Source organism: Plasticicumulans lactativorans, assembly GCF_004341245.1.
GTDB lineage: Bacteria > Pseudomonadota > Gammaproteobacteria > Competibacterales > Competibacteraceae > Plasticicumulans_A > Plasticicumulans_A lactativorans.
This window is the reverse complement of record NZ_SLWY01000015.1, coordinates 55,015-110,951: the sequence shown is the minus strand read 5'-3', so window position 1 is coordinate 110,951 and position 55,937 is coordinate 55,015. Positions and strand designations below refer to the sequence as shown.

The 55,937-nt window shown below is 65.6% G+C and carries 55 protein-coding genes, 1 tRNA gene and 1 pseudogene (2 of these 57 only partly in view); 51 read left to right on the top strand and 6 right to left on the bottom strand.

Annotation, left to right across the window (positions count from 1 at the left end; all coding sequences use genetic code 11):
- The 3 genes from EV699_RS14415 to EV699_RS14405 all read left to right on the top strand — a co-directional run.
- A protein-coding gene (locus EV699_RS14415; protein ID WP_132543965.1) for an MraY family glycosyltransferase crosses the window boundary here: on the top strand, positions 1 to 908 show its 3' portion. 118 nt of this gene lie to the left of the window's left edge; 908 of the gene's 1,026 nt are visible here — the last part of the coding sequence; the start codon falls outside the window, past its left edge; the stop codon is at positions 906 to 908.
- A complete protein-coding gene (locus EV699_RS14410; RefSeq protein ID WP_132543963.1) occupies positions 908 to 2,833 on the top strand; it encodes a polysaccharide biosynthesis protein in 1,926 nt (641 codons plus the stop codon). The genes EV699_RS14415 and EV699_RS14410 overlap by 1 nt, the downstream gene beginning before the upstream one ends.
- 166 nt (positions 2,834 to 2,999) lie before the next feature.
- Positions 3,000 to 4,430, top strand: coding sequence for a hypothetical protein (locus EV699_RS14405; RefSeq protein ID WP_132543961.1), 1,431 nt, complete (start codon positions 3,000 to 3,002; stop codon positions 4,428 to 4,430).
- A 5-nt stretch (positions 4,431 to 4,435) separates the two neighbouring features.
- Here the strand turns inward: EV699_RS14405 and EV699_RS14400 are convergent, their stop codons facing one another.
- Entirely contained in the window at positions 4,436 to 5,245 is an 810-nt protein-coding gene (locus EV699_RS14400) for a cytochrome C assembly family protein (protein ID WP_132543959.1), read from the bottom strand.
- A 156-nt stretch (positions 5,246 to 5,401) separates the two neighbouring features.
- Between EV699_RS14400 and ffh the strand changes: the two genes are divergently transcribed.
- From ffh to EV699_RS14275, 25 genes and pseudogenes are all read left to right on the top strand, one after another.
- Positions 5,402 to 6,784 carry a signal recognition particle protein gene (ffh, locus tag EV699_RS14395; RefSeq protein ID WP_132543957.1) on the top strand — a complete coding sequence of 461 codons (1,383 nt, stop codon included), beginning with the start codon at positions 5,402 to 5,404 and terminating at the stop codon, positions 6,782 to 6,784.
- Between the two features lie 148 nt (positions 6,785 to 6,932).
- Positions 6,933 to 7,181, top strand: coding sequence for a 30S ribosomal protein S16 (rpsP, locus tag EV699_RS14390; protein ID WP_132543955.1), 249 nt, complete (start codon positions 6,933 to 6,935; stop codon positions 7,179 to 7,181).
- 13 nt (positions 7,182 to 7,194) lie between these two features.
- Positions 7,195 to 7,725, top strand: a complete 531-nt coding sequence (gene rimM, locus EV699_RS14385) for a ribosome maturation factor RimM (RefSeq protein WP_132543953.1) — start codon at positions 7,195 to 7,197, stop codon at positions 7,723 to 7,725.
- A gap of 7 nt (positions 7,726 to 7,732) precedes the next feature.
- Positions 7,733 to 8,527 (top strand): tRNA (guanosine(37)-N1)-methyltransferase TrmD, encoded by a 795-nt coding sequence (trmD, locus tag EV699_RS14380; protein WP_132543951.1) that lies wholly within the window; start codon positions 7,733 to 7,735, stop codon positions 8,525 to 8,527.
- 2 nt (positions 8,528 to 8,529) lie between these two features.
- Complete coding sequence (gene rplS, locus EV699_RS14375) at positions 8,530 to 8,877, top strand: 50S ribosomal protein L19 (RefSeq protein ID WP_132543949.1); 348 nt, start codon at positions 8,530 to 8,532, stop codon at positions 8,875 to 8,877.
- A 155-nt stretch (positions 8,878 to 9,032) separates the two neighbouring features.
- Positions 9,033 to 9,839, top strand: coding sequence for a 3'(2'),5'-bisphosphate nucleotidase CysQ (cysQ, locus tag EV699_RS14370; RefSeq protein WP_132543947.1), 807 nt, complete (start codon positions 9,033 to 9,035; stop codon positions 9,837 to 9,839).
- Between the two features lie 354 nt (positions 9,840 to 10,193).
- Positions 10,194 to 10,493: a DVU3141 family protein gene (locus EV699_RS14365; RefSeq protein WP_243662683.1), complete on the top strand. Its 300-nt coding sequence runs from the start codon at positions 10,194 to 10,196 to the stop codon at positions 10,491 to 10,493.
- Positions 10,490 to 11,284 (top strand): ABC transporter permease, encoded by a 795-nt coding sequence (locus EV699_RS14360; RefSeq protein ID WP_165904153.1) that lies wholly within the window; start codon positions 10,490 to 10,492, stop codon positions 11,282 to 11,284. Before EV699_RS14365 ends, EV699_RS14360 begins: the two co-directional genes overlap by 4 nt.
- 5 nt (positions 11,285 to 11,289) lie before the next feature.
- Entirely contained in the window at positions 11,290 to 11,943 is a 654-nt protein-coding gene (locus EV699_RS14355; protein WP_132544033.1) for an ABC transporter ATP-binding protein, read from the top strand.
- Positions 11,940 to 13,106 carry a KpsE/RkpR family capsule polysaccharide export protein gene (locus tag EV699_RS14350; protein WP_132543941.1) on the top strand — a complete coding sequence of 389 codons (1,167 nt, stop codon included), beginning with the start codon at positions 11,940 to 11,942 and terminating at the stop codon, positions 13,104 to 13,106. Before EV699_RS14355 ends, EV699_RS14350 begins: the two co-directional genes overlap by 4 nt.
- Positions 13,103 to 14,779, top strand: a complete 1,677-nt coding sequence (locus EV699_RS14345; protein WP_132543939.1) for a polysaccharide biosynthesis/export family protein — start codon at positions 13,103 to 13,105, stop codon at positions 14,777 to 14,779. The genes EV699_RS14350 and EV699_RS14345 overlap by 4 nt, the downstream gene beginning before the upstream one ends.
- Positions 14,780 to 14,842: 63 nt before the next feature.
- Positions 14,843 to 15,079 (top strand): annotated as a pseudogene (locus EV699_RS20545) (Vi polysaccharide biosynthesis UDP-N-acetylglucosamine C-6 dehydrogenase TviB); the annotation flags it as partial.
- 67 nt (positions 15,080 to 15,146) lie between these two features.
- Complete coding sequence (locus EV699_RS20540) at positions 15,147 to 15,470, top strand: hypothetical protein (RefSeq protein WP_424450038.1); 324 nt, start codon at positions 15,147 to 15,149, stop codon at positions 15,468 to 15,470.
- The gene (locus tag EV699_RS14330) at positions 15,461 to 16,522 is read left to right on the top strand and encodes a Gfo/Idh/MocA family protein (RefSeq protein ID WP_132543933.1); all 1,062 of its coding nucleotides are present in this window, start codon (positions 15,461 to 15,463) and stop codon (positions 16,520 to 16,522) included. Before EV699_RS20540 ends, EV699_RS14330 begins: the two co-directional genes overlap by 10 nt.
- A 3-nt stretch (positions 16,523 to 16,525) precedes the next feature.
- Positions 16,526 to 17,110 (top strand): acyltransferase, encoded by a 585-nt coding sequence (locus EV699_RS14325; protein WP_132543931.1) that lies wholly within the window; start codon positions 16,526 to 16,528, stop codon positions 17,108 to 17,110.
- 44 nt (positions 17,111 to 17,154) lie between these two features.
- Entirely contained in the window at positions 17,155 to 18,243 is a 1,089-nt protein-coding gene (locus EV699_RS14320; protein WP_132543929.1) for a DegT/DnrJ/EryC1/StrS family aminotransferase, read from the top strand.
- Between the two features lie 280 nt (positions 18,244 to 18,523).
- On the top strand, positions 18,524 to 19,957 hold the full coding sequence (locus EV699_RS14315; RefSeq protein WP_132543927.1) for a pentapeptide repeat-containing protein: 1,434 nt from the start codon (positions 18,524 to 18,526) through the stop codon (positions 19,955 to 19,957).
- Between the two features lie 2 nt (positions 19,958 to 19,959).
- Positions 19,960 to 21,204: a glycosyltransferase family 4 protein gene (locus tag EV699_RS14310; RefSeq protein WP_132543925.1), complete on the top strand. Its 1,245-nt coding sequence runs from the start codon at positions 19,960 to 19,962 to the stop codon at positions 21,202 to 21,204.
- Positions 21,205 to 21,454: 250 nt separating this feature from the next.
- Positions 21,455 to 22,711, top strand: coding sequence for a glycosyltransferase family protein (locus tag EV699_RS14305; protein WP_132543923.1), 1,257 nt, complete (start codon positions 21,455 to 21,457; stop codon positions 22,709 to 22,711).
- An 83-nt stretch (positions 22,712 to 22,794) separates the two neighbouring features.
- A complete protein-coding gene (locus EV699_RS14300; RefSeq protein WP_243662687.1) occupies positions 22,795 to 23,988 on the top strand; it encodes a tetratricopeptide repeat protein in 1,194 nt (397 codons plus the stop codon).
- A 220-nt stretch (positions 23,989 to 24,208) separates the two neighbouring features.
- Positions 24,209 to 25,315: a hypothetical protein gene (locus EV699_RS14295; protein ID WP_132543919.1), complete on the top strand. Its 1,107-nt coding sequence runs from the start codon at positions 24,209 to 24,211 to the stop codon at positions 25,313 to 25,315.
- A 45-nt stretch (positions 25,316 to 25,360) separates the two neighbouring features.
- Positions 25,361 to 28,051, top strand: coding sequence for a polysaccharide deacetylase family protein (locus EV699_RS14290; RefSeq protein WP_132543917.1), 2,691 nt, complete (start codon positions 25,361 to 25,363; stop codon positions 28,049 to 28,051).
- Positions 28,052 to 28,061: 10 nt separating this feature from the next.
- Positions 28,062 to 28,310, top strand: coding sequence for a hypothetical protein (locus tag EV699_RS14285; protein ID WP_132543915.1), 249 nt, complete (start codon positions 28,062 to 28,064; stop codon positions 28,308 to 28,310).
- A gap of 364 nt (positions 28,311 to 28,674) precedes the next feature.
- Positions 28,675 to 30,723 (top strand): capsular polysaccharide biosynthesis protein, encoded by a 2,049-nt coding sequence (locus EV699_RS14280; protein ID WP_165904152.1) that lies wholly within the window; start codon positions 28,675 to 28,677, stop codon positions 30,721 to 30,723.
- A complete protein-coding gene (locus tag EV699_RS14275) occupies positions 30,716 to 31,984 on the top strand; it encodes a capsule biosynthesis protein (RefSeq protein ID WP_132543910.1) in 1,269 nt (422 codons plus the stop codon). Before EV699_RS14280 ends, EV699_RS14275 begins: the two co-directional genes overlap by 8 nt.
- Before the next feature lie 270 nt (positions 31,985 to 32,254).
- Here EV699_RS14275 and EV699_RS14270 read toward each other — a convergent pair whose 3' ends face one another.
- Positions 32,255 to 33,394, bottom strand: coding sequence for a phytanoyl-CoA dioxygenase family protein (locus EV699_RS14270; RefSeq protein ID WP_132543908.1), 1,140 nt, complete (start codon positions 33,392 to 33,394; stop codon positions 32,255 to 32,257).
- A 251-nt stretch (positions 33,395 to 33,645) separates the two neighbouring features.
- Here EV699_RS14270 and htpG point away from each other — a divergent pair, with 251 nt between their 5' ends.
- The 5 genes from htpG to EV699_RS14245 all read left to right on the top strand — a co-directional run bounded on the left by htpG (position 33,646) and on the right by EV699_RS14245 (position 38,193).
- Entirely contained in the window at positions 33,646 to 35,568 is a 1,923-nt protein-coding gene (gene htpG / locus EV699_RS14265; RefSeq protein WP_132543906.1) for a molecular chaperone HtpG, read from the top strand.
- 159 nt (positions 35,569 to 35,727) lie between these two features.
- On the top strand, positions 35,728 to 36,156 hold the full coding sequence (locus EV699_RS14260; RefSeq protein WP_132543904.1) for a CBS domain-containing protein: 429 nt from the start codon (positions 35,728 to 35,730) through the stop codon (positions 36,154 to 36,156).
- A gap of 87 nt (positions 36,157 to 36,243) precedes the next feature.
- Positions 36,244 to 36,690 (top strand): YcgN family cysteine cluster protein, encoded by a 447-nt coding sequence (locus EV699_RS14255; RefSeq protein WP_132543902.1) that lies wholly within the window; start codon positions 36,244 to 36,246, stop codon positions 36,688 to 36,690.
- Positions 36,687 to 37,382: an MBL fold metallo-hydrolase gene (locus EV699_RS14250; protein ID WP_132543899.1), complete on the top strand. Its 696-nt coding sequence runs from the start codon at positions 36,687 to 36,689 to the stop codon at positions 37,380 to 37,382. The genes EV699_RS14255 and EV699_RS14250 overlap by 4 nt, the downstream gene beginning before the upstream one ends.
- 4 nt (positions 37,383 to 37,386) lie before the next feature.
- Positions 37,387 to 38,193, top strand: a complete 807-nt coding sequence (locus EV699_RS14245; RefSeq protein WP_132543897.1) for a class II glutamine amidotransferase — start codon at positions 37,387 to 37,389, stop codon at positions 38,191 to 38,193.
- Positions 38,194 to 38,209: 16 nt separating this feature from the next.
- Here EV699_RS14245 and EV699_RS14240 read toward each other — a convergent pair whose 3' ends face one another.
- Positions 38,210 to 38,653, bottom strand: coding sequence for a C40 family peptidase (locus tag EV699_RS14240; protein ID WP_132543895.1), 444 nt, complete (start codon positions 38,651 to 38,653; stop codon positions 38,210 to 38,212).
- A 121-nt stretch (positions 38,654 to 38,774) separates the two neighbouring features.
- Here EV699_RS14240 and EV699_RS14235 point away from each other — a divergent pair, with 121 nt between their 5' ends.
- From EV699_RS14235 to EV699_RS14185, 11 genes are all read left to right on the top strand, one after another.
- A complete protein-coding gene (locus tag EV699_RS14235) occupies positions 38,775 to 39,254 on the top strand; it encodes an FKBP-type peptidyl-prolyl cis-trans isomerase (RefSeq protein ID WP_132543893.1) in 480 nt (159 codons plus the stop codon).
- 129 nt (positions 39,255 to 39,383) lie between these two features.
- Positions 39,384 to 41,192 carry a M61 family metallopeptidase gene (locus EV699_RS14230; protein ID WP_132543891.1) on the top strand — a complete coding sequence of 603 codons (1,809 nt, stop codon included), beginning with the start codon at positions 39,384 to 39,386 and terminating at the stop codon, positions 41,190 to 41,192.
- A gap of 134 nt (positions 41,193 to 41,326) precedes the next feature.
- Entirely contained in the window at positions 41,327 to 42,073 is a 747-nt protein-coding gene (minC, locus tag EV699_RS14225; protein WP_132543889.1) for a septum site-determining protein MinC, read from the top strand.
- A 42-nt stretch (positions 42,074 to 42,115) separates the two neighbouring features.
- Positions 42,116 to 42,925 carry a septum site-determining protein MinD gene (minD, locus tag EV699_RS14220; RefSeq protein ID WP_132543887.1) on the top strand — a complete coding sequence of 270 codons (810 nt, stop codon included), beginning with the start codon at positions 42,116 to 42,118 and terminating at the stop codon, positions 42,923 to 42,925.
- 2 nt (positions 42,926 to 42,927) lie between these two features.
- A complete protein-coding gene (gene minE, locus EV699_RS14215; RefSeq protein WP_132543885.1) occupies positions 42,928 to 43,230 on the top strand; it encodes a cell division topological specificity factor MinE in 303 nt (100 codons plus the stop codon).
- Complete coding sequence (locus EV699_RS14210) at positions 43,227 to 43,637, top strand: RNA-binding S4 domain-containing protein (protein ID WP_132543883.1); 411 nt, start codon at positions 43,227 to 43,229, stop codon at positions 43,635 to 43,637. The genes minE and EV699_RS14210 overlap by 4 nt, the downstream gene beginning before the upstream one ends.
- A 75-nt stretch (positions 43,638 to 43,712) precedes the next feature.
- Positions 43,713 to 44,162 (top strand): arsenic resistance N-acetyltransferase ArsN2, encoded by a 450-nt coding sequence (gene arsN2, locus EV699_RS14205; protein ID WP_132543881.1) that lies wholly within the window; start codon positions 43,713 to 43,715, stop codon positions 44,160 to 44,162.
- A 3-nt stretch (positions 44,163 to 44,165) separates the two neighbouring features.
- Positions 44,166 to 44,606: an NUDIX domain-containing protein gene (locus EV699_RS14200; protein WP_132543879.1), complete on the top strand. Its 441-nt coding sequence runs from the start codon at positions 44,166 to 44,168 to the stop codon at positions 44,604 to 44,606.
- A gap of 145 nt (positions 44,607 to 44,751) precedes the next feature.
- On the top strand, positions 44,752 to 45,294 hold the full coding sequence (locus tag EV699_RS14195; RefSeq protein ID WP_132543877.1) for a sigma-70 family RNA polymerase sigma factor: 543 nt from the start codon (positions 44,752 to 44,754) through the stop codon (positions 45,292 to 45,294).
- Positions 45,291 to 45,989 (top strand): anti-sigma factor, encoded by a 699-nt coding sequence (locus EV699_RS14190; protein ID WP_132543875.1) that lies wholly within the window; start codon positions 45,291 to 45,293, stop codon positions 45,987 to 45,989. Before EV699_RS14195 ends, EV699_RS14190 begins: the two co-directional genes overlap by 4 nt.
- 113 nt (positions 45,990 to 46,102) lie before the next feature.
- Positions 46,103 to 46,558 (top strand): group I truncated hemoglobin, encoded by a 456-nt coding sequence (locus EV699_RS14185; RefSeq protein ID WP_243662682.1) that lies wholly within the window; start codon positions 46,103 to 46,105, stop codon positions 46,556 to 46,558.
- A gap of 91 nt (positions 46,559 to 46,649) precedes the next feature.
- On the opposite strand, the gene EV699_RS14180 is transcribed toward EV699_RS14185, so the two are convergent.
- Both EV699_RS14180 and ispB read right to left on the bottom strand, forming a co-directional pair.
- Positions 46,650 to 46,726: transfer RNA gene (locus EV699_RS14180), tRNA-Pro, on the bottom strand.
- Between the two features lie 8 nt (positions 46,727 to 46,734).
- The gene (gene ispB, locus EV699_RS14175) at positions 46,735 to 47,703 is read right to left on the bottom strand and encodes an octaprenyl diphosphate synthase (protein ID WP_132543873.1); all 969 of its coding nucleotides are present in this window, start codon (positions 47,701 to 47,703) and stop codon (positions 46,735 to 46,737) included.
- Positions 47,704 to 47,933: 230 nt separating this feature from the next.
- Between ispB and rplU the strand changes: the two genes are divergently transcribed.
- From rplU to proB, 4 genes are all read left to right on the top strand, one after another.
- Positions 47,934 to 48,248: a 50S ribosomal protein L21 gene (gene rplU, locus EV699_RS14170; RefSeq protein WP_132543871.1), complete on the top strand. Its 315-nt coding sequence runs from the start codon at positions 47,934 to 47,936 to the stop codon at positions 48,246 to 48,248.
- Positions 48,249 to 48,263: 15 nt separating this feature from the next.
- The gene (rpmA, locus tag EV699_RS14165; protein WP_132543869.1) at positions 48,264 to 48,521 is read left to right on the top strand and encodes a 50S ribosomal protein L27; all 258 of its coding nucleotides are present in this window, start codon (positions 48,264 to 48,266) and stop codon (positions 48,519 to 48,521) included.
- Between the two features lie 84 nt (positions 48,522 to 48,605).
- Entirely contained in the window at positions 48,606 to 49,667 is a 1,062-nt protein-coding gene (gene cgtA, locus EV699_RS14160; protein ID WP_132543867.1) for an Obg family GTPase CgtA, read from the top strand.
- Positions 49,668 to 49,675: 8 nt separating this feature from the next.
- Positions 49,676 to 50,806, top strand: a complete 1,131-nt coding sequence (gene proB, locus EV699_RS14155; protein WP_132543865.1) for a glutamate 5-kinase — start codon at positions 49,676 to 49,678, stop codon at positions 50,804 to 50,806.
- An 85-nt stretch (positions 50,807 to 50,891) separates the two neighbouring features.
- Here proB and rpsT read toward each other — a convergent pair whose 3' ends face one another.
- Positions 50,892 to 51,158, bottom strand: coding sequence for a 30S ribosomal protein S20 (gene rpsT, locus EV699_RS14150; RefSeq protein ID WP_132544029.1), 267 nt, complete (start codon positions 51,156 to 51,158; stop codon positions 50,892 to 50,894).
- 244 nt (positions 51,159 to 51,402) lie between these two features.
- On the opposite strand from rpsT, the gene murJ reads away from it, so the two are divergent.
- The 3 genes in view from murJ to ileS are tightly spaced (at most 59 nt apart) and all read left to right on the top strand, a layout consistent with a single transcriptional unit that may run on beyond the window.
- Positions 51,403 to 52,944, top strand: a complete 1,542-nt coding sequence (gene murJ / locus EV699_RS14145) for a murein biosynthesis integral membrane protein MurJ (RefSeq protein ID WP_132543863.1) — start codon at positions 51,403 to 51,405, stop codon at positions 52,942 to 52,944.
- Positions 52,945 to 53,003: 59 nt separating this feature from the next.
- Positions 53,004 to 53,957 (top strand): bifunctional riboflavin kinase/FAD synthetase, encoded by a 954-nt coding sequence (ribF, locus tag EV699_RS14140; RefSeq protein ID WP_132543861.1) that lies wholly within the window; start codon positions 53,004 to 53,006, stop codon positions 53,955 to 53,957.
- Between the two features lie 45 nt (positions 53,958 to 54,002).
- Positions 54,003 to 55,937, top strand: partial view of an isoleucine--tRNA ligase gene (gene ileS, locus EV699_RS14135; protein ID WP_132543859.1) — the 5' portion only. The gene runs 894 nt beyond the window's last position; the window shows 1,935 of its 2,829 coding nt (coding positions 1-1,935); it begins with the start codon at positions 54,003 to 54,005; its stop codon lies off the right edge, out of view.

Below are 55,937 nucleotides of genomic sequence, written 5' to 3'. Positions count from 1 at the left end.
CTCATGTGCGGCCCACTCCACGCGGCGGCGGGGTGGCGATCGTCATGAGTTTCCTGGCGGGCATCGGAATGCTCTACGCCAAAGGTGACGTCGACTCCGGCCTGCTTGGCATTCTTGCGGGGGGAGGGGGATTAATCGCGCTGATCGGTTTCTGGGATGATCATGCATCGCTGCCGGCGCGTGTCCGCATCGTCTTCCATGTCGCCGCCGCGGTCTGGGCGTTGTTTATCCTTGGCGGCTGGCCGACACTCGATCTCGGATTCGGCAGTGTCGCATGGGGTATTGCCGGTGCCGTGGTCGGGGTGGTGGGGCTCGTATGGCTCCTCAACCTTTATAACTTCATGGACGGTATCGATGGCATCGCCGGTACGGAAGCCGTTTTCGTGGCGAGTGCGGGCGCCTTGATGCTCGGCCTGGAGGGGGGGGCGCCGTTCCCGTTGCTCATGCTCGCCGCGGCCAGCCTCGGCTTTCTGCTGCTCAACTGGCCACCGGCCCGTATTTTCATGGGGGATGCGGGTAGCGGTTTCATCGGTTACGCCCTCGGTGGCTTTGCCCTGCATGCCGTGGTGACCGGCGTCACGGCCGTGTGGCCGTGGCTGATTCTTCTGGGGGTCTTCTGCGTCGATGCGACCGTCACCCTCGTGCGCCGGTGGCTGCGGGGACAGAAGTGGTACGCTGCGCATCGGAGCCATGCCTATCAATGGGCGTCGCGCCGCTATGCAGGGCACCGTCCAGTGACGCTGGCCGTCTTGCTCATCGATATCGTCTGGTTGTTCCCCTGCGCCTTGTTGGCGCAGTCGTATCCGCAGTGGGCCATACCGACGGTCCTTGTCGCTTACCTGCCGCTGGTGTTGCTGGCTCTGCACTTCAACGCCGGTGAGGCAGAGGAAGCAGGGAAAAGAAGCTGATGTGGACCCCTTTACTGCGGCGCCTGATTGATTCACCACGCCTGGCACGTCGCCTTGCCCTGGTCACGAGCGACACCGTGGCGGTCGCGATCGCGCTTTGGGCTGCGTTTTCGCTGCGTTTCGGCCAGTTATGGCCGCAGATGCTCGAACAGGTCACATGGCTGTTTCCTGTCGCCATCCTGGTGTCCCTGCCCGTCTTTCACGCGCTGCGCTTCTATCGCTCGCTCATCCGCTACGCGGGTGCGGAGATGCTGTACGCGATCGTGAAAGCGGTCACGCTCAGCCTGCTGATCATCATCGCGATCTGGGTGTTCAGTCACGGCGATACGGTGCCGCGCTCTTCATGGTTCATCTACTGGTTCGTGCTCATCGGTCTGATCGGTGGCAGTCGCCTGCTGGCGCGCGATGTCCTGCGCAGCGAACTGATGACCCGTGGTGACCGCCAGCGGGTGGCCATCTACGGGGCAGGTGCGGCCGGCGTGCAATTGGCGACTGCCCTGCGACACAGCACGGAGTTCCGCCCGGTGGTGTTCGTCGATGACAAGCGCGACCTGCGTGGCAGCGAGATCAATGGACTGCGGGTCTATTCACCGTCCCGGCTTAAGAAGCTGGTCCAGCAGAGGGAGATTGACGGCATTCTGCTGGCGATGCCTTCGGTTTCCAGTGGCAGGCGCCGGCAGATCCTCGATGCATTGGCGCCCCTGCCGGTTCAGGTGCTGGCGATGCCAGGGCTTCCGGAGCTGGCGAGTGGTGCCAAACGTATCGACGAACTGCGCGAGGTCGACGTCGAAGACATCCTCGGCCGCGATCCTGTCGGCCCGCGCGGTTCTTTGCTGGAGCGCTGCGTACGTGGCAAGGCGGTGCTGGTGTCCGGCGCCGGCGGCTCGATTGGCTCCGAGTTGTGCCGACAGATCATCCAGCACGCTCCGCGGCTGCTGGTGCTCTTCGAGCATTCCGAATACGCGCTGTACGCCATTGAGCGTGAACTGAACGCCACGCTCAGGGCGAAAGGCGTCAATGTGGAAATCGTGCCCATACTGGGATCGGTACTTCACCGGCAGCGCGTTCAGCGCGTCATGCAGGCTTTCGGTGTCGAAACGGTCTACCACGCGGCTGCCTACAAGCATGTGCCGATCGTCGAACACAATCCCATCGAGGGCATCCAGAACAATATCTTCGGTACCCTGCACGTGGCACAGGCGGCGATCGCCGCGGGCGTCGAGACATTCGTGCTCATTTCGACCGACAAGGCCGTGAGGCCGACGAACGTGATGGGGGCGACCAAGCGCTTTGCCGAATTGATCCTGCAGGCGCTGGCCCAGGAAAAATCCTCCACCCGGTTCTGCATGGTGCGTTTCGGCAACGTGCTGGCCTCGAGCGGATCGGTGGTTCCCTTGTTCCGTGAGCAGATTCGCCGTGGCGGTCCGGTGACGGTGACTCACCCCGATATCGTGCGCTACTTCATGACGATTCCCGAAGCGGCCCAGCTGGTCATCCAGGCGGGGGCCATGGGGGAGGGTGGGGATGTATTCGTGCTCGACATGGGAGAACCGGTCCGCATCCTTGATTTGGCCAAACGCATGATCCGACTCTCGGGGCTCGAGGTACGTGACGAGGTGCATCCGCACGGTGACATCGAAATCGTATACACGGGATTGCGTCCTGGCGAAAAGCTATATGAAGAATTGCTGATCGGCGATCACGATGCGCCCACGGAGCATCCGATGATCATGCGGGCGGAGGAGGAGCAACTGGCGTGGTCGCAGATCGATGCCTATCTCGAACGTCTTTCGGTCGCTTCGCGCAAATACGATTGGCAGGACATTCGTGCGGTGCTCAAGGAGGCGGTGCGGGGCTATACGCCGGAATCCGATATCGTCGACTGGCTGTGGCTCGCACGTCAGCATGAGGCGTCGCTGCATTGACGCCACTCGGACGTTGGCCGAGTGGCGGCCGGCGTCGGAAACGGCCTGCCGGGGCCGGTGATTCGACATGTTGACCTTGTTCGGGCATGCGTGAACATGGACGCGGATGGCGTCTTCGATCATTCCCCCGTGAGTCGCGACGCCATGCAGGGAGGCCATTATTGGATTGCTCATCGTAGACAATGAGGGCGGAGCGGTGCCGGGGATGCGGGAGCTGCCTTACTTCAAGATGGCGATGGCTTGTCTGGTGGGCATCCCGCTGCTGCTCCTGATTTATCTGTGGTGGTCGTCACGGCAGGGTGAATGGGTGTTTTCAGCCGGCGGTTCCTTCGGCATCGGGATCGGCCATGCGGATACACCGGCGCAGATATGGAACCCTCCATCGGACCCCCTGGTTCCCTCGTCGCTGCCCTACACGGTGCCGGCCGACAAGACCCTGCTCCTCACGGACCTGTTCGTCGAGTCCGATCCGTTGCCGGGTGACCAATTCCTGATGGCACTGCTCATCGAAGGTTCGGTGAACGGCCAACGGACACTCTCGACTCTGCGAACGCTGCAACTGCGTTCGCCTTCTCATGGTTATGCCTCGTTCGTCACGCCGGTTCCGGTGCTCGGTGGACAGACGCTGCACGTCTTGTTCTCCAATGCCGCACCTGCGGATCAGTCGGTCAACTGGGGCGTGTCCGGACGTCTGGTGGAAGCGGGAGTCGTGGTGCACGGCCGCTCCGGCAGGCACAACCGTGTTCCGAGCGCCGCCGTACCCTATCCGCCGGTTCAATTGGGGCCCGTGGATCCGGCGACGGTGCTGTCCAGTCAGGCAGGGCCGGGTAGTGCCGGCATGACGTTCGCCGGGACGCTCGGTGCAGCCTATGCACTCAACGCGCGCACGGGGCTGCTCGGAAGAGTCGTCAGGGAGCAGGATGGGTGGGTGACGCTGGTGCAGGATGTGCAACTGCGGCCGGGGGATCCCATGGTGCCGGTGTGGCGGGCGGCGGCCGGTACGCGTGGCGAACTGATGGTCGATCCGAAGGCGCCGTCCTGTGAGCAGGCGGACGAGGTGGTGCTGCTGGGGCCGGCCCGCGGGGTCTTTCCAGTCGTCGATTGCGCGAAAGGGCAATTCACCCTGCCCGCCGTTGCCGGTCGGATGTTTCCCGGGCAGGTCTACCAGATGAAGCGCACGCGCCTGAGCGGGATCGACATGACCAGCCTGCTATCGGTCGAGGCGGGGCCGCAAACGTCCTCGCTGCAACTGGATGCCGCCATCCCCTCGTCCCATGCCCTCGATGTCCGCAGCGGCATGTATTCGCTGATCGTCGATCGTCCGGCACAGGGCAGCGTTCTCGCCAAAACCATCGATGCCGTACCGGGGGATCGGATCGCCCCGCTCTGGCGGGCCTCCCTCGGTACGACGCCGACGCTCCTGGTGGATCCGTCGATGCCCGAGTGCGGAACGTTCGACGAGGTGGAACTGATCTGGCCTGCCCGAGGCGTCTGCCGCGTCGGGAGTTGTGTGCGGGGCCAGTTCGTGCTGGAGCAATGTATCGCCGAGGTGCAACCTGGCCAGCTGTACCAGGTCCGCCCGCGTAGGTCCCCGTAGCGCGGTCAGCGCCGCAGCACCAGTTCCAGGACCAGCTTGCTGCCGAAATAGGCGAGGACCAGTACCAGGAAGCCGCCCAGCGTCCAGCGGATGGCGGTGCGGCCGCGCCAGCCGAAGCGGGCGCGTCCCCACAGCAGGGTGCCGAACACGAGCCACGCGGCGATCGACAGCACCGTCTTGTGCACGAGGTGCTGGGCGAAGATGTCGTCGAGGAACAGGAAGCCGGAGATGAGGGCGAGGGTGAGTGCGGCGAAGCCGATGCCGATCATCTGGAACAACAGGGCCTCCATCGTCACCAGCGGCGGAAAACCGCGGATGAAGCCACCGGCGTGACGGCTGCGTAGCCGCCGCTCCTGCACCGCCAGCAGCAGCGACTGCACCGCGGCGAGGGAGAGCAGGGCGTAGGCGAGGATGGAAACCACCACGTGCAACTCGATGCGCCACTGGCGGGCCTCGGCAACGATCCGTGTCGCCGGGAACACCAGTGCCAGCGCCACCGAGGCGGCGCAGAACGGCAGCAGCACGATGCCGACGTTCTCGAGTGGCCGCACCAGCGAAGCGCCGAGCAGCAGGACTGCCATCAGCCAGCCGGACAGCGACAGCGCGTTGAAGAAGGCAAGGTTGAGGCCGGTTGGCAGGACCACCGTCTGTCCGAGGACGAGGGTGTGCAGCGCGAGTGCGGCGAGCCCGATGAACAGGGCTCCCAGCTTGCCCGGTTGGTGGGCCTGTCCGGTGCGTGCCAGCCGTACGCCGAGCCAGGCACCGGTGGCCAGGTAAAGCAGGGCGGCGAGGCTGCCGAGCGCGGAACTGTACATGCGGGGAAACCGGTCGAACGGGGCAGGTTGCGATGGTATATCCCCCCTTTCGACGCTTGCCAGCGCTGCGGGGAAAATGCGCCGGCCCCCGCCGTCCGGGTGCGGCGGAGATATACTCACACGCCCTCTCCCAGCGCCGATTCACGCGGAGCCGTCATGTTCGAGCATCTCAGCGAGCGCCTGCTGCGCACCGTCAAACATCTGCGTGGGCAGGCCCGCCTGACCGAGGACAACATCAAGGATGCGCTGCGCGAAGTGCGCATGGCGCTGCTCGAGGCCGATGTCGCGCTGCCGGTGGTGCGCAGCTTCATCGAGCAGATACGCACCCGGGCCGTCGGGCAGGAAGTGATGACCGCCCTGTCGCCGGGGCAGGTGCTGGTCAAGATCGTCAACGAGGAACTGGTCGCCCTGATGGGCGCGGCCAACTCGGCGCTCGATCTGCGGGCGCAGCCGCCGGCGGTGGTGCTGCTGGCCGGCCTGCAGGGTTCGGGCAAGACCACCAGTACCGCCAAGCTCGCGCGCCTGCTGCGCGAACGCGAGAAGAAGAAGGTGCTGGTGGTGAGTTGCGACGTCTACCGTCCGGCCGCGATCAAGCAGCTCGAAACGCTTGCCCGCGAGGTTCAGGTCGAGTGCTTCCCCAGCGCGGCCGGGCAGCAGCCGGTGGCGATCGCGCAGGCGGCGCTGGACCACGCACGCCGTCATTTCTTCGACGTGCTGCTGGTCGACACCGCCGGCCGTCTCGCGATCGACGCCGAGATGATGGACGAGGCGCGCCGCCTGCACGCGGCGCTGAAGCCGGTCGAGACCCTGTTCGTGGTCGACAGCATGACCGGCCAGGATGCCGCCAACACGGCGCGGGCCTTCGACGAGGCGCTGCCGCTCACCGGCGTGATCCTCACCAAGGCCGACGGTGACGCCCGCGGTGGCGCGGCCCTGTCGATCCGCCAGATCACCGGCAAGCCGATCAAGTTCCTCGGCGTCGGCGAGAAGACCGCTGCGCTCGAACCCTTTCATCCCGACCGTCTGGCCTCGCGCATCCTCGGCATGGGGGACGTGCTGAGCCTGGTCGAGGAGGTCGAGCGCAAGGTCGACAAGGACAAGGCCCTCAAGCTTGCCGAGAAGGTCAAGAAGGGCAAGGGCTTCGACTTCGAGGATTTCCGCGAGCAGCTCGAACAGATGATGAACATGGGGGGCATGGCCGGTCTGCTGGACAAGCTGCCGGGTATGAGCAACGTGCCGGAGGCGGTCAAGCAGCAGGCCGATGACCGCCAGATCAAGCGCCTGATCGCGATGATCAATTCGATGACGCCGCAGGAGCGGCGCTATCCGGACGTGATCAACGGCTCGCGCAAGCGGCGTATCGCGCTCGGCTCGGGCACCCAGGTGCAGGACGTCAACAAATTGCTGAAGCAGTTCAGCGAGATGCAGCGGATGATGAAGAAGATGTCCGGCGGCGGCCTGATGAAGATGATGAAGGGGCTCAAGGGCAAGCTGCCGATCGGCGGGCTCGGCGGCGGCGGCCTGCCGCCGTTCAAGTGAGTGCACGACGGGGCTGGCCGCACCGTGGCCCGACCGCGATCTCGGGCGATACCTTGAGGCCTGCGAAAATTCGCGTACAATCCGCGGCTTTTCTCGAAGGCCGCCCGCTGGCGGCCTCGCCTCACCCCTGAATCGCAAGAGGATCGACATGGTCACCATTCGCCTGGCTCGTGGCGGCGCGAAGAAGCGCCCGTTTTACCACGTGGTCGTTACCGACAGCCGCAATCGCCGCGACGGCCGTTACATTGAGCGCCTGGGGTTCTTCAACCCGGTTGCGAAGGGTGCCGAGGCGCGCCTGAGCCTCGACAGCGAGCGGGTCGCCTACTGGCAGGGCCAGGGTGCTCAGACCTCCGATCGCGTCGCCGCTCTGATCAAAGAGCAGGCCGCTGCGGCCTGACACGGGTTTGCCGGTGTCCGAGGCCACTGCGTCGGCCGCCACCTCCCGCGACTGGGTCGTGCTGGGGCGGGTGTCGGGCCTGTACGGCGTGCAGGGCTGGGTGAAGGTGTATTCGCATACCGAGCCGCGCGAAGGCATCCTCGGCTACTCGCCGCTCCATCTCGACATCGGTGGCGGATGGCGTCCCTACACGGTGGCCGCAGGTCGGGCGCACGGCAAGGGTGTGGTGCTGCGCTTCGAGGGCATCGCCGATCGCGATGCGGCAGCGGCCCTGCTCGGCAGCGACATCGCGATCCGGCGCTCGCAACTGCCACCCGCGCGTCCCGGCGAATACTACTGGGCCGACCTCGAAGGGCTGCGCGTGATCAACCTCGAAGGGGTGGCGTTGGGCGTGGTCGACCATCTCTTCGCGACCGGCGCCAACGATGTACTGGTGGTCAAGGGCGAGCGTGAACGCCTGCTGCCGTTCCTGAGCGGACGGGTGGTGCAGTCCGTCGACCTGGCGGCCGGCGTGATGAAGGTCGACTGGGACGCGGACTTCTGACCGCGACATGCGGATCGATGTTGTCACGCTGTTCCCCGAGTTCATCGCGGCGCTGCTGGGCTGCGGCGTGACCGGGCGGGGGGCGGTTCGCGGCCTGATCGAGGTGGCGTGCTGGAACCCGCGGGACTACACCCATGATCGGCACCAGACGGTGGACGACCGGCCCTACGGCGGCGGCCCCGGAATGCTGATGAAGGTGCAGCCACTGCGCGATGCGATTGACGCTGCGCGAGCCGCGTCGCCGCAGCGGGCCCGGAGCATCTACCTGAGCCCGCAGGGGCGGCGCCTAGACCAGGCGGGGGTGCGGGAACTGGCGCGGGAGCCGGCGCTGCTGCTGGTCTGCGGGCGCTACGAAGGCATCGACGAGCGGCTGATCGAGGCCGAGATCGACGAGGAATGGTCGATCGGCGATTACGTGCTGTCGGGGGGCGAACTGGCGGCGGCCGTGATTATCGACGCCGTCGCCCGGCTGGCGCCCGGGGTGCTCGGCAACGCGGCTTCGGCCGAGCAGGATTCATTCGCCGACGGGCTGCTGGACTGTCCGCACTACACGCGGCCCGAGGCGATCGACGGGCGGCAGGTGCCGGGGGTGCTGTTGTCGGGCGACCACGCGGCGATCGCGCGCTGGCGGTTGAAGCAGGCGCTCGGTCGCACCTGGCTGCGACGTCCGGAACTGCTGGCCGGCGTCGGGTTGGACGCGCAGAGGCGGGCGCTGCTGGACGAGTTCCGGCGGGAACATGAACAGGCTTTGCAGGCGCCCGGCGACATCGGCCGGGCGTCACCGGATCCTCACAGGAGTTGAACATGAGCAACATCATCGAACAGTTGGAACGCGAGGCGATCACCAAGGAGATCCCGGACTTCGGACCGGGAGACACCGTGATCGTGCAGGTCAAGGTGAAGGAAGGCAACCGCGAGCGCCTGCAGGCCTTCGAGGGCGTGGTCATCGCCCGCCGTAACCGCGGGCTCAACTCGGCGTTCACCGTGCGCAAGATCTCGCACGGCGAAGGCGTCGAGCGCGTGTTCCAGACCTACAGCCCGAGCGTCGCCGAGATCGTCGTCAAGCGTCGCGGTGACGTGCGCCGGGCCAAGCTCTATTACCTGCGCGGTCTCGAGGGCAAGGCCGCGCGCATCCGCGAGAAGCTCTCCTGACGCGCCAGCGTTCCGCCGCTGTCAATTCTTGCAAGCACGGGCGACCCTTCGGGGTCGCCTGTTGTTTTTGGTGCCCGAATCCGGTTTTCTATGGTGCATTGCGTCATAATTCATGGCGACGAGTAACCTTTCATTCGGGGTAAGGAGTGGCGGTCATGTTGGTGGAGCCCGCGGCGTTGTTGGAAGCGGTAAAGACGGTGGCAGCCGAGGCGGCGCACCGCATCATGGTCGTCTACGAGTCGGCTTTCGAGGTGCACACGAAGGACGACGAGAGCCCGCTGACGGCCGCGGATCGTGCGGCGCACGACGCCATCGTCGCCGGCCTCAAGGCGCTGACGCCCGAGGTGCCCGTGCTGTCGGAAGAGGGCAGCCAGTTGTCCTTCGCCGAGCGCAGCCGCTGGGCGCGCTACTGGCTGGTCGATCCGCTCGACGGCACCAAGGAGTTCATCAAGCGTAACGGCGAGTTCACCGTCAACATCGCGCTGATCGAACAGCATCGGCCGGTGCTCGGCGTGGTGCATGTCCCGGTGACGGGGGAGTGCTATTTCGCGGCGCGGGGCTTCGGTGCGTGGCGTGAAGCGCCGGGTGTCGCCGCCGAGCCGATCCGCGTGCGCCGCTGCAACCACACCGTGCACGTGGTCGGCAGCCGCTCGCACGGCAGCCCGGAGATGGATGTCTTCATCTCCAACCTCGGCGACCACGCCTTCGTCGCGGTCGGCAGTTCGCTGAAGTTCTGCCGTGTTGCCGAGGGCAAGGCCGATCTCTACCCGCGGCTCGGCCCCACTTCGGAGTGGGATACCGCAGCGGCGCAGTGTGTGGTCGAGCAAGCCGGTGGCCGTGTCGTCACCGTCGACGGTGCGCCGCTCGCATACAACACCAAGGCCTCGTTGCTGAACCCGCATTTTCTGGTCTACGGCGACCTCGGACGCGACTGGCTGGCGTATCTCGAGCCAACTGTCTGAACTGCGCCGATACCCGTGAGGCGGCGCTCAGGCGTGTGCGTTTGCTGTCGTGACGCGACGGATCGTGTCGAATCGTCTCAAGCTGTGCTAGCGTATCGCTCCCTTGATGCATCCTGACTTTCCTCAGTTCCGGGACTGTACCGGCCGAGGGCAGCAAATCCACAGCAACGAAGATCAGGCGAAGATTGGCGAGGTCGCTACGGGCGCGATGCCCTCGTGGTTGATCGAGCTGGCCGGCGGATGAGTGTGCCGGGCTTATTCGCATTCAGGACAATGATCGTGTTCCGCAGCATTCTGTGTCTTGCCATGGCCGCTGCCTTAGGCGGATGTGCCTTCGCAACGGATCCACAGGCCATGACCACGGCGTCGGCGCCGCCTGTGGGCGGCGACCCGGCGTCTGCGGATGCTGGCGTGGACGGTTTCCTCGCCAACGCCCTGGTCGGCGAGTCGCGTACGCTGGCGTTCGACGGCCAGAGGGTACGTGTCACCGCCGGTGAGCGTTACACCTCGGCCAGCGGCCGCGAATGCCGTCGACTCCGGGTGTCGGCGCCAGCAGCGGGGCCCGGTGCCGCGCAGCAGCTGCGCGTCGCCTGCGCGACACCGGAAGGCTGGCGTATGCCGCGCTCCATCCTCGCCAACACGATCGGCCGATGACGATAGACGCCCACGTCGTTGGGCAGGCGCTGCAGGTCCAGGGGCGCGTGATCCTGGCCGTGATCCTGCGCGAGACGCGCACGCGTTTCGGCAAACACCGGCTGGGTTATCTGTGGGCGCTGGCCGAACCCCTGCTCCAGATCGGTGTCCTGCTGCTGATGTTCACCGCACTGGGACGACGCTCGCCCGTCAGCGGCGAATTGTGGCTGTTTTTCGTCACCGGCATCGTGCCTTGGCTGATGTTCAGGAACCTCGCTGCGCGCGTGATGAATGCCGTGAGCGGCAATCTGGCGCTGCTCGGCTATCCGCAGGTGACACCGCTCGATCTGATGCTGGCCCGTATCGTGCTGGAGGCGGCGACGATGGTGCTGGTCTTGGTCGTGCTGCTGCTCGGGCTTGCCGCGACCGGCCGGGTGGCGCTGCCATCACGTCCGCTCGAGGTGCTCGCTGCGCTGACCACGCTCATGTTCCTGGGGGGCGGTTTCGGGATGCTCAATGCGGCGATCGCTGCTTACCTGCCGGCGTATGCCAAGGTATTCAGCGCGGTCATGCGGCCGCTGTACTTCTTCTCGGGCGTCTTCTATACGGCAGCCAACCTGCCGCAGCCGGCGCGCGACTGGCTGCTGTGGAATCCGTTGCTGCATCTGATCGAGTGGCTGCGCTCGGGCTTCTTCCCGGGCTTCGACACCCAGCACCTCGATCGGGCCTACGTGCTCGCTTGGACGCTCGTGCTGTGCTTCCTCGGGCTCGCTGCCGAGCGTGTCTCCCGCCGCAAGGCGATGCAGGCATGAAATCCATGGTCGAGTTCCGCGGCGTGTCCAAGGCCTTCCGCAATCGCGAAGGTGCCAAGCGAATCCTGGCACGCACCGATCTCGTGATTCCGCGGGGCCGCAGCATCGGTGTCCTCGGTCTCAATGGCGCCGGCAAATCAACGCTGCTGCGCATGATCGCCGGCACCGAGCCGCCGGACACCGGCACCATCCGCCGCAATGTGCGCATGTCTTGGCCGCTGGGCTTCTCGGGCGGCTTCAACGGCAGCCTCAGCGGAGTCGAGAACCTGCGTTTCATCTGCCGGATCTACGGCGCCGACATCGGCCGTGTCGCCGCCTTCGTCGAGGATTTCGCTGAACTCGGCAGCTACCTGCGCATGCCGGTGCGGACGTACTCCTCGGGCATGAAGGGGCGGCTCGCCTTCGCACTGAGCATGGCGATCGACTTCGAGTGCTATCTCGTCGATGAAATCATCGGTGTTGGCGACAGGCGCTTCCAGAAGAAATGCCGTGAAGCCTTCCAGGAGCGCAAGGCGCGCTCCGATCTGATCATGGTATCCCACAGCATGTCGATCATCCGCGAGCACTGCGAGGTCGCCGCCATCCTCAGCGGCGGCTGCCTCACCCTCTACGACGACATGGACGAGGCCGTCGCGCTCTACGAGGAACTGGCCGCATGACTGCACCGCTGCCGCCCGAGGCGCTGTCGTCCGAGCGACGCTGGCGCAGGCTCGTTCGCCGCCTCCGTGGCGTGGGGCCGTTGGGGGTGTCCGCCGTGCTCTGCATCGGCTTGCCGACGCTGCTCGCGGTGCTCTTCTACGGACTGCTCGCGGCCGACCGCTACGTCGCCGAGGCTCGCATCGCCGTGCGTGGCAGCCAAGCCGTGGTGCCGGACCTGCTCGGTGCCCTCGGCGTGCCGGCCCAAGGCGGTGCGGCTGCCGACGCGCTGGTGGTTCAGGACTACGTCCGCTCGCGTGAAGCCGTCGAGGCGCTGCAGCAGGGGGTCGACCTGCGGGCGATCTTCAATCGGCCTGAGGCGGATTGGTTCACCCGGCTGGCTCCGGGGGAACCGATTGAGGACGTCGTCAAGTACTGGGGCAAGCGCGTCGAGGTCAACTTCGACGCTACTTCCGGCATCACCACGCTACAGGTTGCGGCCTTCCGCCCTGAGGATGCGGTGCGCGTGGCGCAAGCCGTCGTCGACGCCAGCGAGAGCCTGGTCAATCGCCTGTCGGAGCGCGCCCGGAAGGATGCCGTGGCATACGCCGAAGAGGAGGTCCGCTACGCGCAGGGGCGCGTCAGCGAAGCGCGCACCGCGCTGACGCACTTCCGCGAGCAGCGCCAGTCGCTTGATCCGGCGCGTTCGGCCGAGGCGCGGCTCGGTATCATCGCCGAACTCGAGGGGGAGCTCGCGAAGAGCCAGGCAGAACTTGCGGCCGCGCGCGCCTACCTCAAGCCGGGCACTCCGACGGTGGTGTCGATGGAGGCGCGCATCAATGCGCTGAGGCAGCAGATCAAGGATGAGCGTGCGCGGCTGGCCGGTGACGGTGGCAGTGGCGGCGTCAGCAGCGGGCTGGTGGGCGATTACGAGAAGCTGATGATCGAGCGCGAGTTCGCCGAGAAGCTCTACTCCACCGCGCTGGCTTCGCTCGAAGCCGCGCGCGCCGAGGCTGGCCGCAAGCAGCGCTATCTGGTTGCGTTCGTGCAGCCGCATCTGCCCGAGCAGGCCGAGCAGCCGCAACGGGTGCTCGGGGTGATCACCGTGTTTTTCACTGCGCTGATGGCCTGGAGCATCGGCGCGCTGGCGGTCGCCGCCATCAAGGATCACGCAGGATGGGTATGACGAATTTCCGCGCACTCCTGGCCGGCCTTGGCCTCTCGTTCTGGCTGGCGGTGGCGGCCGTCGCCGCGCAGCCACGACCGGTGTTGCCCTCGCCGGTCAGTGCTGCGCCAGCGGTACCGCAGCCGATGGCGACGGTATTGCCCGCGCCGGCGCAGCCGCCGCAGAGCCTGCCTCAACTCGCCGGGCAACTACCGCCCCCGTTCGGCGCCAACCTGTTCGCCGGCGCATTCCAGGCCGAACGCGGCGACGGCCTGACGCCGGACTACGTGCTCGCCCCGGGCGACCGCGTCGCGGTGCGCCTGTGGGGTGCGGTGACCGTCGATGAGGTGTCGGTGGTCGATGCCCAAGGCAACCTCTTCATTCCCAATGTCGGGCCGGTGAAGGTGGCCGGCACGCGGGCGGGTAACCTTGATGCGGTCGTGCGCAGCAAGATCAGCTCGGTGTACACGCAGAACGTCGAGGTGTACGTCAACGTCCTCACGGCAACGCCGGTCAGCGTCTACGTCACCGGCCCGGTACTGCGGCCCGGCCAGTACTCCGGCCTGCCGACCGACAGCATCCTGTCCTTTGTGCATCGCGCGGGTGGGATCGATCCCGAACGCGGCAGCTACCGCAAGATCCGCGTGCTGCGCGCCAACCGTGAGATCACGCGCGTCGATCTGTACCGCTTCCTGCGCGAGGGTCAGGTGCCGAACCTGCGTCTCGCCGACGGCGACGTGATTCTGGTCGAACCCCAGGGCCTGACCGTGGTCGTCGAGGGCTCGGCGCGCAATCCGTTCCGCTTTGAATTCGCCGGCCAGGAGGCGCTTGGCGCCGAGATCGTCGACGTCACGCGGCCGCTGGCGAGCGCCTCGCACGTGGCGGTATCAGGCAACCGCGTCAGCGGCCCCTTCTCGGCCTACGTGCCGATCGCCGATTTCCGCAGCCAGCGCCTGCGCGACGGCGATCGCGTGCGTTTCGAGGCCGATGAACTGGCGCAGGTGATCGACATCAGTGTCGAAGGCAGCTATCTCGGCCCCTCGTTTTATGCCGTGCGCCGCGATGCCACGCTGCGCGAGTTGCTGGACCACATCGCCGTGGATCCGGTCAGTGCCGATACGGCCGCGGTCTATATCCGCCGCAAGAGCGTGGTGCGCCAGCAGAAGGAAGTCCTCGACGAGGCGCTGCGCCGATTGGAGCAGGTGGTCTACACGGCGCCAGCCTCTTCCGATGGTGAAGCCAACATCCGGATCAAGGAGGCCGAGCTGGTCAGCCAGTTCGTGCAGCGCGCGCGGCAGGTGCAGCCACAGGGCAAGGTGGTGGTCAGCGAAGGCGGGCGCCTCGCCGACGTGCGGCTTGAGGACGGCGATGTCATCGTGATCCCGCAGAAGAGCGACTTGGTCGTGATCGGCGGCGAGGTGCTGATCCCGCAGGCCGTGGTGTATTTATCCAGCCTGGGCGTGAAGGACTACATCGCGCGTGCCGGCGGGTTCACCGACCGTGGTGATCCGGGGCGCATCGTCGTCATGCATCCGAACGGCGCCGTCGCCCTAGAGGCAAGTGGCGAGGTCAAGCCGGGCGACCAGGTTCTGGTGATGCCCAAGGTTGAAACCAAGAACATGCAGTTCGTCAAGGATGTCACGCAGATCCTCTACCAGATCGCCGTCGCGGCGGGTGTGGCGCTGGATCTGTGAGCCACCGGGGGCACCCTGGGCCTGTTCAGCCCGGCACGCGTCTTTGTTAGGAAGGACAACGAAATGACGCCTGATGAAGTGAATATGGGCTTGACCGCGGAGGCGGCGGCGCTCGTCGAAGTGCTGTGCCGAGTCGCCATCAGCGCTGGCAGCCGTCAAACCAACTCGATCAAAGTAGCCGAGGCGGCCAAGGCGATCGAAAGCCTCGAGTGCGATGTCAGTATCGCGCGGATCAATGATCTGGCGTCGATCTTTAACCGTCTCGGCATCGACGCCGAGGCGGTGTTCGCCGCGGCCGGCGCACACACCCTGATGCTGGGGTTGGCCTTTCAAGGAGAACTGCCCGGATTTGCATACCACCTGGACGGTGGACATCACCCGGGAGCTGAAGCGGTTCCACGTCCGGATCGAGGTCTACGCCCCGTGGATCGATGCCGCAGGGGCCGAGCACCAATATGGCGGTCACCCGATCGGGACGTTGATTGCCGGGCGATACGACGCGCTCATCGTCATCGTCGGCCATCGCGAGTTCGAGGCCGTGGTACCGAGGCGATCCACATGCTGGCAAGCCCGATGCCGGGCTGATCGACGCCAAGCACATGCTGCCGTAAGGATGCCGTCGACGGGACGGTTGTGGGCCGTTGCATTCCGTCGTTCGGCTCAAGACATGAAGGAGTGGCGATGTTCGTGAATCGATCCGTGATTACCAAACGCAAGATCCGTTTTGCCCTGGTGGGCTGCGGGCGCATTGCCAAGAATCACATCGAGGCGCTGGAGGTGCACCGCGAGCGTGCCGAACTGGTGGCGGTATGTGACACCGATCCACGGGCACTGGCGGCAGCCGTCGAGCGCACCGGCGTGCAAGGCTATGCCAGCCTGAGCAGGCTACTGGCCGAGTCCAACGCTGATATCGTGGTGCTGGCCACGCCCTCGGGGCTGCATCCGGAGCAGGCCATCCAGGTGGCCTGCTCCGGCCGCCACGTGATGACCGAGAAGCCGATGGCGACGTGCTGGGCCGACGGCAAACGCATGGTCAAGGCCTGCGATGAAGCCGACGTGCACCTGTTCGTGGTCAAACAGAACCGCCGCAACGCCACGCTGCAACTGTTGAAGCGCGCCGTCGAACAGAAGCGCTTCGGGCGCATCTTCATGGTCAACATCAACGTCTTCTGGACGCGGCCGCAGAGCTATTACGACAGTGCCAAATGGCGCGGCACGTGGGAGTTCGACGGTGGGGCCTTCATGAACCAGGCCAGCCACTACGTCGACCTGCTCGACTGGTTGATCGGTCCGGTGGAGAGCGTGCAGGCGTATACCGCCACACTCGAGCGCGACATCCAAGTCGAGGACAGCGGCGTGATGAGCATCAAGTGGCGCTCGGGGGCGCTCGGCTCGATGAACGTCACGATGTTGACCTACCCGAAGAACCTCGAAGGCTCGATCACCATCATCGGCGAGAAGGGTACGGTGCGCGTCGGCGGGGTCGCGGTCAACGAAGTGCAGCACTGGGAGTTCGCCGAGCGGCAACTCGACGACGAGTGGGTGCGCCAAGCAAGCTATGAGACCACCTCGGTGTACGGCTTCGGCCACCCGCTGTACTACGACAACGTCATCCAGGTGCTGCGCGGCGAAGCCGAGCCCGAGACCGACGGACGCGAGGGCCTGCATTCGCTGGAGCTGCTGATCGCCGCTTACACGTCGGCCCGTGATGGTCGGCGCGTATCGCTGCCGCTGGACTACTAAGCGATGGCGGACTACAGCGTTCACGAAACCGCCATCGTCGACGCGGGCGCGCAGATTGGCGCGGGCACGCGCATTTGGCACTGGGTGCACGTCAGTGCCGGCGCGCGGATTGGCGCCGGCTGCTCGCTCGGGCAGAACGTGTTCGTCGGCAACCGGGTCGTGATCGGCGACCGGGTCAAGATCCAGAACAACGTCTCGGTGTACGACAATGTCACGCTCGAAGACGACGTGTTCTGCGGCCCGTCGATGGTGTTCACCAACGTCTACAATCCGCGCGCGGCGGTCGAGCGCAAGCACGAATACCGCGATACCGTGGTGCGCCGCGGCGCGACGCTGGGCGCCAACTGCACCATCGTCTGTGGCGTCACCATCGGCCGCTACGCCTTCGTCGGTGCCGGCAGCGTGGTCAAGGGTGATGTACCCGACTTCGCGCTGATGGTCGGCGTGCCGGCACGGCGGATCGGCTGGATGAGCCGTCACGGCGAACGTTTGCCGCTGCCGGCGGACGGCGCAGGCGAAGCGGTGTGCCCGCACACCGGTGACCGCTACCGATTGGTCGGTGGCGTCTGCACCCTGATCGAAGTTTGAGCTTCTGGGCTCGCCGCCCGGCTCCCCATCACGGAACGAATTGCATGGAATTCATTGACCTGAAGGCGCAGTACCGCCACATCCAGCCCGCCGTCGACGCGCGCATCCGCGCGGTGCTCGAGCACGGCCAGTACATCTTGGGCCCCGAGGTACGCGAACTCGAAGAACGGCTGGCCGCCTACGCCGGCGTCAAGCACTGCATCGGCGCCTCGAGCGGCACCGACACGCTGCTGATCGCACTGCTGGCGCTCGACATCGGCCCGGGCGATGAGGTGATCACCAGCCCGTTCACGTTCATCGCCACCGCCGAAATGATCGCGCTGGCCGGTGCCAAACCGGTGTTCGTCGACATCGACCCGCGCACCTACAACCTCGACCCGAACCGGGTCGAAGCGGCGATCACACCGAAGACCCGGGCGATCATGCCGGTGAGCCTGTATGGGCAGTGCGCGGATTTCGACGCCATCAACGCCATCGCCGCACGCCACGGTTTGGCGGTGATCGAGGATGGCGCACAGAGCTTTGGCGCAACCTACAAGGGGTGCAAGTCGTGCGCGCTGTCGACCATCGGCTCGACCAGTTTCTTCCCGTCCAAGCCGCTCGGCGGCTACGGCGACGGTGGCGCACTGTTCACCGACGACGATCATCTGGCCCAGCGGATGCGCGAGTTGCGCGTGCACGGCCAGGATCGCCGTTACCATCACCCGCGCATCGGCCTGAACGGGCGTCTCGACACGCTGCAGGCGGCGGTGCTGCTGGCCAAGCTGGACGTGTTCGACGACGAGGTGGCGGCCCGCGAGCGCCTCGGTGCGCGCTACAGCGAATTGCTGCAAGGCCATGTGCGCACGCCGGTGCTGGCCGAGGGCTGCAGCAGCGTTTACGCGCAATACACCATTGAGGTCGAAAACCGCGAGGCGGTGCAGACCAGATTGAAGGAGGCCGGCATTCCGACCGCGGTGCACTACCCGGTGCCACTGCACCTGCAGCCGGCGTTCGCCGGATTGGGTGGCAAGACGGACGATTTTCCGCTGGCGGAACGTGCCGCGGCGCGGGTGCTGAGCCTGCCGATGCATCCCTATCTGACCGAGATGGAACAGCGGCAGGTGGTTGAGGTACTTACGGCGACCATCTGATGGCATGTTCCTCACTCATCTGCGGGCAGCCGGGAGGGCAGCGAACCGGTGTGAGTCATACGGCGATGCTGTGTGCCCGCTTCACGCCACATGCATCGGACGGTTTCTAAGAAACACGGCTTGCAGCGAAGGTTCATTCCAGCTTGGATAATGATTCCATCGCTTGATGGGGCGGAGCGATTTCTGGCCGTGTCGGTCAGATATAGGTGACGTCTTCTAAAACGTGCGGCTTTCGGATCGACGACAACAGCCGATCAGCCTGACACCCAGTACCGAGATCATGATGCAGCAGGAAATTGACAGAATTCTCGATCAACATGCCCAGTGGCTTGCCTCCTGTCGGGCCGAGGGCCGGCAAGCCATTCTGAGCAATTATGACCTGCGCTTTGCTAACCTCGCCGGGCGTGATCTTCGCGAGGCAGTACTGATCGGTACCAATCTCGAACGCTCCAATCTGCAGTCAACCCGTCTGGCCGGCGCTGACATGACCAGATGCAATCTGGCCTACGCCGAATTGCAAAGTGCAGACCTTGAAGGTGCCAACCTCGCGGGGGCGACGATTGAGGGAGCGGATCTGACCGGTGCGCGTCTGGATCACTGCATCCTTGAGGGGGTCAACTTTGAGTCGTCAATACTGAGAACTGCTTCCCTGACCAGCGTAAATGCAAGGAAAGCCCGATTCTCCAGGGCCAACATGGCCTCGGCCGTACTTGATGCCGGCTGGTTCGACGGGGCTATCTTTCATTCGACGGATTTGACGCAGGCATCTTTGCAGAACGTCCAGATGAAAGGTGCTGCGCTCAGGCGGGCCATATTGAGCGGGTGCGAGTTAGATGGCGCAAATTTCAGGGATGCTGATCTGACTGATGCGATATTGGTCGGCGCCATAACCGAAGGGGCAACTTTCGAGGGCGCGCGAGGTTCGAAAAATACGCTGGAGATCGACGACGAGACCGAATCGCAGAGGCACACGGGAAAATCCTTGCAGGCCGCACCAACTGCTATCTCGGTCATGCGCAACGATCGTCTTCATGCGCTGCTGCGTATGGCCGATCAACTGAAGAGCGTGCTGCGAAAATCCTCGGCCGACAGCAACCTAGTAGTGGCTGGCAATCAGGAGGCGCAGTCGTCTGCAGTTGAATACGGGCGGTTGGTGGAGCAACTTCGAGAGGTCGAGGCACAGATCAAGATCACTCAGAGTGAGGTTCGCAGGGAGCAGGAGCGCGTCGAAAAGATCCAACAGGAGATCAAAGTCCGCGTCGACAATGCGGCCGATGCCCTGAGGAATGCTCTGAGCGCTACCAATCGAATCATCCGAGTGCAACGATGGTGGTCGTTGCTCTATCGAGTAGCGGCCCTGCTATCGGTTATCTGTGGCCTCTCGATCGCTGGATTGTTTGCTTGGAAGATCAGCGTCGCGCCGACCGAGTGGGAGTCCCATGCTGCTTGGCTCGCCCTGATCGTCGTGCTCATCCTGATCACCGCACTCTCCATCTGGGGCGACGCGCGTGCAACCATCGCTCTCAGAACTGCGATCGCCCGTAAGGAGCGGGCTGACGACATGATAGCGTTGCTCAACGCGTCGCAGTTTGTGTCGCTTGACATCGACAGTAGCCGCGAGAACGTCGAGAGGACTTTCGCCGAGATCCGTCGCGTGGTGCTGGCATCCGTCAGTGGCCCCAGTCTACAGACCTCGGGCGGTGAGGGAGCGTGATCATGACAAGAATTGCTATCATTGTTTCCAATCCTTGCGTGAGCGATGCCCGCGTCATCAAGATGGCCTTGGCTGCATCAAATGCCGGTCATGAAGTGCATGTGTTCGGTACGTTGTCGGTCGATACGCCGTCGTTCGATAATCAGAGTTCAATCATTTACCACCGTCTTGAATGGCGCCCAGCCCAATTATTGCTGGAAGCTTTTCCGCTCAGTCTGCTGAATCGCCGGATCCTCCGGCCGATAGGTGCATTCATTGCCAAGCGGTTCACGCCATTTGTCAAATATTCGTTGTTCAGTCGGGTGTTCGCCAAGCACGTGGTGGCAGTTAGGCCCGATATTATTCACGCCCATGATCTTATCTGCCTGCAGACGGCGCATGATGCCGCGCGCGAATGCGGCGCGCAGGTCGTCTACGACGCGCATGAGTTGGAGGTTCATCGCAATCCACCTCTGCCGTTTCTGCAGAAGCGCTGGGTGGCACACGTCGAAGCAAAGTACGGACGTCGTGCTGCAGCAGTGAACACGGTCGGGCGTAAGGTCGGTGAAGAACTGGGTGCACATCTAGGGCGTGAGGATATCAACATCATCTACAACTCACCGCTCATTAGGCCATGCTCCAGGCACATTCGTACGGAAATCGGAATTGGGCCTGAGACACCGCTCTTTATCTACGTCGGCAAGGTCACTCAGGGGCGTGGAGTCGGCGATATGCTGGCGCTATTGCCAAAATTGAAAGGCGTGATCTTTGCCACTGTCGGACCATGCGACGAAAAGACGCGAACGTTGCTGCGCCGCCAAGCGGAGAAGCTCGAAGTTGCGGGGCGCTTCCGAATTATGCCTCCGGTCCCGTTTGATCAGGTTGTTGATTATATCCGTGGTGCGGACATCGGTATCATCTCGGTGGAGCCGGTTACGCTTTCCTATCGGTATTGTATGCCGAACAAGTTGTTCGAGATGTCGTTTGCGAACGTGCCGATCATTTCTAATGAACTCGACGAAATACGTGAATTTCTCATCGAAAATGGTAACGGCGAAATTGTCGATTTCGAAGACAAGGCGGCCTTGGTCTACTGCATTTCGAGAATGCTCAGAGAGAAGGCTCGACTGTGCATGGACGAGCAACGGATGCATGCGTTGTCCGAGAGGTATTCTTGGGAAACACAGTCCAATCGTCTTCTCGATATCTATTCGAGACTGACACGACAGCCGCAGCGAATGTATGCAGAGACCCCTGTTCATCCATGAGTGTCGAAAACCTCGTTTGTCGATTCATGAAACTGAAGCGGTATGCGATCCAGTCGATCGTTTAACGGGTGCGTCATCGACTGTGATGACTCAATGGGGATTACAGACATTCCGAGGAGTCGCAGTTCATTTCAACCGACCTCGGCATTCCGCCCGCTTGGTGGTTGCTGACATGCGCAATGATCGATGGGCGGTGTGATCAGAGGAGGCGTTGGTTTCGTGTCATTGTTTAGAATGCGGGTGATGTCGCTTGAGTGATGCGGCGATCGAGGAAATGCTCGATGTGCTCGTCCTGACAACTGAGCCGATCAAGCATGACAGGCGTGTTCGCGCGCAGATCGCTGAGTTGGAGGCGCGCGGACTGTCCGTGGATGCCGTGGAAATACCGGTGACTGCCGCTCCCCGCATAGACGTGAGGGTCGTTGTGCGGGCTTTCGCTTGTGTGCTCCGCACTTTCTGCCGAGCGTTCGCAGGGCTGCCGCAGTTGTACAGGTTCTGCCACGAATATCGACTCGGTGAATATCCGACGACACGTATCCCACTGTTCGGGTGCTTTGCCAGGGATGTTTGGAATCCGTTGGTAAATGGCATCATGCATGAACGTCGTGTAGCGAGGGAGCGCAAGCATGCACTGATTATCGCGAATGATCTGCAGGCCCTCATTTATGCCATGGGCTGCACTCGAAACACTACGCCAATTATCTATGACAGCCATGAGTTCAATCTGCATCGACGCCGAAAGAATGCCTGGATTCGGATTTTCTGGATATATGCATTCGAATCGTGTGGCGTTTTACGTAGTTCGCTGACCATCGTTGTTGGTGAAGGGGTGCGCGACGCCCTGGCCAAACTGTATGGCAATATTCCACTGGAGGTAATGCCCAACGCGTTCTACGTACGATCCGGAGTCGTGCAGGATTCCATCCCCACGCTGCAGCATGGAGTGCACCTTGTTTACGTTGGTGCCTGTGTGTCTGGAAGGTCACTTGATCTGCTGCTGGAACTGCTCGGAATGAATGTCGGAATTACTGCGTCACTGTTTATCATCGGCAAGGTCGGGGCAGAGTACGAAGGGCGTCTTTCATCACCGAATCTACGTGCATATTACGGCCAAGATTACGCAGGGCGACTGTGCGAGGTGGTATCCGAACATCCATGCGTATTCTCGTGGTGCGTGATAGAAGATGTGTGTTTGAGCTATAGATTGGCATCGCCCAATAAATATTATCAGTCGATTGCACTCGGTATCCCCGTTCTGGTCAACAGCGATCAGTGGCTGTCAGGGGTGGTGGAGCGTGACGGTAACGGATTGGTGATTCCCGCGGAACTGACACGAAAACCTGCGCAGTTGGCACGCTGGATGGTGCAGCGAGCGGTTGATGGCGAATATCCGTGTATCAGATCCAAAGCTCAAGAGATGCAGGGACAATACAGAACTTATCCGGAGTATTTCGCCAGTATCGCGAAGGGTTTTCATTGTCGGGTAAGTATCAAGAACGGAGGGTGACTGCACAGTCAGTGTGTGGCATGGTTTCAGGGTGGCAGGAGGATGACATGTATGATGATTGTATGCGGCGAGAATCATGAGTGATGACTGTCGCTACTTGTGCGGTGTTGAAAAAACTTGATGCCGAAGTAAGAGCATTGGTTGCCGCTGGCGCTTGGACAGAGGTCGCGGCCACCCTTAAATCGGTACCCGCCGATGCGCAGGTGCCAGTGAGCCTCGCTGCCAATGCCTACAAGGCTCATATGGCACTCGGACAAGAAGTGGTCGCTGAAGAATGGCTCGACCGAGCGTTAATTCTTGCGCCTGCAAATCCGGGTTTTTGCCGTAACAAGGGCATGCTGCATCAAAAGCGCCAAGAATGGAATCAGGCTATCGAGTGCTATCGCAAGGCTGTTGCACTACGACCAGAGTTGGCGGCATATCACGGAGCGCTTGCAGTTGCGCTTTTCCAGCGTGGCGACTATCGGGAGGCTGTAACGGAGTTTCGTATTGCCCTGCAGACGGATGCGGGGCAGCGTGGCTGGTGGCTGCGTTTGGCGCGATCGCTGGTGCTTCTGAATGAATTGTCTGAGGCCGCCGAAGCTTACAGTCGCGCTCTGGTTTTACAGGAAGACTTTGCAGTGCGTAGTGCCCATGCAGAGGTGCTGAGGCAGATTCAAAGCGGTTCGCGGGTTGCATCGTCAGCGTACTACGATGCAGTTTTCGCGGAGTCCAAGAAATATGCATGCCCAGCCGAGAGCAGCGAGTACGCACCGGTCTGGCAGCGCATCGTAGATGCACTGGGCAAGCGTGACACCCGTTGTGTTATCGACTTGGGGTGCGGGCCCGGGCAGTTCGCGGAGTTCATCGCTGCCCATTTGCCTACGATCAGTTACACGGGATTGGATTTCAGTGATGTGGCCGTGTCGCGTGCACGGCAACGCTGCCCGCAATACCTGTTCGAGCGGTGTGAACTTCCGGTTGCTGATTTTTCAGAACTACCTCGATTCGACGCAGTGGTATGTACCGAAGTGCTTGAGCATGTGGAGCATGATCGCGAAATCTTCGCAAGCTTACCTGTCGGTGTGTACATTATCGCCTCCGTGCCGAACTTCGACGCATTCGGCCATATCCGTTTTTTCCGTAATGCTGACGAAGTGCGTGGTCGATATGGCAGTTTGGTCGACGAATTAGAAATTGAGCGTATCAGCCTCGCTGGCAGCAGCGTATTGTGGCTCATGAAAGGGACGAGATCAGCGCAGGATGCGGGCGATGATGGATTCATGGCAGATCGCTGAGTAATTGCATTTATTGGCTTGAGCGGCACCGGTTGTGACAGTTGCAGTTGGTTAATTTTGTAATTGCTGGTTTTTTCGAAAGAAATGTTGTTTCGGGTGGTTTGTGTATTGCTGTTTTTAAGGCTGATCGGCATCTGGATTTAAATGATGCTACAAGCGAAAAAGTTAGTAAGTTTGCGCTCTTGATACAGTGAGCGCTGCCATACGCAGGAAAATGTTCATGAAGAACAGGCTTGTTATTGCCAGCCTTGTGCTGACGATGTCCAGTTTTTCTTGGCCCGCAATGGCGGCCCCGAGGGGCGATCTGGCGCACGCGACCGCCGACCTCAGTAGCGCGACACAAGCTAAGGTGTCGGCCGCTGTCGATGGCTTCATGCGTGCTGTGATGAAACCCGAGCGCTCGGCTAATGATCTTGGCTGGGACTGCTTGGCGGCTGCTGCCCTTGCGGATTTGGGGATTAAGGAGGCAGGCAGCCGACTAGCCGACATTGCGGACGAGATGCTTCGCGATGCAGTGCGCTCCACGCGGACAGGCAGGCCGATCGGTTGGTCGTCGGCGAGCAGTGATCGATCCTGTGTGAGCGGCGAATCAATTGCCGGTAGTAAGCCTGCGTGCGAAGGACCGACCACAGTCTACGCATTCCAATCCGGGCTTGGTATCGCCTGCATGGCGAGGGCGGGCGAACTGATGCAGCGTTCCGACCTGCTCGCGGCTGGCAGAGAAGTCATGCTGTATTGGAGCAAATTGCGTCTCGAGAGGGTGCCCTGTAAGGAATGCATTTACTTCGCGACTAGCGATAGCGTCGCGGATGCCAATCGTTACATTCGCAATATGAACATTTTTGTGGCCTTCGGGGCAGCACAACTCGGCAAAGCGACACATGACGACACTTTGATAAAGATTGCGTTGGATAGCGTTCGTTCTGATATCTGGGAACGCGATAATGGTAATCGTGGTTATCTCGGAAAATTGGACCCACAGTGGACATCACATGCTGGCGAGGCCGAGCGCATCGAGAATCACTCCGCTTCGGTCGCACTGCTGCTGGCAGAGATCGCCCGCCTGTCGGATGTGCTAGAAGTCAAACAGCAGGCCTTGTCGGTCTGGCGCGACTGGGCGACTTGCGACAACAAACGTTGCCAGACCACTGGCTGCAAGTACTGGGCAGGCGACCCGAGCCGATGTCAGTCCTCGGCTACTTCTGCGCATTGCGCATTCAGATCAAGGGATAGTTTTGCCAAGTTTCAGTGTGAGAAATTCCTAGAATTGGTGCCGTCGCTGAATGCATACGGTATCTTGGCGGTATTGCAGCCGTCGTTACGATAAAAGAACTGGCCGATCCTGGCTGGATTCTGCGAGGAATTTGACATCATGATGAATGCGAACGACCTGTACATGGATGGACGCGCAAAAGTCGCTTCATATCGGATGTTCTTGGAGGTTTTGCTCGAGACGGGTTTGCCTTCTCTTACGCACAAGGATGCATGGAAACGGCAAGGTGCTGCAGATACGTACTGCTGCGTGCGTCATGATGTCGATCATAAACTGGAAGTTGCATTGCAAATGGCGCGTATTGAGCACGAACTCGGGGTGCGTGCGACGTATTTTCTGTTGCCCCCAGGGGACTACGGTTGTGATGAGAATTATTATGGTTCCATCGTAGGGCAATACATCCGGCAAAACGATAGACTGCGTGAAGTGGCTCAGGAGATCGCTGGATTAGGCCACGAGATAGGGTTGCACAATGATTTTTTACAATTAAGTCGCAAGTTGCGACGTGTAATTCCAGATGTGATTGCCGAGCAGATTACGTATTTCCGTGGTGCGCAAATTCCGATATCGGGATCGGCATCACACGGATCCCGGTTCGCACGCACACATCAATTAAGCAACTACGAGATATTCACGGAATGCCTGCGAACCAAGAGTGTGCCGCGCGATATCACTTTCGAAGAAGGGGATGCGTTTTCCCTGTTCAGTGTGCGAATGCAGGATTTGGGGCTAGAGTACGAAGCTTATTCGTTGAAGCGCGATATTTATATTTCGGATGTGGGTTCACGGATGATCGTGTGTGGGGAGCATTTCGATACCTTCGTGCCAACGATATTCAGTGATCTTCTCGGCTCAGCTAGAAAGATCATCGCATTGATCCATCCGGATTGGTGGAAGGCACTGGATGGCCAGGGTTCGCCGAAATTCATAGCAGCTCCGGTTGCGGGTTTGGCGGTTCCGCAGAACGCTGTGGAGACCGCTCCTGCCGAGATGTCGATTGTGGATTCACCAACGCCGAGGTTCATGCGGGCGGACGGCAAGCCGTTTCGTATCGCGGTGCGTGGTGACTGTTGTTCGCGACGTGCAATCGTTCTGAACAAGCAGTTGTTCCCGCGAGGGGTGGAGTTGATTATCAACGAAAAATCTCCTTCGGCATGTTTCGTCGATGCATTGCGAGGCGTGCTCTCGAGTCGGCAGCGCGGTCTAGAGTTGTCTGACGTCGCAACTATGCCGGCTACGCTGAAACATTATTATGTTGGGCAGTTCGAGCGCTCGGTACTGGATGCTGAAAACATCGATTTGCTGTTGATCGATACCTACGCAGACATGAACTTTGAGTTGTGGCGACACCGAAGTGAGGGCTGGTCGCTGTGGATCCATCCGAAGTTTGTGCGTCGACGCGAGGAGTTGACTGAGCAATTCGAGAGCATTGGCTGGATGTCGTTGACCGAATCTGTGGAAGCGACCTGCCGAATCATCGACCATGTTCGGTTAAAGAATCCGGACGTGCCTGTTGTCATCCTGAATCAGCCAGTCGAATATTATCCTAAGCTCGACAAACGGCGTGAATACTACCGATTGGGTGAACTGGTCGCGGCAGAGAGAAATGGCGTGTATTTCGCGGCGCCGCTGGCAAAGGACGATCTTGATCCGGCCGATGTGGGGTCGTGCGGCCCTGGGTTGACTCTGCACTTCACGGGGGCAACCTATCTGAAGATGCTTGAGAACGCTTGGCAGCGCGGTTTGCGTCGGCACTTGGTGCGGCGAGAGACAGGCGACCCATCGGCTGCCACATCGGTGGTTCTGGCTGGAAGGGATGTGCAGCCGAATGCAGGCACGGTAGCGCGGTTAGCCGTGAAGTCGCCAACGACACCAGCCAAGGGAGCAGAGATTACTTCCAGGGTTACCGTTGGCGGCGCGTTGGAGTTGACGTCGACAACAGCAGCGGTGGTGGATATTCCGCGCGTCACTGTCAGTTACAGGCAAGACAGTCCGGAGTGCGTGCCCGCCTGTAGTGCCTCGGTCGATGCAGCGTTCAGGTCTTTTGCTCAGTACTTCACGCATCCTGAGATTGCAGCGACCAATGTGGTTCCTCGCTTTACGCCCATGCTCATCGCAACAGGTGATGTGGCGAGCTTTACGGCTTGGGAGGCACATATCCGCAAGAGTTTCAGCAAGGGCGAGCGCTTGCGAGAGAAGCGCAAGGCGATTTCGCAGGGCTATTACGTGAAGCAGTACGCTTCGCGTTTATTCATTCCGGACATTTGCGATATAAATCACTCGAAGCCCGAGCGGTCGGGGGGAGCAATGCGCGGTGCCTATCTGCGCAGTGTGGAGGAAATGGGCGGGGCGCCCAAAGTTCGTTACGAGGTGAAAAGACCAGCCTGTCCGTACCACTGGGGTCTGACCTTTGGCACTTTCATCAGTGATCCGGGGCACATGCAGGGTTCGGTTCAAGTCGATGAACGCTTGGTCGCGTATATCTCACTTAGACGAATCGGTGATCTTGTTATCTATTCGCAGATACTCGGTCACGGTGATCACCTGAAGCAGGGCGTTCTAGTTCTGTTACACCATGAGGTGATCCAGTGGGTATCGGAGCAGCGTGATGATCTCACCCGAGGCTTGCGCTTCATCATGTACGGTGGCGCGCAGAATGGTGGGGAGTTTCTGTTTAATTGGAAACGTCGTTCCGGCTTCACTCCGCACATGGTTTCGGCTTTTCGCGGCCTCGCGGATACAGAGGCTGGTGGCAGTAGAGCAACTGCTGGTTTGCTGGTTTCTGAGTGAGGGAGCGCACATGCTTGATACCGTATGTGGTGCCGGGCGATGGCTCTCTGGGTTGACAAAACGCTGGTTGAACAAGGGCGGGTCGGAACAACAGATCGGGAGACTCCAGCGACGGGTCGAGTACCTGGAGTCAAAACTGGCTGATTGCAAGCAGCGCAACACGGATTTGGTGCAACAACTTGCACAGCAGCGCGAGAAGACCCGTCAACTTTATTTGCGCACAAAAGAGTATGCGGCACGCCTCAACGTGAAAGGCTGAAGAGCGTTGGCATCGTAATCCGCGTGCTTGTCGAGGCCGTGGACAAGCGACATCTGGCCTACCATACCTGCACCGGGTATTCCAAACTCCCTTGAATTGGAGTTAATGATGATCGCGTGGAAGAGACGAGGACGAGAGATGTCAACGTTGTGGCAATGATGCGCCCCCAGCCAATTTTCTCGGCGTCGCGTGGTACTTGTCGCTCATGCGGCGGCACGCCACTGGCAACGATGGGTGGGGCGCACCCTGATGTCGTCTCTTCGATGTGTGATGTTCGAAGTATTGGCAGTGAATGGAGCAGAGTGGAAGCCTGCTGCGAGTTATTGGGGAGGGTGGGGCGGCTTGCCTGTCGGCGGGCTGCGGCATGAGTGCGATTGGTGTATTCGGGCTCCGTCTGTGGTGGCAGGGGCTGATTGGGCGTTTTTTAGGAGGAGCGACCAAGTTCGGACCAATCAGTCGTACTGCTTCTGTGAAAGCCGCGGCAGGCTGGGGGCGCAAACCCAGCGGTGAGCGCGCTGCGCGTTTTGCCGAGCGCAATGGTGTGCCATGCCTGTGGCTGGAAGACGGTTTCCTGCGCTCGGTCGGGCTGGGGCGGCAGGGGGCGGCGCCGCTGTCGCTGGTGGTCGACGAGGTCGGCATCTATTTCGATGCGACGCGGCCGTCGCGGCTCGAGCAATTGCTGAACGGTGAGGCATTCGCACCGGAATTGCTGGTTCGGGCCGCGCGGGTGATGCGCTCGATCGTCGATAACAACCTGAGCAAATACAACCATGCCCCCGATGCGCCGCCCGGGCTGTTGCCGGACAGCGGTCGCAAGCGCGTGCTGGTGATCGACCAGACCGCGCACGACGATTCGATCCGCTACGGCCTGGCGAGCGCGGCGAGCTTTGGCGAGATGCTCGGTGCCGCGTGCCGTGAGCACCCCGGCGCGGATATCTACATCAAAACCCACCCCGATGTGATCGCGGGCAAGAAGGCGAGCTGTCTGTCGGCCGAACGCGGACGAGCAGGGGTGCGCTGGATAAGCGAGGATGTGAGCCCACTTTCGCTGCTGCGCCAGGTGGACCACGTCTATGCGGTGACCTCGCAGATGGGGTTCGAGGCGCTGCTGCTCGACAAACCGGTGACGTGTTTCGGCATGCCGTTCTATGCCGGCTGGGGGGTGACTGACGACCGCATGCAGTGCCCGCGGCGAACGCGCGTGCGCAGCGTGCTCGATATCTTCGCCGCGGCCTATCTCCTGTATCCGCGCTATGTCGACCCGGCGAGCGGGCAGCGCTGCGAGATCGAGCGTGTGATCGAGCACCTGGCGCTGCAGCGACAGTACGTCAACGCCAACCGTGGACGGTTGTTCTGCTTCGGCTTCACGCCCTGGAAGCGCGGTTACGTGCGCGGGTTCCTGAAGGCGCCGGGCAACGCGGTGCATTTCGTTCGCAGCGTGCGTCATGCGCGCCGGCTCGGCATCCGGCACGGCGACCGCATGCTCGTATGGGGTTTCCGCGAGGTGCCCGGCCTGCAGGCACTCGCTGACGGGCTCGGTATCCACCCCGAGCGGGTCGAGGACGGCTTCATCCGTTCGGTAGGGCTGGGTTCGGATTTCATCCGACCGCTGTCGCTGGTGGTCGACCGCCGTGGCATCTACTTCGATCCGCGCCAACCGAGCGACCTGGAGCACATCCTGCAACATGCGGCATTTTCGCCACAGGATCTCGCCCGTGGAGCGGCATTGCGGCAACGGCTGCTCGAACAGGGGGTCAGCAAGTACAATGCCGCGTTTCGCGGGGGGAGCCTGCCCGCATTGCCAGCCGGTCGCCGCGTGGTGCTGGTGCCGGGACAGGTGGAGGATGACGCCTCGATCCGCCTCGGCTGCGTCGACGTGCGCACCAATGAAGCACTCCTGCGCGCGGCGCGCGGCGCACTGCCGCAGGCGTTCCTGATCTACAAACCGCACCCCGACGTGCTCAGCGGTAACCGCAGCGGACAGGTGTCGGTGCAGACGCTGGCCGGACTGTGCGATGCGGTGGTGACGGATGCGCCGCTGGCCGATTGTCTGGCGCTGGCCGACGAGGTGCACACGATGACGTCGCTGGTCGGCTTCGAGGCACTGCTGCGCGGCAGACGCGTCGTGGTATATGGCTTGCCGTTCTACGCTGGTTGGGGTCTGACCGACGACCGGCACCGGCTGGCGCGGCGCAACCGCCGGCTGACGCTGGATGAGCTGGTCGCGGGGGTGCTGCTGCACTACCCGCGCTATTACGACTATCGTATGCGGGCGTTCATGACGGCTGAAGCCGCGGTGGACGCCATCATCGAGGACAGAGGCAAGGCCGCGGCGCAGGGTTTCGGCGCGCCGTGGTGGGTTCGTCAGCAGCGCAAGTTGGTGAACCTCTGGAGAGGACTGACGCATGGCTGATGTGCTGTTGCTACAAGGACCGATCGGCCCGTTCTTCCGACGCTTCGCCCGCCTGCTGCGCGCGCAGGGACACCGGGTGCGGAAGATCAACTTCAACGCCGGCGACTGGCTGTTCTACCCCGGACCCGGTGCGCTGGCCTACCGGGGCGGGGTCGATGCCTGGCCCGATTTCCTGGCCGGGTTCCTGCGCCGGCACGGAATCGAGCGCATCTATCTGTTCGGTGACTGCCGGCCGATGCACCGTTGCGTGCCGCAGGTGGCGGGGCCGCTCGGCGTGCGGGTGTTCGTATTCGAGGAGGGCTACGTGCGCCCCGACTACGTGACGCTCGAGGAGTGGGGCGTCAACGGCCATTCGCGACTGCCGCGCGACCCGGCGTTCTACCGCGCCCTGCCCGACGCGCCGCTGCCGATGCCGGAGCCGGTCGGGCAGACCTTCGGGCGGATGGCGTGCCACGCGATGGCCTACGTCGCGGCGCTGCGCTGGCTGCGGCCTTTCTTCCCCGGCTATGCGCACCATCGGCCGTTCAAGGTGCGCGGGGAGGTGGGGGTCTGGCTCAGGGCGTGGTGGCGGAAGCGACGCTTCGCCCGCGAGCAGGCGTCGCTTTTGCCGCGCGTCGCGTGTGAACTCGACCAGCGCTACTTCCTGGTGGCGCTGCAGACGCACACCGATGCGCAGATCGTCGACCATTCACGGTTCGTTTCGGTGACCGAGTTCATCGCCCAGGTGCTCGAGTCGTTCGCGCGCGCGGCACCGGCCGATACCAGCCTCGTGTTCAAGCACCATCCACTCGATCGCGGTTACACCCATTACGGCGAGCTGCTGGCGCGACTTGCCCGCGAGCACGGGCTCGCGGGGAGGGTGTTCTACGTCCACGATCTGCACCTGCCGACGCTGATTCGCCACGCGCGTGGTGCGGTGATGGTCAACAGCACCGTCGGCATGTCGGTGCTGTACCACCGCGTGCCGTTGAAAGTGCTAGGGCGGGCGATCTACGACATGCCAGGTCTGACTTTTCAGGGGGCTTTGGAAGACTTCTGGCGTGAGCCGGGCGCCGTCGACATGAAGCTTTATCACCGCTTTCGGACCTACCTGATCCGCCATACGCAAGTCAACGGCAGCTTTTATAAGCGTTTGAGCGAAGTCGATTGGATGCGGGTCTGTCGCTGCGAGGCCCGCGAAGATGTGCAGGGTGCTCCCGGCGTGGCAGTGGCAAGGCCTGCAGGCCGTCACCCGCCGGCCGTAGAAGCATCGCTTGTCTGACGTGCGCGGGCCTGCGGATTCCGTCTTTCAAGGCGCGATGGCGGCATCGGGCCTTGTGAAGACGTGAACGATCGATGTGCGGCACCCCCCGTTACCCCGTGCCTGACGGGGCTCGGCGCGGGTGCCTGGGGTGGCCGCGGACCAGATCGGGTGCCGGCCGCTGGTCCGGATCGTCACCGGGGGCACGACAACGCTGTGCCGCCGGTTGATGTCGCGGATGCCGGTTTTGGGCATCCGGCGGATGCCTCGCCTGCGGTTTATCGTCGTGACTCAATCATCTGCCGGCGACACGCCGCTGGCGGCAGCGCTCGGTGCTCGGGCCTCGCGGGCTTCTGTTCCCAAAGGATCGACGGCCCGCGCGGTGGGGGTCATTCCAGCGCAGGGGGCATCCGGACACAGGGAACCGGCGCGTCGCCAGGGGTTGCGGCGTCCTCCCAGCTGCTCCCGAAGATCGAGCAGGCGCCACAACCAGGGGATGCGCCGCACCGCCAGCGGCGGCCACGACAAGGGGGCAAGGCCTGTCCACGGCAAGAAGGGATTGCGACGGCCATAGGCCCACAGTTCGATGCGGATGCAGGGGTGTGTGCTGGGGCCCCGGGCGTGGAAACCGAAAGTGTCGGCGATCACCAGCGTGTTCGCCGGTACGGCAAAGCATCGTGGTTCGCCCAGGCCGAGCGCAGCCAGTTCGTGGCGTTCAATGCGAAACGAGCCGGAAGCCGAGTACTTGTCCCGCAGACTGGCGGCTTCGAGGCTACGTCGTCGCTCCCAGGCGAGCCGGGCCGGGGTGAGGATGTGTGACCCGGGGACATAGACGAAGGGGCCACCGTCTTCGGCGACATCGGTCAGGAATAACCACGCTTTCACGGAGGGGTGAAAGGTGTCGGCGTGGAGCTGTGTCTGCGGGTCGGGGGCGCCAGCGCGGACGTGGTTGAGGATCGTCTGGATGTAGACCAGAGGCTCCTGGTCGAACGAGCCTACATAGCGGATCAGTGCGCGCCAGTCGGCATGCTGCAGCACGCGCGCTGCCTCGGGCAGCGCCTTGAGTGTGGCGGCGTCCAGTGCGATCCGCCGCGTCACCGTGTCGCCCTGCACCATCTCGCGGGCTTCGCTTTCATGGCGCAGCAGGGCATCGCGCAGCAGCGCAAACTCGTCCTCTGGCAGAAAGGCAGGGCGGATGATGTATCCGTCACGTTCGAAGGCCTGCCGGTCGCTTGCCGGAATCCGGTCGGCAAGCCGTTCGCGTCGCGCGCGCGCCATCCGGTGAGCGAGGCTGACCCGTGCCGCATGGAGTCCCCAGGCATTGAGGCGGCGCGAACCGATCACGGGGTTGTCGCGAAACGACTTGGCCTGGGTTGCGACCGACAGCAGCCAGAGCGGTGCCAGCAGGGCGCGTAGTGGCGAGAGGTTCATACGCATCCCGGTTGGAGGGGAAGGGGGCAGTATGCCGCGAGCGCGGTATCGGTACGAGTAGCGGCGGCAGGGACACCGGCCGTTCGATCAATCGCGGCGCCATCGCCCAGCGGAGCGGCGCTTCCCCTTTGCGGCGTGTTCAACGGCGCGGCGCGACCTCCCGGCTTGAAATTGGCCGCTCCGTCCCTATCTTCACGGCCGATCACGGGTCGGAGGACCCATTTCGTCACCCTGCCATTCGAGGACCGTCCATGAGCGTCGATACGCACAAGGAAACCCTGGGTTTCCAGGCCGAGGTGAAGCAACTGCTGCACCTGATGATCCACTCGCTGTACTCGAACAAGGAGATCTTCCTGCGCGAGCTGATCTCCAACGCCTCGGACGCCTGCGACAAGCTGCGCTTCGAGGCGCTGACCGACAACGCGCTGTACGAGGATGACGGCGAGCTGAAGATCCATGTCGCGGTCGACCCGGCCGCGCGCACGCTGACGCTGCGCGACAACGGCATCGGCATGAGCCGCCAGGAGGTCATCGACCACATCGGCACCATCGCCAAGTCGGGCACCCGGGCCTTCCTGGAAAAGCTCTCGGGCGATCAGCAGAAGGACGCGAACCTGATCGGCCAGTTCGGCGTGGGCTTCTACTCGGCCTTCATCGTCGCCGACCGCGTCACCCTCACCACCCGCCGCGCCGGGCTCGGGGCCGAACACGGCGTGCGCTGGGAGTCCGAAGGCGCTGGCGAGTACACGCTGGAGAACGTCGAGCACGCGGCGCGCGGTACCGAGGTGGTGCTGCACCTGCGCGAAGGCGAGGACGAGTTCCTGAGCGACTGGAAGCTGCGCTCGATCATCACCAAGTATTCCGATCACATCCAGCTGCCGGTGCTGCTCGCCACCCCCAAGCCCGCCGAGGACGCCGGCGAGGAGGGGGGCGAGGCGGCCGCGCCGCGTGTCGTCGACGAGCAGGTCAACAAGGCCTCGGCGCTGTGGGCCCGGCCCAGGAGCGAGGTCAGCGACGACGAGTACAAGGCCCTGTACAAGCACGTCGCGCACGATTTCGAGGAGCCGCTGGCGTGGACCCACAACCGCGTCGAGGGCAAGTACGAGTACACCTCGCTGCTCTACATCCCCGCACGGGCGCCGTTCGACCTCTGGGACCGCGATTCGCGCCACGGCGTGAAGCTCTACGTGCAGCGCGTGTTCATCATGGACGACGCCGAGCACCTGATGCCGCGCTACCTGCGCTTCGTCCGCGGCGTGATCGACTCCAACGACCTGCCGCTGAACGTGTCGCGTGAACTGCTGCAGGGCAGCAAGGTGATCGACGGCATCCGCTCCGGCTCGGTCAAGAAGGTGCTGGGGCTGCTCGAAGACCTGGCGAAGAACGAGCCCGCCAGGTACACCGAGTTCTGGCAGTCGTTCGGACGCGTGCTCAAGGAAGGGCCGGGTGAGGACTGGGCGAACCGCGAGCCGCTCGCGCGCCTGCTGCGCTTCGCCTCGACGCACACGGATGCCGAGGAGCAGAGCGTCGCCCTCGCCGATTACGTGGCGCGGATGAAGCCGGGGCAGGAGAAGATCTACTACGTGACGGCGGACAGCTTCGCCGCGGCGAAGCACAGCCCGCACCTCGAGGTGTTCCGCAAGAAGGGGATCGAGGTGCTGCTGCTCGGCGAGCGCGTCGACGAGTGGCTGATGTCGCACCTGACCGAGTTCGAGGGCAAGCCCTTCGCCTCGGTCGCCAAGGGCGCGCTCGACCTCGGCGGCGTCGAGTCCGAGGCGGAAAAGGCCGAGCACAAGCAGGTCGAGGAGCGCTTCGAGCCGCTGGTGAAGCGGGTGCGCGAGGCGCTCGGCGAGCGCGTCAAGGACGTGCGCATGTCGAGCCGGCTCACCGACTCGCCGGCCTGCCTGGTGGTCGACGAACACGCGATGAGCGCGCACCTCGAACGCCTGCTGAAGGAGGCGGGCCAGAGCCTGCCGGGCAGCAAGCCCACGCTCGAACTCAACCCCGGCCACCCGCTGATCGACCGGCTCGATGCCGAAGCCGACGGCGACCGCTTCGCCGATCTCGCGCAGTTGCTGTTCGAGCAGGCGGTGCTGACCGAAGGGGGCAGCCTCGACGACCCCGCGGCCTTCGTGCGCCGCCTGAACGGCCTGCTGCTCAGCCTCGCCGCGTAGCCGCCCGCCCGCGCGGCCCGTCCCCGGCGACGCCGTCGTCGGGGATGGCCGTGGCCGGTCTGCCACCCCGGTGCTATTGTCCTAGCCCTGCGCCGGCGCAAACCCCGGAGGGTGCGCCGACGTGTGTCGGCCCACTTCGACAATACGGGGGGATTGCCCATGAAGCTCAAGGACCTGCTGGCGCGCAAAGGCGGCAGTACGATCACCGTGTCCGCGGCGGCCTCGATCGCCGAGGCAGTGAAGGTGATGCACGCGAACAAGGTCGGTGCGGTGCTGATACCCGATGCCGGCGGGTGTCCCGTCGGCATCTTCACCGAGCGTGACGTGGTGCGGCTGTACGCCGAGGGCGACGTCGACCTGGCGGCGCTGCGCGTCGAGGAGCGCATGACCTGCAGCGTGGTCGTGGGCAAGCCCGACGACACCGTCGATTCGGTGATGGCGCTGATGACCGAGCGCCGCTTCCGGCATCTGCCGGTGGTCGAGGACGGCAGGCTGCTCGGGCTGGTGTCGATCGGCGACGTGGTCAAGGCCAAGCTCGACGAGGCCGCCAAGGAAGCCGAGACCCTGCGCGAGTACATCAGTTCGTGACCCCGCGGCGCGCGGGCCGCACGCGCACCGGTGCGCGTGTCCGGGCCCGTCGGCGCCCGCCCGTGGTCGCCGCCCGGAGTGTCCCCGATGTCCGCGACGCCTGAAGCACCGTTCTGGAAGACCACGCCGCTCGCGGCGATGAGCCGCGAGGAATGGGAGTCGCTGTGCGACGGCTGCGGCCGCTGCTGTCTGCACAAGCTCGAGGACGCCGACAGCGGTCGCCTGCAGTTCACCAATGTCGCCTGTCGGCTGCTCGATCTCGGCTCCTGCCGCTGCACCCGCTACGCGACGCGCCGCCGCTGGGTGTCCGACTGCGTCCAGCTGACGCCGCAGACGGCCGGCCGCTTCAACTGGCTGCCGTCGACGTGCGCCTACCGCCTGCTGGCCGAGGGCGGCGAGCTGCCGGACTGGCACCCCCTGGTCTGCGGCGATCCCGCGGCGGTGCACCGTGCCGGCGTGTCGGTGCGCGGCCGCGCGATCTCCGAACGCTACGTCCACGATCTCGAAACCCACATCGTCGAATGGCCCGCATGAACCTGCGCTGTTTCACCACCGGCCTGTTCCAGGTCAACGCCTGGCTGCTCGAAGATCCGGCGAGCGGCGCCTGCGCGCTGATCGATACCGGCGAAGGCGAGGAAGTGGCGCGCGCGCTCGCCGCACTGCGGCCGCGCCCGGACCTGCACGCGATCCTGCTCACCCATGGGCATTTCGACCACGCCGGCGGGCTCGTGCCCGTGCAGCAGGCCTTCCCCGTGGCGCGGACCTACCTGCCGGCGCTCGAGCGGCCGCTGTTCGACCTGCTGCCCCGCCAGGGGGCGATGTTCGGCATGCCGCAACTGTCCCGGCCCTGCGGCCGCATCGACGTCGAGGTGCGGGACGGCGATGCGGTCGACGTCGGCGCCCTGCGGCTGCGCTTCATCTCCACGCCCGGCCACACGCCGGGGCAGGGCTGCTGGTACACCGATACCGACATCTTCGTCGGCGACACGCTGTTCGCCGGCTCGGTCGGCCGCACCGATTTCCCGCTCAGCGACCCGCAACTGGCGCAGGCGAGCCTGCTGAAGCTGATGGCCCTGCCCGGCGAACTGGTGGTGCATCCCGGCCACGGCCCCGACACCACGCTCGGCGATGAGCTCGCGGACAACCCCTTCCTGGCCCACGTGCGCCGGGCCCGCGGCCTGCCCGAGCCGCGGCGGGTGGCACCGTTCGGCGGGCGCTGGGGCTGAAGCGATGTGTGAACTGCTCGGCATGAGCGCCAACGTGCCCACCGACATCTGCTTCAGCTTCACCGGGCTGATGCAGCGCGGCGGGCGCACCGGCCCGCACCGTGACGGCTGGGGCATCGCCTTCTACGAGGGGCGCGGTTCGCGCACCTTCCACGACCCGCGCCCGAGCTGCGACTCGGAGATCGCCCGCCTGGTGCAGCGCTACTCGATCAAGAGTCGCATCGTCATCAGCCACATCCGCCGCGCGAACCGCGGGCGCGTGTGCCTGGAGAACACCCATCCGTTCACCCGCGAGCTGTGGGGGCGGCACTGGACCTTCGCGCACAACGGCCAGCTCAAGGGCGTGAAGCGCCTGCCGCTCGGCGCCTACCTGCCGATCGGCAGCACCGACAGCGAGCACGCGTTCTGCTGGCTGCTCGGTCAGGTGCGTGAACGTTTCCCGCGGCTGCCGCGCGAGCCGCGCACGCTCTGGCGTTTCATCGGCGAGCGGGCGCAGGCGCTGCACCGGCTCGGCGTGCTCAACTTCCTGCTCTCCGACAGCCGCCACCTCTACGCGCACTGCAGCACGTCGCTGGCGTGGATCACCCGGCGCGCGCCGTTCGGCGAGGCTCGCCTGTCGGACGCCGACATGACCGTCGACTTCCAGCGCGAGACCACCCCCGACGACGTGGTGACGGTGATCGCCACGCGCCCGCTGACCACCAACGAAAGCTGGAACGTCATGGCACCCGGCGAGCTGGTGGTGTTCGAAGCCGGTGAGGTGTGCGGGCAGGGCGGCAGCGTGGCCGCCGCGGATCGCGCCACCGGCTGACGTCCGGCCGCGGCGCTCAGCCGTCGATGTAGCTGACGCCGCCGATGTAGCGGGACTTCCAGTAGGGGATCCCCAGGCCGACCTTGCGCACCTCGCGGCTGCCGCTCGACGCGTGGATCATCTGGCCGTCGCCGGTATAGATGCCGACGTGCGACACCCGGTCCGGCTCGGTGGCGAAGAACAGCAGGTCGCCCGGCTGGACGTCGTCCAGGTGGCGGCCGCGGCGGAACTGCTCCTCGGTGGAGCGCGGCACGCGCAGGCCGGCGCGCGCATAGGCCATCTGCACCAGCCCGCTGCAGTCGACCCCCTTCGGCGTTGCGCCGCCGGCGACGTAGGGGGTGCCGATCAGGCGCTCGGCGTTGCTGAGCACGCGCTCGCGCAGCGGCGACGGCGCCGACGCGCATCCGGCGAGCAGCGCGGCGGCGAACAGGGCGACAGCCAGTCGTGCGGATCGGGGCATCGGCGGATGGTCACGCGGCATACGGACATGACCGCTCCAGTATAGCCGCCGCCGCGGGTCGGACAGCTCCGGACCCGTGGGTTATAGTGTGCCCCTCCAAGTCACCCCACAGGTGGGCCCCATGAAAGCTGCCGCAGGCAGAGTCGTTTCCATGCACTACACGCTCACCGACGATGCCGGCGAGGTGCTCGACAGCAGCAGCGGCCGTACGCCGTTCGAGTACCTGCACGGACATGGCAACATCATCGGCGGGCTCGAAAGCGCGCTCGAAGGGGTTGAGGCCGGTTTCAAGTCCAAGGTCACGGTGGCACCGGCCGACGGCTACGGCGAGCGCAACGACAAGGCGGTGTTCGAGGTGCCGCGCGACCAGTTCCCGCCGGGGGAGGAGATCCAGGTCGGCATGCAGGTGCACGGCGAAGGCCCGCAGGGCGTGGTCGCCTTCACCGTGGTCGGCGTGGCCGCCGATCACGTCACGCTGGACGGCAATCACCCGCTGGCGGGCAAGACCCTGTATTTCGACGTCGAGGTGCTCGGTGTGCGCGAGGCGACGGAGCAGGAGCTCGACCACGGCCACGTGCATGCGCACGGCCACGATCACTGAGCGCCCGTGCGCTCCGGCAAGGCGGCTGCGGCCGCCTTTTTGTTGCGGGCCGTACGCAGGCGCGACGACGGTTGCCACGACGTCGCGCGAGCGCGAGAGTGAGCCGCCGCCGCAGCCTCCGAGAAGCCGATGAGCGCCACGCCCGCGATCCGTTACCACATCCAGCCCGCGCACCCCGGGGCGCACCTGTTCCGCGTGCGCTGCGAGGTGGCGGTGCCCGCCGCGGAGGGGCAGCTGTTCCGCCTGCCGGCATGGATCCCCGGCAGCTACATGATCCGCGACTTCGCGCGTCACGTGGTCGTGGCGCGTGCCGCAGCCGGGGGCCGGGCCGTCGCGCTGACGAAGCTCGACAAGGACACCTGGCAGTGCGCGCCCTGTGCAGGGCCGCTGAGCTTCGAATGGGAGGTGCACGCCTGGGACCTGTCGGTACGCGGCGCCCACCTCGACACCACCCATGCGTACTTCAATGGCAGCAGCGTGTTCCCGGCGGTGGTCGGCCAGGAGCACCTGCCGTGCGCGGTGACGATCGCGCTGCCGGACGGCGAGGGCTGGAAGCACTGGCGCGTCGCGACGAGCCTGCCGCGTGCGGGCGCGCTGCCGTGGAGCGCGGGCGACTATGCGGCGGCCGACTACGAGGAGCTCATCGACCACCCGGTCGAGATGGGCGAGTTCCTGCTCGGCGAGTTCGAGGCGTGCGGCGTGCCGCACGCGGTGGCGATCACCGGGCGGGTGCGGGTCGATCTCGAACGCCTGTGCCGTGACCTGAAGACGGTCTGCGAGCACCACATCCGCTTCTTCGGCGAACCGGCGCCGATGGCGCGCTACCTGTTCCTGGTCACGGCGGTGGGGGAGGGCTACGGGGGGCTCGAACACCGTGCCTCGACCAGCCTGCTGTGCGGGCGCGACGACCTGCCGCGCTCGGGCGAACCCGGCGACGGCTACCGCACCTTCCTCGGCCTGTGCAGCCACGAGTACTTCCACGCCTGGAACGTCAAGCGCATCCGCCCGGCGGCGTTCGTGCCGTGCGACCTTGGCCGCGAGGCGTACACGCGCCTGCTGTGGGTGTTCGAGGGCTTCACGTCCTACTACGACGACCTCGCGCTGGTGCGCAGCGGGCTCATCGACGAGGCCGGCTACCTGAAGATGCTCGGCGAGACGGCGACGCGCGTGTGGCGCGGGCCGGGCCGGCTGCGGCAGTCGCTCGCGGAGTCGAGCTTCGATGCCTGGAACAAGTTCTACAAGCCCGACGCCAATACGCCGAATGCCGTCGTGAGCTACTACACTAAGGGGGCCCTGGTGGCGCTGGCGCTGGATCTCGCGCTGCGCCGGGCGAGCGCCGGCGCCCGCAGCCTCGACGACGTGATGCGCGCGCTGTGGGCGCGCTACGGGCGCAGCGCCGACGGGGTGCCCGAGGACGGCATCGAACCCCTGGTGGCGGAGCTCGCCGGCCAGGACTTCGGTGCCTTCTTCGCACGCCATGTCCACGGCGTGGAGGACGCGCCGCTCGCCGAGCTGCTGCCCGACGTGGGGCTGCGTTTCAACCTGCGACCGGCGGAGTCGGGCAGCGATAACGGCGGACGCCCCGGCACGCGCAGCGAACCGCGCGCGGACCTCGGCCTGCGTACGCAGGTGGCGGACGGCGAGCTGCGGGTCAGCCACGTGCTCGACGGCGGGCCGGCGCAGGCGGCGGGGATCGCCGCGGGCGACGTGCTGGTCGCCCTAGAGGGGCTGCGCGTCCAGCCGCGGGGCTTCGATCGCCAGCTCGATGCGCTGCGTCCCGGCGAGTGCGTGCACCTGCACGTGTTCCGGCGCGACGAGCTCCTCGTGTTCGCGCTGACGCTGGCCGCGGCGCCGGCCGACACGGTATTCATCAGCGTCGACGGCGATGCCGCGGATGCCGTGGTGCAGCGGCGACGGACGTGGCTCAGCGGCGGCTGAGACGGGTGCCGGTACCACGTCGGCACGATCCGGCACGGGCCTTGAACGCCCGTAAGGTAGTGTTTAGAGTCACGGCCAGCCGCGCCGGTGGCACACCGGGGCGATCCGTCGGCGCTCTGGATTCCTGCATACGCATGTCACCCCCCAACGACCGCTCCGCCGACGCAGCGCCTTTCGACCTCAAGGGCAGCCTGTTCACCCTCACCGTCCTGCATCTGCGCCGCACCGATCCGGCGGCGATCGAGCGCCATCTGGCCGAAAAAGTCGCCCAGGCGCCGGGGTTCTTCGTCAACGTCCCGGTGGTCGTCGACTGCGAGGGGCTCGCCGATGCCGACGCCGCGCTGGATCTGGCCGGGCTGATCGCATGCCTGCGCCGCCACGGACTGGTACCGGTCGGCGTGCGCAACGGCTCCGAGGCGCTGGTCGCGGCGGCGCAGGCGGCGGGGATCGGCGTGTTGCCGGAGGGGCGCGGCAGCGGGCGCCGTGCCGAGCCGGAGCGGGCCGCCGCCGCTGCCGAGAGCGAGCGTGGGAGCGGCGCGCCGTCGTCGCGGGGCAACCGGCTGAGCACCCACCCGGTGCGTTCCGGGCAGCAGCTCTATGCGCCCGACGGCGACCTCGTGCTGCTCGGGACGGTCAGCCCCGGCGCCGAGGTGCTGGCCGACGGCAACATCCATATATACGGTCCGCTGCGCGGACGTGCGCTCGCCGGTGCCAAGGGCAATGCCGAGGCGCGCATCTTCTGCCTGAGCCTGGAAGCCGAACTGGTGTCCATCGCCGGCCGCTACCGGGTGCTGGAGCAGACCAGCAGCGAATTCTGGGGTAAGCCCGTGCAGATCCATCTGGCGGACGACCACCTGATCATCGAGCTGCTGGCGCGCTGAGTCGACAGCCGGCGGCACGCGCGTTTCCTAGGAGTGAGCATCTTGGCCAAGATCATCGTCGTGACCTCCGGCAAGGGAGGGGTCGGCAAGACCACCACCAGCGCCTCCTTCGCTACCGGTCTGGCCCTGCGCGGACACAAGACGGTCGTCATCGACTTCGACGTCGGCTTGCGCAACCTCGACCTGATCATGGGCTGCGAGCGCCGGGTGGTATATGACTTCGTCAACGTCATCAACAACGAAGCGACGATCAACCAGGCGCTGATCAAGGACAAGCACTGCGAGAACCTCTACGTGCTGCCGGCGTCGCAGACCCGTGACAAGGACGCCCTGCACAAGGAAGGGGTGGCACGGGTGCTCGACGAACTGCGCCAGAGCTTCGACTTCATCGTCTGCGATTCCCCTGCCGGCATCGAACGGGGGGCGATGATGGCGATGTATTTCGCCGACGAGGCGCTGGTGGTGACCAATCCCGAGGTTTCGTCGGTGCGCGACTCCGACCGCATCCTCGGCATCCTGGCGAGCAAGTCGCGGCGCGCCGAGCAGGCCGAGGAGCCGGTCAAGGAGCACCTGGTGCTGTCGCGCTACGCGCCCGAGCGCGTCGAGCGTGGCGACATGCTGTCGGTGGACGATGTGATGGAGATCCTGGCGATCCCGCTGCTCGGGGTGATCCCGGAGTCGCCCAGCGTGCTGCAGTCGTCGAACTCGGGCGTCCCGGTGATCCTCGACGAGGCCAGCGATGCCGGCGGCGCCTACGGTGATCTGGTCGCCCGCTTCCTCGGCGAGCAGCGCCCCCATCGTTTCCTCTCGGTTGAAAAGAAGGGCTTCTTCAAGCGGCTGTTCGGTAACTGAACATGGGCCTCTTCGATTATTTCCGTTCCAAGCGCCAATCGAGCACCGCCGCGGTTGCCAAGGAACGGCTACAGATCATCGTCGCGCACGAGCGTGGCAGCGGTCGCCGTCACAGTCCCGACTACATCCCGGCGCTGAAGCGCGAACTGCTCGACGTGGTGCGCAAGTACGTCCAGGTCGAGCAGGACCAGATCAAAGTGCACGTCGATCGCGAAGGGGACTACGAGGTGCTCGAACTGAACATCATCCTCCCGGACGACGACGGCCCCCCCAAGGGCCGAGCGCCGGCGCCGACGCGCGGATGAAGCCGGCGCCCGACACAAGCGCCGAAGCGCGCGTGCGGCTGGACCGCTGGTTGTGGACGGCGCGCTTCTTCAAGACCCGCAGCCTGGCGACCGAGGCGGTCGAGGGCGGGCGGGTGCACCTCAATGGTGAGCGCACCAAGCCGGCAAAGGGGGTCAAGCCCGGCGACCGGCTCGAGATCAGCCGCGATCAGCAGCACTTCGAGATCACCATCCGGGCGCTGGCCGAGCAGCGCGGTCCTGCCATCGCCGCCCGGCAGTTGTACGAAGAGTCCGCCGCCAGCGTCGAGCGGCGCGAGCGGGAGGCGCAGGAGCGGCGACTGCTCGCGGCCGGCAGCCCGCGCCCTGTGGTGCGTCCCGACAAGAAGGCCCGCCGCAGCATCATCCGCTTCACGCGCGGCGATGCCTGAGGTCGTCGCCCCGTAAACGGCGCAGGCCGGAGCGCGTGCGCCACGCACCACCTACGTGAACGGAGGCTCATCCGCATGAGCATGGATGTCGTGTTCGAACCGGCGTTGCCGCAGGACCTGCCGGCGGTGCGTGACCTGCTCGCCGCCGTGGGTCTGCACTACGCCGATCTCACGGCGGCGCATCTCGATGACTTCGTGGTCTGCCGCCTCGGCAGCGCGGTGATCGGCTGCCTGGGGGTCGAACGCTACGGCAGCGATGGCCTGCTGCGATCCTTCGCGGTGCGCCCCGCCTGGCGGGGTAGCGGACTCGGCCCGGCCCTGATCGCGCAGGCCGAACGGCGCGTGCAGGGGCAGGGGGTCAGGGCGCTGTACCTGCTCACCACCACGGCGGCCGGTCTGCTCGAAGCGCTCGGCTATCGGCCCTGCGCCCGCGCCGAGGTGCCCGCCCCGGTGCGGGCCTCGGCCGAGTTCACCAGCCGCTGCCCCGCCGATGCCGTCTGCCTCGCCAAAAGCCTCGAGGGTTGAGCGGTGCCGCTGCCGACGACACCACGGCTCACGGTCGATGTCGTGATCGAACTCGTCGATCGTCCGGGGCGGCCGATCGTGCTGATCGAACGGCGGCACCCGCCGCCCGGCTGGGCCCTGCCGGGGGGCTTCGTCGATGTCGGCGAGCGGGTGGAGGCGGCGGCGATCCGCGAGGCGCGCGAAGAAACCGGTCTCGGCGTGCGCCTGCGGGCCCTGCTAGGGGTGTACTCCGACCCGGCCCGCGATACTCGTTTCCACACCGCGAGCGTGGTGTACGTCGGGGAGGCGCAGGGCATGCCGACGGCCCGCGATGACGCCCGCGCCGTCGCCGTGCACGCCCCCGACGCGCTGCCGTCCGTGCTGGCCTTCGACCACGCGCGGATCCTCGCCGACTACCGCGTCTGGCGGGCGACCGCCCAGCCGCCCGCGCCGCGCGTCGACTGACGCCCGCGCTTCCCGCCTCCGCTGCCTGCATCCACATGGCGTACGCCGGCGCACTCGATGAGAGGGCTGCAGGACGGCGGGCTGCGCACGGTCGACGCTGGGCGGACGTCCGCCCGACGCTGATGCGCTGCGCCGTGGTGCCCGGATGAACGAACTTGCCGAACTGGAAGCCTTGCTGCTGGCGTGCGCCCAAGGAGACCGGGCGGCGTTCCGGCGCCTGTACGAGCAGACCTCGGGCCGCCTGATGGCGCTGTGCCGGCGGATGATGCACACCGAGGAGCAGGCCGAGGACGTCCTGCAGGAAGCGTACGTGCAGATCTGGCGGGATGCCGCATCGTTCGATCCGGCGCGCGCGTCGGCGGCGACCTGGCTGGCGGTGCTGGTGCGCCATCGTGCGCTCGATGCCCTGCGCCGTCGGCGCGAGGAGGCCCTCGGCGACGAGGAGCTCGCCGCCGTCGCCGACGAGACGCCGGGGCCGCTCGACCTGACGCTCGCCGCGGTGGACGGGCGGCGCCTGCACCTCTGTCTGGACGGACTCGGCGAGCGGCAGCGCGAAAGCATCCTGCTCGCGTTCCTCCGCGGCCTGAGCCATCCGCAGGTCAGCGCGGCGATGGCGGCGCCGCTCGGCAGCGTCAAGAGCTGGATCCGGCGCGGGCTCGAGCAACTGAAGAGGTGTCTGCACGCATGAACTACCGTACTCCGGAGCGGCGCTCGCAACTGGCGGCGGAGTACGTGCTCGGCACCCTGCGCGGCGCGGCGCGGCGTCGCTTCGAAGGCCTGATGGCGGCCGATCCGCTGCTGCGCCGCGAGGTGCGTGACTGGCAGGAGCAGCTCTACGGCATCATTGATCTGCTGCCGGCGGCGGCGCCACATCCGCGGGTGTGGGCCGGCATCGAACGGCGTCTCGCGCCGGCCGGGGTGCTGCCCTTCACACGACCGGTGCCGCAGCGCCGGCCTTGGCTATGGCCGACCTGGGCCGGGCTGGCGACCGCGGCGGCGCTGGTGCTGGCGATCTACGTCGGCCTGGCGCGGGGGCCGGTGCCGGAGGTCGGGTATGTTGCCGTGGTCGACGACGGCAGCGGCCAGGCGGCCTGGGTCGTGCGCCGCGAGGCGAGCGGGATCGTCGTCAGTGCGGTGCGGCCGCAGCGTCTGGCCGACGACCGCAGTTTCGAACTCTGGCTGCTGCCGCCCGGCGGCGAGGCGCCCCGGTCGCTCGGCCTGCTGTCGGCAAGCGGGGGGACGCGCCTGCCGCTCGCGCGCGATCTGCTGGCCGTGCTGCCCGGCGCGGGCCTGGCCGTCAGCCTCGAACCGGTGGGAGGCTCGCCGACCGGCCAGCCGACCGGGCCGGTCCTCTACCTGGGCCGGCGCCTGCCGGACGCCTGAGCGCGTGCCGCGCGTCGCGGGGTGAGGCGGTCGGCATTTTTTTGCACGCGCCGGCATCCGTGCGATGGCGTCGAGCGCATCTACAGGGGCCATCCAACCACGGGAGTCCCCTGATGAAAACCGCGCTTCGTTCCAAGCTGATGGTTGCCGCCCTCCTGGTTCCGCTGCTCGGCGGGTGCTCGCAGATGTCGACGGGCGAGGCCATGCAGGCCGCGCCGAGCCTGTACACCCGGCTCGGCGGCAAGGAGGCGATCACCGCGGTGGTCGACGACTTCGTCGGCAACGTCGCGGCCGATCGGCGCATCAACGGCTTCTTCGCCCACACCGACATCCCGCGCCTGAAGCGCCTGCTGGTCGAGCAGATCTGCGCCGGCAGCGGCGGCCCCTGCACCTATACCGGGCGGGACATGCAGACCGCGCATGCCGGCATGGGGGTGACGGAGGCGAACTTCAACGCGCTCGTCGAAGACCTCGTCAAGTCGCTCGACAAGTTCAAGGTGCCGGCGAAGGAGCAGCAGGATCTGCTCGCCCTGCTGGGGCCGATGAAGCCCGCCATCGTCAGCCGCTGAGCCGGAGCCGTCCGTGCCCCGGATCCTGCGCCGCCGGCGGACGGATGAAAACGACGAAGCCGGCTTGCGCCGGCTTCGTCGTTTCTGGATTTGGTCGGGGTGACAGGATTCGAACCTACGACCCCCACGTCCCGAACGTGGTGCTCTACCAGACTGAGCTACACCCCGAAATCGCTTCAGAAGGAACGATCGACCGAGTAATCCGCCAGCCCGACAAGGGCGTCCTTGAAGGGAGAAGATGGCAGGAATTGCGCGGCGGCGATGGCCTTGTCGGCCTCCTGCCTTGCGAGGCGCGCAGTATAGGCAAGGGCACCGGTGCGTTCAATAGTGCGCGTGACGACTTCGATGTGCTCGCGCCCGCCGCTCTCGATCGCCTCGCGGATCACCCGGACCTCGTCGGCATTGCCGTGACGCAGCGCGTAGATCAGCGGCAGCGTGGGTTTGCCTTCGGCCAGATCGTCGCCGACGTTCTTGCCGATCTCGGCACTCGATGCGCTGTAGTCGAGCAGGTCGTCGACGAGCTGGAACGCCGTGCCGAGGTGCAGCCCGTAGCTCGCGAGCGCTGCCTCGGTCTCGCCGCTGCGATTCGAGATCACGGCGCCGAGCCGGGCCGCCGCCTCGAACAGCTTGGCGGTCTTGCAGTGGATGACCTCGAAGTAGCGCTCCTCGGTGGTGTCGGGGTCGTGGCAGTTGAGCAGCTGCATCACCTCGCCTTCGGCGATGCGGTTGGTGGTATCGGCGAGGATCCGCATCACCGCCATGCTGTCGATGCCGACCATCATCTGGAACGCACGCGAGTACAGGAAGTCGCCGACCAGCACGCTCGCCTCGTTGCCCCAGACGGCATTGGCGGTCTCACGACCGCGCCGCATCGTCGAGGCATCGACCACGTCGTCGTGCAACAGGGTCGCGGTATGGATGAACTCGATGATCGCGGCGAGCGTGATGTGCTGCCCCCCTGCATGTCCGCAGGCACGGGCAGCGAGCACCGTGATCACCGGGCGCAAGCGCTTGCCGCCGCTGTTGATGATGTACGCGCCGAGTTGGTTCACCAGTGCGACGTCGGAATGCAGTTCACGCTGAATGAGCTGGTCGACGGCCTGCATGTCGTCGGCGGCCAGTGCCCGTACGTCTTGGATGTTCATGAGGCTGGGAATCGGCGAGTGGAGTTCGACGAGTGCCCGCAGTGGCGTCGAGAAGCCGGAACGACCGCTGCGGGGGCATTACTGTTCTTTGGAGTCGTAACCGTAGCAATAGTTTACCGTGCCGCCCGGTCGGGGCACAGTGAATAATCCGGTTGACCCTGTTGGTCGCGGGTCGCTACAATTCGCGCCCTTTAGTAGTCGCTTGATCAAAATTGGCTGGAGATTCAGCAATGTACGCTGTGATTAGGACCGGGGGCAAACAGTACCGCGTCGCCGAGGGGCAGACCCTCAAGGTCGAGAAGCTCGACGTCGCCGAAGGGGCTGCGGTCGAGATCGATCAGGTGTTGCTGATTTCCGATGGCGAAACCGTGACCGTTGGCGATCCGCTGGTGGCGGGCGGCAAGGTGACGGCGACGGTGCAGGGTCACGGCCGCGCCAAGAAGATCGAGATCGTCAAGTTCCGTCGGCGCAAGCACCATCGCAAGCAGATGGGGCACCGCCAGCACTACACCGAACTCAAGATCACCGGCATCAGCGCCGGCTGATTCAGGGGATTATCCATGGCACACAAGAAAGCGGGCGGCAGCAGCCGCAACGGTCGCGATTCCGAGTCCAAACGGCTCGGCGTCAAGCTCTACGGCGGCCAGGCCGTGCGCGCGGGCAACATCATCGTGCGCCAGCGGGGCACGCAGTTCCACGCCGGCGCAAACGTCGGGCTGGGCACCGATCACACCCTGTTCGCGAAGGCGGACGGCCGCATCGTGTTCGAAACCAAGGGTCCGAAGGCCCGCAAGTACGTGAGTGTGCAGCCTGCCTGAGCATCGGCGGCGGGTACGGCCGAAAGCCCCGTTCATGCGGGGCTTTCTCGTTTCTGGGGCACCTGCGGGGGCGGGGCGAGCAAAATGAAGTTCGTCGATGAGGCGGTGATTCGCATCCAGGCCGGCGACGGCGGGAACGGCTGTGTCAGCTTCCGCCGCGAGCGCTTCATCCCGTTCGGCGGTCCCGATGGTGGCGACGGCGGGGACGGCGGCAGCATCTATCTGGTGGCCGACCCCGATCTCAACACCCTGGTCGATTTCCGTTTCACGCGGACGTTCCGCGCGGCGCGCGGCGAGAACGGCAGTTCGGCCAATTGCACCGGAAAGGCGGGCGACGACCTGCTGGTGTCGGTGCCGGTCGGGACCCTGGCGATCGACGCCGACACCGACGAGGTGATCGGTGACCTGGTGGGCGCCGGTCAGCGCCTGCTGGTCGCGCGCGGCGGCTTCCACGGCATCGGCAACGCCCGCTACAAGAGCAGCACCAACCGGGCGCCGCGCCAGTCCAAGCCCGGCACGCCAGGCGAGGGGCGCACGCTCAGGCTCGAACTCAAGGTCCTGGCCGACGTGGGGCTGCTCGGCATGCCGAATGCCGGCAAGTCGACGCTGATCCGCGCGGTGTCGTCGGCGCGACCGAAGGTGGCCGACTACCCGTTCACCACCCTGCACCCCAATCTCGGCGTGGTGCGGGTCGGGCCGCTCAGGAGCTTCGTGATGGCCGACATCCCCGGCCTGATCGAGGGCGCCGCGGACGGGGCCGGGCTCGGCGTGCAGTTCCTGAAGCACCTGTCGCGTACCAGCCTGCTGCTGCACCTGGTCGACATGAGTCCCTACAGTGACAGCGCCGATCCGCTCGGCGACGTGCGCGTGATCGAGACCGAGCTGGCCCGCTACAGCGAGGAGTTGGCGGGGCGCGAGCGCTGGCTGGTGCTCAACAAGCTCGACCTGGTGCCGGCCGAGGAGCGCGAGACGCGGGTGGCGGCGCTGCTCGCGGCGCTGCACTGGAGCGGGCCGGTGTTCTCCATCGCGGCGATCCGCGGCGAGGGGACCGAGCTCCTGTGCCAGCGCATCATGGACCGCCTCGACGCCCGGCGGGCCGAGGCGCCCGTCGACGGCGCAGCGGCCGCCCTCACCGATCATTCCTGAGTACCGCCATGTCGAGCAGCTTCCGTGAATCCCTCGGCCGTGCCCGGCGCTGGGTCGTCAAGATCGGCAGTGCGATGATCACCGACGGCGGGCGCGGCCTCGACGCCCAGGCGATCGGCGCCTGGGTCGAGCAGGTCGCCGAACTGCACGCCCAGGGGCGCGAGCTCATCCTGGTGTCCTCCGGCGCCGTGGCCGAAGGGATGCGCCGGCTCGGCTGGGCGCGCCGGCCCGATACGCTGCACGAACTGCAGGCGGCGGCGGCGGTCGGGCAGATGGGGCTGGTGCAGGCCTGGGAAGCGGCGTTCCAGCGCCATGGCATCCGCACCGCGCAGATCCTGCTGACACACGAGGACGTCGTCGACCGGCAGCGTTACCTCAATGCGCGGGGCACGCTGCGCACGCTCACCGGCTTGCGCGTGATTCCCGTGGTCAACGAGAACGACACGGTTGCGTTCGAGGAGATCCGCTTCGGCGACAACGACACCCTCGGCGCCCTGGTGGCGAACCTGGTCGAGGCCGAACTGTACGTGATCCTCACCGATCAGAAGGGCATGTACGACCGCGATCCGCGCCAGGATCCGGCCGCCACGCTGATCGACGAGGCGCGTGCCGGTGACCCCGCGCTCGAGCGCATGGCCGGCGGTGGCGCGGGCACGCTCGGGCGCGGCGGCATGCTGACCAAGGTGCGCGCGGCGGCGAAGGCGGCGCGTTCCGGGACCAGCACGCTGATGGCCTGGGGGCGCGAACCGGACGTGCTGCGGCGCATCGCCCTGGGCGAAACGATCGGCACCTTGCTGCGGCCGGCGCAGGGGCCGGTGGCCGCGCGCAAGCAGTGGCTCGCCGTGCAGTTGCAGGTGCGCGGGCGGGTGTTCATCGATGCCGGCGCCGCCCGGGTCCTGCGCGAATCCGGGCGCAGCCTGCTGCCGGTGGGGGTGACGCGCGTCGAAGGCGACTTCGTGCGCGGCGAACTGGTGGCCTGCGTCGGCCCCGATGGCGCCGAGATCGCCCGCGGCCTCGTCAATTACGACGCGGCGGCGGCGGCCCGCATCCTCGGCAAGTCATCGGCGGCGATCGAGGCGGCGCTGGGCTATGTCGACGAACCCGAACTCATCCACCGCGACAACCTGGTACTGGTGTGAGCGGCGCCGGCGCGCCGCGCCAATGAAAAAGGGCCGGATCGCTCCGGCCCTTTTCGCTTTCGGGAAAGCGGGCTCAGACTCAGGCTCAGGCGCTCATCGCCTTGATGTGGCCGGCGAGCCGGCTCTTGTGGCGTGCCGCCTTGTTGGCGTGGATCAGGCCCTTGCGCGCAGTGCGGTCGATGATCGAACTCGCTTCCTGATAGGCCGTCTCGGCCTTGGACTTGTCGCCGGTGGCGATCGCGGCGATGACCTTCTTGACGTAGGTGCGGAAGGTGGATCGCAGGCTGGCGTTGTGCTGACGGGCCTTTTCCGCCTGACGAACGCGCTTCTTGGCTTGAGCAGAGTTGGCCAAAGTCGGGCTCCTGTTCGGATAGATCGTGCCGGGGCCGGGCGCGAGCCCCGGCGTCTGGAAAAAGGCGCGCAGTATCAACGGCGTGCCGGCCGCTGTCAATGCCCGCGCCGGGCTGTCGCGGGGCGTGCGCACCGGCACGCGGCGGCGGGGCCGGAATCCGCACGCCGACCGGCCGCCGGCGCCGGCGGTTGCTATCATGCCGCCCCTTCGGAATCCGCCTGGAGCGTCTTGCAGGTGACGCGCGATGAGTAAGTCCCTCCTCAGGTCCACCGGCACCGTCAGTGCGCTGACCTTCCTGTCACGCCTGCTGGGGTTTGTGCGGGACATGCTCTATGCGCGCCTGTTCGGTGCCGGCGCGGGCATGGATGCCTTCAACGTCGCCTTCCGCATCCCCAACCTGATGCGCCGCCTGGTGGCGGAGGGGGCGTTCTCGCAGGCCTTCGTGCCGGTGTTCAGCGAGTACCGCGCGCAGCGCTCGCCGGAAGAGCTGAAGCGGCTGGTCGACGAGGTCGCCGGCACGCTGGGTGCGGTGCTGCTGTTGCTGACGGCGCTCGGGATGATCGGCGCGCCGCTGCTGGTGTGGCTGTTCGCCAGCGGCTTCAGCAGCGAGCCGGCGAAGTTCGCGCTGACCGCCGACATGCTGCGCATCACCTTTCCGTACATCCTGTTCATCGCCCTGACCGCCTTCGCCGGCGGCATCCTCAACAGCTGCGGCAAGTTCGCCGTGCCGGCGCTGACGCCGGTGCTGCTCAACCTGTGCATGATCGGTGCGGCACTCTGGGCCGCGCCGCACTTCGCCGAACCGACGCTCGCGCTCGCCTGGGGGGTGTGCATCGCCGGCGTGTTCCAGCTGCTGTACCAGTTGCCGGCGCTGCGGGCCCTGGCGCTGCTGCCGCGGCCGCGCTGGGGCTGGGCGAGCGCCGGCGTGCAGCGCATCCTGCAGTTGATGCTGCCGGCGATGCTCGGCTCCTCGGCCGCCCAGATCAATCTGCTGATCAACACCCAGCTCGCCTCGACCCTGCCGACCGGCAGCGTGAGCTGGCTCTACTATTCGGACCGGCTGGTGGAGTTCACGCTCGGCATCTTCGGGGCGGCACTCGGCACCGTGATCCTGCCGAAGCTCGCGCGCCAGCATGCCGACGCCGCGCCCGCGGCGTTCTCCGCCACGCTCGACTGGGGCCTGCGCTGGTCGCTGCTGATCGGCGTGCCGTCGACCGTCGCGCTGATGATCCTCGCCGGCCCCTTGCTGGCCACCCTGTTCATGCACGGCGAGTTCACCGCGCACGACGTGGTGATGACCACGCGCAGCCTCGTCGCCTACGGCTCCGGGCTGGTCGCCTTCATGCTGATCAAGGTGCTCGCGCCGGGGTTCTACGCGCGCCAGGACACCAGGACGCCGGTGCGCTACGGGCTGGTGTCGATCGGCGTCAACATCGGGCTGCAACTGCTGCTGGTCCAGTGGCTGGCGCACGCCGGACTCGCGCTGTCGACGGCGCTGGCATCGTTCATCAACGCGGGGCTGCTGCTGGTGCGCCTGCTGCGCGACGGGCACTACGTCCCGGTGCCGGGCTGGTGGCGCTTCGGCCTGCACCTCCTGCTCGGCAACCTGGCGATGGCGGCATTCCTGCTGTGGGGCGCCGGTGACCTCGCGCAGTGGTACACCGCGACGACCTCCGAGCGCCTGCTGCACCTCGCCTGGCTGGTGGCCGGCGGCATGGCGGTCTACGCGGTGACCTGCCTCGGCACCGGCCTGCGCCTGCGCGACCTGGTCGCGCGCGCGGCATGACAAGCCGCCGCGCATCTTCGATAATTGTGCGTTCGCGTCATCCGACAAGCGGAACCGGCATGGAACTGATTCGCGGTGCCCACAACCTGCGTCCCCGTCACCGCGGCTGCGTACTGACCATCGGCAATTTCGACGGGGTGCATCTCGGCCACCGCTCGCTGCTGGCGCAGCTGAACGTGCGTGCGCGCAGCCTCGCCGTACCGAGCGTGGTGATGTGCTTCGAGCCGCATCCGCAGGAGTTCTTCGCCGGCGACGCGAAGCCCGCCCGGCTCGCACGCCTGCGCGAAAAGCTCCTCGCGCTCGCCGAGGCCGGCGTCGATCGGGTGCTGGTGCTGCGCTTCGATGCGCGCCTCGCCAATCTCGAGGCCGAGAGCTTCGTGCGCGATCTGCTGATCGACCGGCTCGGCGTGCGCTACCTGGTGATCGGCGACGACTTCCGTTTCGGGCGCGGTCGTCGCGGCGACTTCGAGATGCTCGGGCGCTTCGGTGCCGAGGCGGGGTTCGAGCTGGCGCGCACGTCGACGGTGACGGTCGAGGGCGATCGCGTCAGCAGCACGCGCATCCGCGACGTCCTCGCCCGCGGCGATCTCGCGCTCGCCGAGCGCCTGCTCGGGCGCCGCTACGCCGTGTGCGGGCGCGTCGCCCACGGCGACGAGCGCGGGCGCACGATCGGCTTCCCGACCGCGAACGTGCACCTGCACCGCGTCGCCACGCCGCTGTCCGGCGTGTACGCGGTGAGCGTGCACGGCATCGGCGGCGGCATCCGCACCGGCGTGGCCAATCTCGGCCGGCGACCGACGGTCGGAGGAACGCGCGAGCAGCTCGAAGTGCACCTGTTCGATTTTTCCGGCGACCTGTACGGACGCGCGCTGCGCGTCGAATTCCACGCCCGCCTGCGGGCCGAACAGCGCTTCGATTCGTTCGCGGACCTCGCCGCGCAGATCCACCGCGATGCCGGGCAGGCACGGGCGTGGTTCGCGGCGCATCCGGCGGAGCGGGGCGCGGGCCGATAACGGGATTTTCCGAGCACCGCATCGACGGTGCGCAGAGGTTGTGACGTGGCCGACTACAAAGACACCCTGAATCTACCGGCGACCGCCTTCCCGATGAAAGGCAACCTGCCGACGCGCGAGCCCGAGACCCTGGCGCGCTGGGAGGCGATGGCGCTCTACCGGCGCCAGCGCGAGGCCTTCGCCGGTCGTCCGCGTTTCGTGCTGCACGACGGCCCGCCGTATGCCAACGGCGACATCCACATCGGCCACGCCGTCAACAAGGTGCTCAAGGACATCATCGTCAAGTCGCGCACGCTCGGTGGCTTCGACGCCCCCTACGTGCCCGGCTGGGACTGCCACGGCCTGCCGATCGAGCACGCGGTCGAGAAGAAGCTCGGCAAGGTCGGCGTCAAGGTCGATGCGCGCACCTTCCGCGCCGAATGCCGCAAGTTCGCGCACGCGCAGGTGGACCGCCAGCGCACCGACTTCAAGCGCCTGGGCGTGCTCGGCGACTGGGACAGGCCCTACCTGACGATGGACTTCCGCACCGAGGCCGACATCGTGCGCTCGCTCGCGCGCATCGTCGCCAACGGTCACCTGGACCGCGGCTCCAAGCCCGTCTACTGGTGCGTCGACTGCGGCTCGGCGCTCGCCGAAGCCGAGGTCGAATACGAGGACAAGACCTCGCTGGCGCTCGACGTGCGCTTCCCGGTGGTCGACGAGCCGGCGCTGATGGCGCGCCTGCACCACTGCGACGGCCATGAAGGGCGCGGGCCGGTGGCGGTGGTGATCTGGACCACCACGCCGTGGACGCTGCCCGCCAACCAGGCCGTGGCGCTCAACCCCGAACTCGACTACGTCGTCGTGCAGGCCGAGACCGCGCAGGGGCACGAGCGCCTGCTGCTCGCCGAGGGGCTGCTGAAGGATGCGATGCTGCGCTGGGATGTCGAGCGCTACCAGGTCATCGCCTACGGCAAGGGCAGCGAACTCGAAGGCCTGAAGCTGCGCCACCCGTTCTACCCGCGCGAGGTGCCGGTCGTCCTCGGTGGCCACGTCACGCTCGAAGCCGGTACCGGCGCGGTGCACACCGCGCCGGCCCACGGCCAGGACGACTACGTCGTCGGTTCGCGCTATGGGCTCGCGGTCGACAATCCGGTCGGGCCCGACGGCCGCTTCCTGCCCGAGACGCCCCTGTTCGGCGGCATGCACGTCGCCCATGCGAACGACACCATCGTCGAGCACCTGAAGGCGCACGGCGCGCTGCTGCACGCCGAGAAGATCAGCCACAGCTACCCGCACTGCTGGCGCCACAAGACGCCGGTGATCTTCCGCGCGACGCCGCAGTGGTTCATCAGCATGGAGCAGGCCGGCCTGCGTGCCCGCACACTGGCCGAGATCGAGCCCCTGGCGTTCACGCCGGACTGGGGCCGCCAGCGGCTGGAGGGCATGGTGGCCAACCGCCCCGACTGGTGCATCTCGCGCCAGCGCTACTGGGGTTCGCCGATCGTGCTGTTCACGCATCGCCAGACCGGCGAGCTGCACCCGCGCACGGCGGAGCTGATCGAGCAGGTCGCCGTGCTGATCGAGGCCGAGGGCATCGATGCCTGGTTCGCGCTCGACGCCGCCGACATCCTCGGTGACGAGGCGGCCGAGTACGACAAGGTCACCGACACCATCGACGTCTGGTACGACTCGGGCACCACGCACTTCTCGGTGCTCGAGAGCCGCCCCGAACTCGCGTTTCCGGCCGATCTCTACCTGGAGGGGTCGGATCAGCACCGTGGCTGGTTCCAGTCCTCCCTGCTGGCCTCGGTGGCGATGCGCGGCGTCGCGCCCTACAAGGGGCTGCTGACGCACGGCTTCACCGTCGACGCGCAGGGCCGCAAGATGTCGAAGTCGGTCGGCAACGTCATCGCTCCGCAGGAGGTGATCAAGGAGCTCGGCGCCGACGTGCTGCGGCTGTGGGTCGCGGCGACCGACTACCGCGGCGAGATGACGGTG

What these genes read in the sequence shown, in the direction of transcription:
- EV699_RS14410 (WP_132543963.1), top strand. Translation starts at nt 908, where the DNA reads ATGTGGACCCCTTTACTGCGGCGCCTGATTGATTCACCACGCCTGGCA.
- EV699_RS14400 (WP_132543959.1), bottom strand. Translation starts at nt 5,245, where the DNA reads ATGTACAGTTCCGCGCTCGGCAGCCTCGCCGCCCTGCTTTACCTGGCC.
- ffh (WP_132543957.1), top strand. Translation starts at nt 5,402, where the DNA reads ATGTTCGAGCATCTCAGCGAGCGCCTGCTGCGCACCGTCAAACATCTG.
- rpsP (WP_132543955.1), top strand. Translation starts at nt 6,933, where the DNA reads ATGGTCACCATTCGCCTGGCTCGTGGCGGCGCGAAGAAGCGCCCGTTT.
- trmD (WP_132543951.1), top strand. Translation starts at nt 7,733, where the DNA reads ATGCGGATCGATGTTGTCACGCTGTTCCCCGAGTTCATCGCGGCGCTG.
- rplS (WP_132543949.1), top strand. Translation starts at nt 8,530, where the DNA reads ATGAGCAACATCATCGAACAGTTGGAACGCGAGGCGATCACCAAGGAG.
- cysQ (WP_132543947.1), top strand. Translation starts at nt 9,033, where the DNA reads ATGTTGGTGGAGCCCGCGGCGTTGTTGGAAGCGGTAAAGACGGTGGCA.
- EV699_RS14365 (WP_243662683.1), top strand. Translation starts at nt 10,194, where the DNA reads ATGACCACGGCGTCGGCGCCGCCTGTGGGCGGCGACCCGGCGTCTGCG.
- EV699_RS14360 (WP_165904153.1), top strand. Translation starts at nt 10,490, where the DNA reads ATGACGATAGACGCCCACGTCGTTGGGCAGGCGCTGCAGGTCCAGGGG.
- EV699_RS14355 (WP_132544033.1), top strand. Translation starts at nt 11,290, where the DNA reads ATGGTCGAGTTCCGCGGCGTGTCCAAGGCCTTCCGCAATCGCGAAGGT.
- EV699_RS14350 (WP_132543941.1), top strand. Translation starts at nt 11,940, where the DNA reads ATGACTGCACCGCTGCCGCCCGAGGCGCTGTCGTCCGAGCGACGCTGG.
- EV699_RS14345 (WP_132543939.1), top strand. Translation starts at nt 13,103, where the DNA reads ATGACGAATTTCCGCGCACTCCTGGCCGGCCTTGGCCTCTCGTTCTGG.
- EV699_RS14330 (WP_132543933.1), top strand. Translation starts at nt 15,461, where the DNA reads ATGTTCGTGAATCGATCCGTGATTACCAAACGCAAGATCCGTTTTGCC.
- EV699_RS14325 (WP_132543931.1), top strand. Translation starts at nt 16,526, where the DNA reads ATGGCGGACTACAGCGTTCACGAAACCGCCATCGTCGACGCGGGCGCG.
- EV699_RS14320 (WP_132543929.1), top strand. Translation starts at nt 17,155, where the DNA reads ATGGAATTCATTGACCTGAAGGCGCAGTACCGCCACATCCAGCCCGCC.
- EV699_RS14315 (WP_132543927.1), top strand. Translation starts at nt 18,524, where the DNA reads ATGATGCAGCAGGAAATTGACAGAATTCTCGATCAACATGCCCAGTGG.
- EV699_RS14310 (WP_132543925.1), top strand. Translation starts at nt 19,960, where the DNA reads ATGACAAGAATTGCTATCATTGTTTCCAATCCTTGCGTGAGCGATGCC.
- EV699_RS14300 (WP_243662687.1), top strand. Translation starts at nt 22,795, where the DNA reads ATGACTGTCGCTACTTGTGCGGTGTTGAAAAAACTTGATGCCGAAGTA.
- EV699_RS14295 (WP_132543919.1), top strand. Translation starts at nt 24,209, where the DNA reads ATGAAGAACAGGCTTGTTATTGCCAGCCTTGTGCTGACGATGTCCAGT.
- EV699_RS14290 (WP_132543917.1), top strand. Translation starts at nt 25,361, where the DNA reads ATGATGAATGCGAACGACCTGTACATGGATGGACGCGCAAAAGTCGCT.
- EV699_RS14285 (WP_132543915.1), top strand. Translation starts at nt 28,062, where the DNA reads ATGCTTGATACCGTATGTGGTGCCGGGCGATGGCTCTCTGGGTTGACA.
- EV699_RS14280 (WP_165904152.1), top strand. Translation starts at nt 28,675, where the DNA reads ATGAGTGCGATTGGTGTATTCGGGCTCCGTCTGTGGTGGCAGGGGCTG.
- EV699_RS14275 (WP_132543910.1), top strand. Translation starts at nt 30,716, where the DNA reads ATGGCTGATGTGCTGTTGCTACAAGGACCGATCGGCCCGTTCTTCCGA.
- EV699_RS14270 (WP_132543908.1), bottom strand. Translation starts at nt 33,394, where the DNA reads ATGAACCTCTCGCCACTACGCGCCCTGCTGGCACCGCTCTGGCTGCTG.
- htpG (WP_132543906.1), top strand. Translation starts at nt 33,646, where the DNA reads ATGAGCGTCGATACGCACAAGGAAACCCTGGGTTTCCAGGCCGAGGTG.
- EV699_RS14260 (WP_132543904.1), top strand. Translation starts at nt 35,728, where the DNA reads ATGAAGCTCAAGGACCTGCTGGCGCGCAAAGGCGGCAGTACGATCACC.
- EV699_RS14255 (WP_132543902.1), top strand. Translation starts at nt 36,244, where the DNA reads ATGTCCGCGACGCCTGAAGCACCGTTCTGGAAGACCACGCCGCTCGCG.
- EV699_RS14250 (WP_132543899.1), top strand. Translation starts at nt 36,687, where the DNA reads ATGAACCTGCGCTGTTTCACCACCGGCCTGTTCCAGGTCAACGCCTGG.
- EV699_RS14245 (WP_132543897.1), top strand. Translation starts at nt 37,387, where the DNA reads ATGTGTGAACTGCTCGGCATGAGCGCCAACGTGCCCACCGACATCTGC.
- EV699_RS14240 (WP_132543895.1), bottom strand. Translation starts at nt 38,653, where the DNA reads ATGCCCCGATCCGCACGACTGGCTGTCGCCCTGTTCGCCGCCGCGCTG.
- EV699_RS14235 (WP_132543893.1), top strand. Translation starts at nt 38,775, where the DNA reads ATGAAAGCTGCCGCAGGCAGAGTCGTTTCCATGCACTACACGCTCACC.
- EV699_RS14230 (WP_132543891.1), top strand. Translation starts at nt 39,384, where the DNA reads ATGAGCGCCACGCCCGCGATCCGTTACCACATCCAGCCCGCGCACCCC.
- minC (WP_132543889.1), top strand. Translation starts at nt 41,327, where the DNA reads ATGTCACCCCCCAACGACCGCTCCGCCGACGCAGCGCCTTTCGACCTC.
- minE (WP_132543885.1), top strand. Translation starts at nt 42,928, where the DNA reads ATGGGCCTCTTCGATTATTTCCGTTCCAAGCGCCAATCGAGCACCGCC.
- EV699_RS14210 (WP_132543883.1), top strand. Translation starts at nt 43,227, where the DNA reads ATGAAGCCGGCGCCCGACACAAGCGCCGAAGCGCGCGTGCGGCTGGAC.
- arsN2 (WP_132543881.1), top strand. Translation starts at nt 43,713, where the DNA reads ATGAGCATGGATGTCGTGTTCGAACCGGCGTTGCCGCAGGACCTGCCG.
- EV699_RS14195 (WP_132543877.1), top strand. Translation starts at nt 44,752, where the DNA reads ATGAACGAACTTGCCGAACTGGAAGCCTTGCTGCTGGCGTGCGCCCAA.
- EV699_RS14190 (WP_132543875.1), top strand. Translation starts at nt 45,291, where the DNA reads ATGAACTACCGTACTCCGGAGCGGCGCTCGCAACTGGCGGCGGAGTAC.
- EV699_RS14185 (WP_243662682.1), top strand. Translation starts at nt 46,103, where the DNA reads ATGAAAACCGCGCTTCGTTCCAAGCTGATGGTTGCCGCCCTCCTGGTT.
- ispB (WP_132543873.1), bottom strand. Translation starts at nt 47,703, where the DNA reads ATGAACATCCAAGACGTACGGGCACTGGCCGCCGACGACATGCAGGCC.
- rplU (WP_132543871.1), top strand. Translation starts at nt 47,934, where the DNA reads ATGTACGCTGTGATTAGGACCGGGGGCAAACAGTACCGCGTCGCCGAG.
- rpmA (WP_132543869.1), top strand. Translation starts at nt 48,264, where the DNA reads ATGGCACACAAGAAAGCGGGCGGCAGCAGCCGCAACGGTCGCGATTCC.
- cgtA (WP_132543867.1), top strand. Translation starts at nt 48,606, where the DNA reads ATGAAGTTCGTCGATGAGGCGGTGATTCGCATCCAGGCCGGCGACGGC.
- proB (WP_132543865.1), top strand. Translation starts at nt 49,676, where the DNA reads ATGTCGAGCAGCTTCCGTGAATCCCTCGGCCGTGCCCGGCGCTGGGTC.
- murJ (WP_132543863.1), top strand. Translation starts at nt 51,403, where the DNA reads ATGAGTAAGTCCCTCCTCAGGTCCACCGGCACCGTCAGTGCGCTGACC.
- ribF (WP_132543861.1), top strand. Translation starts at nt 53,004, where the DNA reads ATGGAACTGATTCGCGGTGCCCACAACCTGCGTCCCCGTCACCGCGGC.